Source organism: Megasphaera sp. ASD88, assembly GCF_002287425.1.
Classification (GTDB): domain Bacteria; phylum Bacillota; class Negativicutes; order Veillonellales; family Megasphaeraceae; genus Megasphaera; species Megasphaera stantonii.
This window is the reverse complement of record NZ_NQXW01000003.1, coordinates 1-57,671: the sequence shown is the minus strand read 5'-3', so window position 1 is coordinate 57,671 and position 57,671 is coordinate 1. Positions and strand designations below refer to the sequence as shown.

The 57,671-nt window shown below is 52.0% G+C and carries 55 protein-coding genes and 1 tRNA gene (1 of these 56 running past the window's edge); 3 read left to right on the top strand and 53 right to left on the bottom strand.

Annotated features, from left to right (window positions below):
* The 11 genes from CJ260_RS03275 to CJ260_RS03225 form a co-directional block, all read right to left on the bottom strand.
* Positions 1-278: the start of a hypothetical protein gene (locus CJ260_RS03275; RefSeq protein WP_233127881.1), read on the bottom strand. The gene continues 457 nt to the left of window position 1, outside the view; the window shows 278 of its 735 coding nt (coding positions 1-278); its start codon is at positions 276-278; the stop codon falls past the left edge of the window.
* A gap of 63 nt (positions 279-341) precedes the next feature.
* Positions 342-418, bottom strand: a tRNA-Pro gene (locus CJ260_RS03270).
* A gap of 443 nt (positions 419-861) precedes the next feature.
* Positions 862-1,038 carry a hypothetical protein gene (locus CJ260_RS12805; RefSeq protein ID WP_233127880.1) on the bottom strand — a complete coding sequence of 59 codons (177 nt, stop codon included), beginning with the start codon at positions 1,036-1,038 and terminating at the stop codon, positions 862-864.
* Positions 1,039-1,343: 305 nt separating this feature from the next.
* Positions 1,344-1,619: a hypothetical protein gene (locus CJ260_RS03260; protein WP_095629158.1), complete on the bottom strand. Its 276-nt coding sequence runs from the start codon at positions 1,617-1,619 to the stop codon at positions 1,344-1,346.
* An 18-nt stretch (positions 1,620-1,637) separates the two neighbouring features.
* Entirely contained in the window at positions 1,638-2,201 is a 564-nt protein-coding gene (locus CJ260_RS03255) for a DNA-3-methyladenine glycosylase I (RefSeq protein WP_095629157.1), read from the bottom strand.
* Between the two features lie 12 nt (positions 2,202-2,213).
* Positions 2,214-3,107 (bottom strand): GIY-YIG nuclease family protein, encoded by an 894-nt coding sequence (locus CJ260_RS03250; protein WP_198947381.1) that lies wholly within the window; start codon positions 3,105-3,107, stop codon positions 2,214-2,216.
* Positions 3,082-5,418, bottom strand: coding sequence for an AAA family ATPase (locus tag CJ260_RS03245; protein ID WP_095629156.1), 2,337 nt, complete (start codon positions 5,416-5,418; stop codon positions 3,082-3,084). The genes CJ260_RS03250 and CJ260_RS03245 overlap by 26 nt, the downstream gene beginning before the upstream one ends.
* A 41-nt stretch (positions 5,419-5,459) precedes the next feature.
* Positions 5,460-6,743, bottom strand: coding sequence for a restriction endonuclease subunit S (locus tag CJ260_RS12800; RefSeq protein ID WP_158221365.1), 1,284 nt, complete (start codon positions 6,741-6,743; stop codon positions 5,460-5,462).
* 19 nt (positions 6,744-6,762) lie between these two features.
* Entirely contained in the window at positions 6,763-8,178 is a 1,416-nt protein-coding gene (locus CJ260_RS03235) for an N-6 DNA methylase (RefSeq protein WP_095629155.1), read from the bottom strand.
* The gene (gene hsdR / locus CJ260_RS03230; protein WP_095629154.1) at positions 8,175-11,459 is read right to left on the bottom strand and encodes a type I restriction-modification system endonuclease; all 3,285 of its coding nucleotides are present in this window, start codon (positions 11,457-11,459) and stop codon (positions 8,175-8,177) included. Before hsdR ends, CJ260_RS03235 begins: the two co-directional genes overlap by 4 nt.
* 196 nt (positions 11,460-11,655) lie before the next feature.
* On the bottom strand, positions 11,656-12,057 hold the full coding sequence (locus CJ260_RS03225) for a (deoxy)nucleoside triphosphate pyrophosphohydrolase (RefSeq protein WP_095629153.1): 402 nt from the start codon (positions 12,055-12,057) through the stop codon (positions 11,656-11,658).
* A gap of 193 nt (positions 12,058-12,250) precedes the next feature.
* Here CJ260_RS03225 and CJ260_RS03220 point away from each other — a divergent pair, with 193 nt between their 5' ends.
* A complete protein-coding gene (locus CJ260_RS03220) occupies positions 12,251-13,060 on the top strand; it encodes a helix-turn-helix domain-containing protein (RefSeq protein ID WP_158221364.1) in 810 nt (269 codons plus the stop codon).
* 61 nt (positions 13,061-13,121) lie between these two features.
* Here the strand turns inward: CJ260_RS03220 and nhaC are convergent, their stop codons facing one another.
* The 3 genes from nhaC to CJ260_RS03205 all read right to left on the bottom strand — a co-directional run bounded on the left by nhaC (position 13,122) and on the right by CJ260_RS03205 (position 17,399).
* Positions 13,122-14,516 (bottom strand): Na+/H+ antiporter NhaC, encoded by a 1,395-nt coding sequence (gene nhaC, locus CJ260_RS03215; protein WP_095629151.1) that lies wholly within the window; start codon positions 14,514-14,516, stop codon positions 13,122-13,124.
* A gap of 20 nt (positions 14,517-14,536) precedes the next feature.
* Positions 14,537-15,721 (bottom strand): PLP-dependent aspartate aminotransferase family protein, encoded by a 1,185-nt coding sequence (locus CJ260_RS03210; protein ID WP_095629150.1) that lies wholly within the window; start codon positions 15,719-15,721, stop codon positions 14,537-14,539.
* A 301-nt stretch (positions 15,722-16,022) separates the two neighbouring features.
* Entirely contained in the window at positions 16,023-17,399 is a 1,377-nt protein-coding gene (locus tag CJ260_RS03205; protein WP_095629149.1) for a pyruvate carboxylase subunit B, read from the bottom strand.
* A gap of 287 nt (positions 17,400-17,686) precedes the next feature.
* Here CJ260_RS03205 and CJ260_RS03200 point away from each other — a divergent pair, with 287 nt between their 5' ends.
* Entirely contained in the window at positions 17,687-18,502 is an 816-nt protein-coding gene (locus CJ260_RS03200) for an EFR1 family ferrodoxin (RefSeq protein ID WP_095629148.1), read from the top strand.
* Positions 18,503-18,587: 85 nt separating this feature from the next.
* Here the strand turns inward: CJ260_RS03200 and CJ260_RS03195 are convergent, their stop codons facing one another.
* The 31 genes from CJ260_RS03195 to lpxC form a co-directional block, all read right to left on the bottom strand.
* Positions 18,588-19,652 (bottom strand): elongator complex protein 3, encoded by a 1,065-nt coding sequence (locus CJ260_RS03195; protein ID WP_095629246.1) that lies wholly within the window; start codon positions 19,650-19,652, stop codon positions 18,588-18,590.
* 46 nt (positions 19,653-19,698) lie between these two features.
* On the bottom strand, positions 19,699-20,409 hold the full coding sequence (gene rnc / locus CJ260_RS03190) for a ribonuclease III (RefSeq protein WP_087477720.1): 711 nt from the start codon (positions 20,407-20,409) through the stop codon (positions 19,699-19,701).
* A 45-nt stretch (positions 20,410-20,454) separates the two neighbouring features.
* A complete protein-coding gene (fabF, locus tag CJ260_RS03185) occupies positions 20,455-21,708 on the bottom strand; it encodes a beta-ketoacyl-ACP synthase II (protein ID WP_095629147.1) in 1,254 nt (417 codons plus the stop codon).
* 35 nt (positions 21,709-21,743) lie between these two features.
* Complete coding sequence (locus tag CJ260_RS03180; RefSeq protein ID WP_198643463.1) at positions 21,744-22,700, bottom strand: nitronate monooxygenase family protein; 957 nt, start codon at positions 22,698-22,700, stop codon at positions 21,744-21,746.
* Positions 22,701-22,770: 70 nt separating this feature from the next.
* Positions 22,771-23,016: an acyl carrier protein gene (locus CJ260_RS03175; RefSeq protein ID WP_059076793.1), complete on the bottom strand. Its 246-nt coding sequence runs from the start codon at positions 23,014-23,016 to the stop codon at positions 22,771-22,773.
* Between the two features lie 34 nt (positions 23,017-23,050).
* Positions 23,051-23,794, bottom strand: a complete 744-nt coding sequence (fabG, locus tag CJ260_RS03170) for a 3-oxoacyl-[acyl-carrier-protein] reductase (RefSeq protein WP_095629146.1) — start codon at positions 23,792-23,794, stop codon at positions 23,051-23,053.
* A gap of 1 nt (position 23,795) precedes the next feature.
* Positions 23,796-24,737, bottom strand: coding sequence for an ACP S-malonyltransferase (gene fabD / locus CJ260_RS03165; RefSeq protein ID WP_095629145.1), 942 nt, complete (start codon positions 24,735-24,737; stop codon positions 23,796-23,798).
* Positions 24,738-24,755: 18 nt separating this feature from the next.
* Entirely contained in the window at positions 24,756-25,757 is a 1,002-nt protein-coding gene (locus CJ260_RS03160; protein WP_087477715.1) for a beta-ketoacyl-ACP synthase III, read from the bottom strand.
* Entirely contained in the window at positions 25,741-26,766 is a 1,026-nt protein-coding gene (gene plsX, locus CJ260_RS03155; protein WP_087477714.1) for a phosphate acyltransferase PlsX, read from the bottom strand. Before plsX ends, CJ260_RS03160 begins: the two co-directional genes overlap by 17 nt.
* Positions 26,767-26,778: 12 nt before the next feature.
* Complete coding sequence (gene fapR, locus CJ260_RS03150; protein WP_087477713.1) at positions 26,779-27,321, bottom strand: transcription factor FapR; 543 nt, start codon at positions 27,319-27,321, stop codon at positions 26,779-26,781.
* Positions 27,322-27,475: 154 nt separating this feature from the next.
* A complete protein-coding gene (locus CJ260_RS03145; RefSeq protein WP_087477712.1) occupies positions 27,476-27,706 on the bottom strand; it encodes a YdbC family protein in 231 nt (76 codons plus the stop codon).
* Between the two features lie 189 nt (positions 27,707-27,895).
* Positions 27,896-28,735, bottom strand: coding sequence for a YitT family protein (locus CJ260_RS03140; RefSeq protein ID WP_087477711.1), 840 nt, complete (start codon positions 28,733-28,735; stop codon positions 27,896-27,898).
* A gap of 1 nt (position 28,736) precedes the next feature.
* Complete coding sequence (locus tag CJ260_RS03135) at positions 28,737-29,153, bottom strand: hypothetical protein (protein ID WP_095629144.1); 417 nt, start codon at positions 29,151-29,153, stop codon at positions 28,737-28,739.
* 15 nt (positions 29,154-29,168) lie between these two features.
* Positions 29,169-30,431, bottom strand: a complete 1,263-nt coding sequence (locus CJ260_RS03130; protein WP_095629143.1) for a DUF3084 domain-containing protein — start codon at positions 30,429-30,431, stop codon at positions 29,169-29,171.
* Positions 30,432-30,562: 131 nt separating this feature from the next.
* On the bottom strand, positions 30,563-31,651 hold the full coding sequence (locus CJ260_RS03125) for an LptF/LptG family permease (RefSeq protein ID WP_095629142.1): 1,089 nt from the start codon (positions 31,649-31,651) through the stop codon (positions 30,563-30,565).
* A 16-nt stretch (positions 31,652-31,667) separates the two neighbouring features.
* The gene (lptB, locus tag CJ260_RS03120) at positions 31,668-32,387 is read right to left on the bottom strand and encodes an LPS export ABC transporter ATP-binding protein (RefSeq protein WP_095629141.1); all 720 of its coding nucleotides are present in this window, start codon (positions 32,385-32,387) and stop codon (positions 31,668-31,670) included.
* A gap of 22 nt (positions 32,388-32,409) precedes the next feature.
* Positions 32,410-33,141, bottom strand: coding sequence for an LptA/OstA family protein (locus CJ260_RS03115; RefSeq protein WP_232818756.1), 732 nt, complete (start codon positions 33,139-33,141; stop codon positions 32,410-32,412).
* A 3-nt stretch (positions 33,142-33,144) separates the two neighbouring features.
* Entirely contained in the window at positions 33,145-33,699 is a 555-nt protein-coding gene (gene lptC / locus CJ260_RS03110; RefSeq protein WP_095629140.1) for an LPS export ABC transporter periplasmic protein LptC, read from the bottom strand.
* Positions 33,671-34,612 carry a lysophospholipid acyltransferase family protein gene (locus CJ260_RS03105; RefSeq protein ID WP_095629139.1) on the bottom strand — a complete coding sequence of 314 codons (942 nt, stop codon included), beginning with the start codon at positions 34,610-34,612 and terminating at the stop codon, positions 33,671-33,673. Before CJ260_RS03105 ends, lptC begins: the two co-directional genes overlap by 29 nt.
* A gap of 20 nt (positions 34,613-34,632) precedes the next feature.
* On the bottom strand, positions 34,633-35,166 hold the full coding sequence (locus CJ260_RS03100) for an HAD family hydrolase (protein WP_095629138.1): 534 nt from the start codon (positions 35,164-35,166) through the stop codon (positions 34,633-34,635).
* Positions 35,166-36,137 (bottom strand): SIS domain-containing protein, encoded by a 972-nt coding sequence (locus tag CJ260_RS03095; RefSeq protein ID WP_087477703.1) that lies wholly within the window; start codon positions 36,135-36,137, stop codon positions 35,166-35,168. Before CJ260_RS03095 ends, CJ260_RS03100 begins: the two co-directional genes overlap by 1 nt.
* A 20-nt stretch (positions 36,138-36,157) precedes the next feature.
* Entirely contained in the window at positions 36,158-37,003 is an 846-nt protein-coding gene (kdsA, locus tag CJ260_RS03090) for a 3-deoxy-8-phosphooctulonate synthase (protein ID WP_087477741.1), read from the bottom strand.
* 8 nt (positions 37,004-37,011) lie between these two features.
* Positions 37,012-37,749: a 3-deoxy-manno-octulosonate cytidylyltransferase gene (gene kdsB, locus CJ260_RS03085; protein WP_087477702.1), complete on the bottom strand. Its 738-nt coding sequence runs from the start codon at positions 37,747-37,749 to the stop codon at positions 37,012-37,014.
* Between the two features lie 3 nt (positions 37,750-37,752).
* Positions 37,753-38,889 carry a tetraacyldisaccharide 4'-kinase gene (gene lpxK / locus CJ260_RS03080; RefSeq protein ID WP_095629137.1) on the bottom strand — a complete coding sequence of 379 codons (1,137 nt, stop codon included), beginning with the start codon at positions 38,887-38,889 and terminating at the stop codon, positions 37,753-37,755.
* A gap of 17 nt (positions 38,890-38,906) precedes the next feature.
* Positions 38,907-40,235 (bottom strand): 3-deoxy-D-manno-octulosonic acid transferase, encoded by a 1,329-nt coding sequence (locus tag CJ260_RS03075; RefSeq protein ID WP_369831685.1) that lies wholly within the window; start codon positions 40,233-40,235, stop codon positions 38,907-38,909.
* Between the two features lie 32 nt (positions 40,236-40,267).
* Positions 40,268-42,019 (bottom strand): lipid A export permease/ATP-binding protein MsbA, encoded by a 1,752-nt coding sequence (msbA, locus tag CJ260_RS03070; protein ID WP_087477699.1) that lies wholly within the window; start codon positions 42,017-42,019, stop codon positions 40,268-40,270.
* The gene (gene lpxB, locus CJ260_RS03065) at positions 42,006-43,160 is read right to left on the bottom strand and encodes a lipid-A-disaccharide synthase (protein ID WP_095629135.1); all 1,155 of its coding nucleotides are present in this window, start codon (positions 43,158-43,160) and stop codon (positions 42,006-42,008) included. The genes msbA and lpxB overlap by 14 nt, the downstream gene beginning before the upstream one ends.
* Before the next feature lie 13 nt (positions 43,161-43,173).
* Entirely contained in the window at positions 43,174-43,989 is an 816-nt protein-coding gene (locus CJ260_RS03060) for an LpxI family protein (RefSeq protein WP_087477697.1), read from the bottom strand.
* Between the two features lie 135 nt (positions 43,990-44,124).
* Complete coding sequence (gene lpxA, locus CJ260_RS03055; protein WP_087477696.1) at positions 44,125-44,937, bottom strand: acyl-ACP--UDP-N-acetylglucosamine O-acyltransferase; 813 nt, start codon at positions 44,935-44,937, stop codon at positions 44,125-44,127.
* Positions 44,938-45,127: 190 nt separating this feature from the next.
* A complete protein-coding gene (fabZ, locus tag CJ260_RS03050) occupies positions 45,128-45,574 on the bottom strand; it encodes a 3-hydroxyacyl-ACP dehydratase FabZ (RefSeq protein ID WP_087477695.1) in 447 nt (148 codons plus the stop codon).
* A gap of 12 nt (positions 45,575-45,586) precedes the next feature.
* Entirely contained in the window at positions 45,587-46,420 is an 834-nt protein-coding gene (gene lpxC, locus CJ260_RS03045; protein WP_095629134.1) for a UDP-3-O-acyl-N-acetylglucosamine deacetylase, read from the bottom strand.
* Positions 46,421-46,614: 194 nt separating this feature from the next.
* Between lpxC and CJ260_RS03040 the strand changes: the two genes are divergently transcribed.
* Entirely contained in the window at positions 46,615-47,421 is an 807-nt protein-coding gene (locus CJ260_RS03040) for a transglycosylase domain-containing protein (protein WP_095629133.1), read from the top strand.
* Positions 47,422-47,481: 60 nt separating this feature from the next.
* Here CJ260_RS03040 and CJ260_RS03035 read toward each other — a convergent pair whose 3' ends face one another.
* The 8 genes from CJ260_RS03035 to CJ260_RS03000 all read right to left on the bottom strand — a co-directional run bounded on the left by CJ260_RS03035 (position 47,482) and on the right by CJ260_RS03000 (position 57,558).
* On the bottom strand, positions 47,482-48,120 hold the full coding sequence (locus CJ260_RS03035; protein WP_087477692.1) for a redox-sensing transcriptional repressor Rex: 639 nt from the start codon (positions 48,118-48,120) through the stop codon (positions 47,482-47,484).
* Positions 48,121-48,207: 87 nt separating this feature from the next.
* Positions 48,208-49,488: an O-antigen ligase gene (locus tag CJ260_RS03030; RefSeq protein ID WP_233127878.1), complete on the bottom strand. Its 1,281-nt coding sequence runs from the start codon at positions 49,486-49,488 to the stop codon at positions 48,208-48,210.
* Between the two features lie 85 nt (positions 49,489-49,573).
* Positions 49,574-50,878: a folylpolyglutamate synthase/dihydrofolate synthase family protein gene (locus CJ260_RS03025; RefSeq protein WP_198947380.1), complete on the bottom strand. Its 1,305-nt coding sequence runs from the start codon at positions 50,876-50,878 to the stop codon at positions 49,574-49,576.
* A gap of 13 nt (positions 50,879-50,891) precedes the next feature.
* A complete protein-coding gene (locus tag CJ260_RS03020) occupies positions 50,892-53,555 on the bottom strand; it encodes a valine--tRNA ligase (RefSeq protein ID WP_095629132.1) in 2,664 nt (887 codons plus the stop codon).
* A gap of 568 nt (positions 53,556-54,123) precedes the next feature.
* Positions 54,124-54,954, bottom strand: a complete 831-nt coding sequence (gene nudC, locus CJ260_RS03015) for an NAD(+) diphosphatase (RefSeq protein ID WP_095629131.1) — start codon at positions 54,952-54,954, stop codon at positions 54,124-54,126.
* Positions 54,951-55,868 carry a homoserine kinase gene (thrB, locus tag CJ260_RS03010; protein ID WP_095629130.1) on the bottom strand — a complete coding sequence of 306 codons (918 nt, stop codon included), beginning with the start codon at positions 55,866-55,868 and terminating at the stop codon, positions 54,951-54,953. The genes nudC and thrB overlap by 4 nt, the downstream gene beginning before the upstream one ends.
* A gap of 2 nt (positions 55,869-55,870) precedes the next feature.
* Complete coding sequence (locus CJ260_RS03005) at positions 55,871-57,157, bottom strand: homoserine dehydrogenase (protein ID WP_095629129.1); 1,287 nt, start codon at positions 57,155-57,157, stop codon at positions 55,871-55,873.
* A gap of 32 nt (positions 57,158-57,189) precedes the next feature.
* Positions 57,190-57,558, bottom strand: a complete 369-nt coding sequence (locus tag CJ260_RS03000) for an ACT domain-containing protein (RefSeq protein WP_255378465.1) — start codon at positions 57,556-57,558, stop codon at positions 57,190-57,192.
* Positions 57,559-57,671 lie beyond the last annotated feature (113 nt).

Sequence of the window (57,671 nt, the reverse complement as noted above, 5' to 3'; positions counted from 1 at the left end):
AGCGGCGTGCCCTTAGGAATATACACGTGGCCCAGTTCGACGCCGTGATGGGTTTTCGGCCGTTTCGGGTCGTTGTACTCATCTAATATAGCCTTCGTCCGTTCTTGAATATTCGGTTTTACTGCGGGCTCTTCGACAGGAAATTCCACTCCTACGACGGGAGTCTTCACATCATGAAATTCCTCGCTGGCCTGAACTGCTCCGCCAGCCAGGCAACAACAGCAGCATACGGCAGCTAATACGCGTTTTACCTGCATGACCGTTTCCCCTTTCGCCAAACGATGCGTATTGCAAAAACAAGAAAAGCCTTCGTCCAACGCTCTGAACAAAGGCTTTTATGCTGGTCGGAACGGCGAGATTTGAACTCGCGACCTCTTCCACCCCAAGGAAGCGCGCTACCAAGCTGCGCCACGTCCCGTTAACAGACATTATTGTACCCGATTCCATAGGACTTGTCAAGTAATTGAATACATAAACATTTCCGCATGTATCAGCAGTCTTCGTTTTTTTTCTTGACGGCTCTTTCAATACTCAGTATAATGAAGGTGAAATAAAAAACGAGGCATTACACCGACAAACGGTTATAGCCCCTACATTAAGCAAGATTTAACCGCCTAAAGTTTGGACGCTATGGGCGGTTATTTCTTTTGTAAAAGTACCACTAAGAGAATCAAAAGTAATAGTGTTACGTTTGTCTCGTTCATGGGCATCACCCCCATTCATTCGAAATGGATAGGGGCGATATAACCGCCTGCCGTTGTGTGTGTAATGCCTACGGCAACATCATATACGAACATATGATGTCATGTCAATATAGTTTACTATCTAACGCAAAGATATACGCTGCAAGAAGCTCAGGTCTTAATCCTCCCATCGGTCGTCGTCCCAATCGTCGTCATCGTCATCTTCCCAACGATCGTCATCCCAGTAGTCATCGTCATCGTCTTCCCAGCGGTCGTCGTCCCAGTAATCATCATCGTCAAAGGACTCCAACGCCGGCATGCCGCTTCCCCAAGTGGGCGATGATCCTATCCCCAAAGGCGACGTCATGGCAAAGGAAAGATTGCCCATCAGAAACCATACGGCGCACATCATCATCACTAACCAACGCTTCATAGTTCTTCACCTCTCTGTCAAAAAATAACAAGCCGCGTTATCTCAACATGGTACAGCCCATGTTGAATATCCCTTTCATCTCCTGTATATTACACATTGTACCATAAGAAAATAGCAAAAAAGAAGAATTATGCAATTTTCAAATGTAAAATTACAGTAAAATAACCTATTTCTTAATACAACAGCCTCGGAGTTCTTCATGAAGCTCCGAGGCTGTTGTATATTATTTACCATTCATCACTATCACCGTCATCGTATTCATCGGCAGAATAGCCATCGTCATGAGCCGCATCCAATTCGTCACGCCGTTCTCCCTGCCCATCGGCATAGCCGATTTTAAAATCTTCTGAGCCGTAATCGGGCCACTCGTCCCACAAGCCCATGCAGGCATCTTCATAGCCCTTCGCATACCCTGCATCGTATTCCTCGTATGTCGCCTGTGACTCCGCACTGCCGCAAATCCAGACGCATAAACATACTACTATCAGTAACAATACCTTCATATGATGCACCTTCTTTATTTAATACGCCCCATCGCCGCAAGGACAAGACGCAATATGGTCGTTCAGCACGCCGGCGGCCTGCAAAAAGGAATACATAATCACCGGCCCGACGAAGGACGCGCCCCGCTTCTTTAAATCCTTGCTGATGCGCTCCGACAATTCCGACTGAGCCGGCATGTCTCCCTGATCGTTCCAAGCGTTGCGAATCTGTTTCCCCTCCGTAAAATGCCAGACATAGGCGTCAAAGGAACCAAACTCCTGCTGAATCTCCTGTACAACGCGGGCGTTCTTCCGCACCGAAGCAATTTTCAGGCGGTTGCGAATCACATCGCCGTGAAGGCGAATCTCTTCCAGCTCGTCGTCGGTCAGCGCCGCGCAGGCCCGTATAGAAAAATTCCGAAAGGCCTTACGATACCCCTCTCGCCGCTTCAAAATCGTCAGCCACGACAACCCGGCCTGCGCCCCTTCGAGGCACAGCAGCTCAAACAACATCGTATCATCATGACAAGGCACGCCCCATTCCGTATCGTGATACTCCCGCAGCAACGGGGCGCCTAAAGCCCATGGGCAAATTGAATTCATGAGAAACTCCTTTTATAAATCTCTTAATTTCACACCATCTTGCGTTTTCCATAGTATATTTCCATTAGAATGACTTCCTCTCACGACAGCAGCGGCTGCTGAAGGTGAGCTGAACTCATAATCGAGTGAAAACGTCCCTTCGCAAATCGTGCCGTCCGCTTCCAATCGCTGCCTTAATTTATAGTATGAATTATCTTGTATAAATGACGGCACGACACCTTTAGATACAGCAGAATCTTTTACAACGGTAAAGCCATTCGTAGTAATGAAACCCTTTGCCATACGTTCGCCGCATTTGCAATATAAATACACCGTCTTTTCATCGCCCTGCGGAACCGGTACGAGAACTTTATACCCTAGTGTTCCCAGCAATACTTTGATATTCTCGATAAACTCGCCCATGCTGGCAATATCAGCTTCTTTTAACCATGTGTCATATGTCGTTTTCGTCAGCACATCGTATTTTCCGCACGACTTGGCAATGGAAACAAGCTGATCCTCCAAATAACGAATCAACGCCTTGTTGAGCATACTGCTGATAAAGCACACGGCAGTATGCCAATAATATTCTTCCTTTCCAGCTTTATACGCTGCCATGTGCTGCTTTAGCCGTTGATATACATTTTCCGCTTCGCCAATATACACGGCATCTTTCCCGCTGACCTCGTCTTGGCAAAACAAGAAATACACGCCGACACCTCGAATATCGTCGCGCTCGCAATCCAATACATCTGTCCGCGGAATCTTAATCGCCTTGCCATTCCAGTTCGACAATTCCGCCGTCACTAGCCCATCCATCGTACCTTGCGCTAAAAATAGTTCTATCTTTTTTCCTATTGTCATGATAATCACCAGCAATTTACCATCTATCAATATGTTACTATAAAGAATTTTGCTTAATTGCATTGAGCCATTCCTTAAAAGTATTTTCAATCTTTTTCTTTGATTCACTTTCCGTTTCAAGATGTTTTACAACATGTACCTCATTTAATAAGTAAAGCAAGCATAAAATGTCTCTTGCCGTTCGTATTCTTTCTTCATCTGAGATATGACTATAAAATAATTCAAATTCATCTAAAGCCTTCACTCTTTCTTCGTTGTGGCTCAAACTATTTAAAACTAAACGATACATCAGATTTTGAAAATAAACATCATACGGTTTATCAAGTAATCGTATCAAGTCCTTATCTGTTGCTAAATCACCTGGCCCCATTCTATAATTAAACGTCGAAAAAGCCTCCATAACTTTTCTCATTACATTACCAATAGTCAATTCATATTCTTTTACATTCCCCTTTGCATATTCATAAATCTCTTTCATCAGACAAGTATATTCATGTCTATCTTTTTTAACGGGCAACAATTCCCCATTCTTTAACTCGCAACAATATCTATCCTTTATAATTTTTTGAAGATTATAAAAAGTCATAAAGTCATGAGTCATAATTAACAATTTTGTATTCTCATTTCCATTTATGAACTTATCCAATTGGTATTTCAAAAATGATAAAATACCAACACGATTTTCCATATCAAAACTTGATATGGGATCATCAATAACCAGCAAATATTCTTGACTATACATACTTGCTTCTTCTTGGTTTTCCATAATGCTAGAAAAGAAATAACATAAAGCAATAATATTTCTTTCTCCTACAGATATTTCTTTTGGCGAAACCGACTTATTTCTTGAATATAGATAATATTTATTGTCTTTATATTGAATAGATAGTCTCGCATTAGAAAAAAATATATAACATAAACTTTTATTAATTAAATCTACTGCTATATAAATATTCTTCTTTTGAGCTTCAAGTTCCTGAATTTGCTCTACAATATGACCTTGTTCTCTCTCATATTGTTTCAAAAGAGCTTCTTCTTTATCATATATCCCTTTTTGTCTTTGATATTTCTCAACCTCATCCTTAATATCGTAATACGTAATATCTGAATTAATCTCATCAAGTATATTCTTTTGAGCAGCTACATTATCAAGTGCTTTATTAAATTCAATCCGTTTATCTTCTAATTTCTTTAATTTTTCTATTAAATTTTCAAATTGCTTTTGTATATCGCGGAGTTCCCATTGAATATGCACATCATATACATTTAAAATTTTTTGGTCAATAACATCATTAATATGGTTAATGGATTCATTAAATTGAGTTAATGCTTCTTGAATCGTTCTCACAAATCCCTCATCCACGGTCATAAAAGGTGATAAATCTAAATCAATTGTTTCCCTTTTATACGCCTTCAAATTTGATTGATATGTTTCTACTTCCTTATTTAATAATTTTTCTATACTTTCAATTAAATTAGTTCTATAACTTTTCTCAACTGGCTGCAAACAGTATGGACATATCTCATTTTCATCTTTTAAAAAATATTGCTGTATATCTTCTATATAATTTCCGCCTTTAGTCTCTAATAAGTTGAATAAAAACTTTTCTCGTTCTGAAAGGATGGGCTTTTCTATTTTCTTGATTAATAATTGAGAAAATTGATTTTCATTAAAATAAAATTCATATGATATAGGTACAGTTCTTAATATCTTTCCTTTCCCTGACTTCATTTCTTCATATTTTTCTAACTGTTTATTAAAATATAAAAATAATTCATCTCTCGTTTTTTTTGGATTTCGTTCAATAAATTGTTTATATGTATCTGAACTTACTGATGATGCTCTTCTATGTCCTTTTATTTTTCGATCCCGTTCTGCCCAGCCATCCCTATCTCGAAGCTTTCTCATAATAGCCTCTAAATAGTATTGCGGTGAATTTACATTTCCTGAGTCTCTATAAACTGTACACTTTTTTTCTTGTTCATCGAGTTTTTTATTAATATCTTTTAATTTATTTCTGCTTTCAAGTAATTTATCCTCAACCTGCTTCTGTTTACCTAATACAACAATCGTTTCAAGACCATCTCCATCTAGCTTAATATTCTGATCTATGTAGTCTTCATTAAACACAAAAATTTTTTGTTTTTCATCTTCGCTTAACATAATTTTTTGATTGTCATTATCCAATAATGCAGCAGTAGTTATCGAGTCTATTTCATCTCCCTTTACCTTATTTAATGCTCGCGAAATAGTACTTTTCCCACTGCCATTTTTCCCATATATTAAACAGTAATTTTTCTTAAAAATAGGCAAAATCGTTTCTTCTACAAAATTAGCACCTTGTAATTTTATACTTTTTATATCTGCCATCATTACTTTCCCTCACATAAAATCAACAAACAACTGCTAGTATATTAAGTGATATTTCCCCGAAAAGCTTTTCCCAAAATACTTTTTTTCAATATTTGAATTATATTTGATATTTTTTGAATCTGTTGAGCAATAATCTCTTCCTTAGCAAACAAATGATCTAGGATATAGACAATTCTTTCTTGCTCTTGACGGCTTGGCATTGGCGTTTTAATTTTTGATAGTTCTTTTTGATTAATTTTAGGAAGCACACTACGTGAACCTGCTGTACTAGCTTGCTGCAGAAAAATGTCAGATAACATATAATACCACAAATATTTAACACATTCCGCGGCTTCTATTGGGTACATATCTGCACTACATAAGCCATCAAAATCAACCATAATAACTTTTGACAAATAAGGACGAATTTTGGAATATAATATTTGTCCCGAATAAAATCTATGTTTATTACTCTTTACTTTATCTTCTCTAACAGAATGATATTCCAATAGTTTTCCTGTTCTTTTTTCGATATTATCTGGAGCTATGTGCGGATAATCCTGATACTCTTTTGGATCCACTAAATTTGATTTAATTGCTGCCACCTCATTAAAGGACACCACTCTCCAAGTTTCAAAGGATATTTTATTTTCCTCTCGCCATTTTACCGTGAGTTCACCTGTAAAGGCTTTATGGAGAATGGCAGATTTTCTTTTTCCAGAATCACAGAGAATAGATTTTAGAATTTCTTGTATCTTATCCAATCTACAAAAATATTTTTCAATGGTTTGAACGATGCGTTTTTGTTCTTCTATTGGGGCAAGAGGAAATTTAATTAAAGCTGCTTTTTTAGCAGATAATTCTAAAAATGTCGTTCCACTTGCATACCTTTTTAATATTTCTGTATTACCTTTTAAGTACCAATATAAGTAATCAGGTAAATAAGAAGGAGATGGCAGAAAGTTTTTAAACCCTTGGTTTGTGGATAAAGCTATTTTCGCAATCGCAACATATCCAATGGGAGCTCTTGAAGAAAGTAATACGGTCCCCTTAGGCATTAATTGAGCAGACGATTTCTCCAATCCTAATTTTGTAATATTTTTTGCTCCATATGAAATATATTTTTCAGAATAATTGGATAAGTCAGACGGGCTAATCCAAGCAATATTTCCATCTTCGTAATATTCTTTTACAGAAGATGAAGGCGTTCCTCCTCCAACAATTTTTGTAATGTCACCCAATCTTACCCACTTCCACCCTTCTGGCAACGGATAGGGCTGTTCTTCTTTTGGCACGAGTGCTTGCTGAAGTTTTTCTTCTGGTGTTAGTTCTTTCTTTTTTGCCATGTATGTATTGTCCTTCCTGTTATTTCACCTTCAAAGCCTGCAATTCGTCTGCTATCTCCTGTAAGAGTTTAGCCGCTTCCTGCAAGTCCTTTGCTGCCTGGGCCGCGCTTTCGGCCGGGTCGGGCAGGTCTTCATAAGAAATGATAGAGTCGTCTTTAATCAGGCCGAGGTCGAGGCTGTTTCCTTTGGCCGCGATTTCTTCTCTTGTAAAAACGCTCCACCGTTCGTCTTGTATATCACGCCGATTTTCAGCCTCATAGGCCGTTTCAAAGGCAGCAAAGTGTTCCTTCTTCAATGGATTTTTCTTACCAAAAGACGGCATATTGGTCCGCAGATCGTAAAACCAAACTTCTTTTGTATTGTCTTTCTCTTCCGTACCACGCGTAAAGAATAAGACGTTCGTCTTAACGCCCTGCGCGTAAAATATGCCTGTCGGCAGGCGCAAAATCGTATGGAGATTGCATTTATTCATAAGGTCAACGCGAATTTTTTCACCGTCGCCGTCGGCAAAGAGGACGTTATCCGGCAGGACGACGGCAGCGCGAGCCTTACCGTCAGCTTTCAGACTGCGGTAAATATGTTGCAAGAAATTGAGCTGTTTATTGCTCGTCGGATAGGTAAAATCGTCGCGCGTCGCCCGTTCGCCGCCTTTTTTTGTCCCGAAAGGCGGGTTCGTCAGGACGAGGTCAAAGTTTTTCAATCCTTTCCCCGCATCAGACAAGGTATCGCCTAACAGGATTTTCCCATGTATGTCATGAAGCATAGCGTTCATCAAAGCCAGCCGGTGCGTATCATGAACGAGCTCGCAACCCGTAAAGGCCTCGTTTTGTTCAAACTCCGCCATATCGGCGTCGAGATCCCAGAAATCATTTGTACGCTCTTTGACATACTGATGGGCGGCAATCATAAATCCAAAGGTGCCGCAGGCCGGGTCATTGCACCGCTCGCCGGGCTGCGGTTTCATAAGCCGCGTCATAACGTCGATAAGGACGCGGGGCGTAAAATACTGGCCTGCGCCGGACTTCTTTTCATTGGCGTTCTTCTCCAACAAGCCTTCGTAAAGATTTCCCAGCCCTTCTTCTTTGGCCGAAAACCAGTCCAATTCATCAATAGATACGATAATCTTTTCCAGATTTTTCGGTTCGTCAATATTCGTCGCCGCGCCAGCATAAATCTCCTGAATCCTTCCTTCCCCATGTTCGCCCAAATAGTCGAGAAGGCTTTTGTAATATTTCTTAAGGTCGAGACCGCTGCGGGAGGTCAAATCGTCCCAACGGTATCCATAAGGAATGTTTTTTTCGCTTCCCGTTTCCTTTGCCATTTTCAAAAACAATATATATGTCAGCTCCGTCACGTACTGGTGATACGTAATACCGTCGTCGCGCAGCACGTTGCAGAGATTCCAAAGCTTTCCAACAATTTCTTGTGTCGTCATCCTAATTTTCCTCCGTCGTCATAGAGATAGGTGTTGAGTTCATCTATGATGTATTCCAATTTATTGTCAAATACGTTTTTGTTTAGCTTGGCAAAACCGCCTTTGCTTTTAAAGCGGCTATCCGTATTAAACGTGTCCGTCGTAATAACTGATTCTTTCATGAGATACGCTTCTATCGTCCTCAACCAGGCAAGCTGCCCAGCAGTAAAATGATGTGCCCGTTTTAGCCGTTCTACGGCCCGGCGGATGCGCGCTTCGTGGCTGAGCAACGTCGACCCCAAGGCGCTGCGGCGGATGAAACTGATAATATCGGCAGCCATCTTTTCATTCGTCATCTCCGATACGGCTGTATTCAGTTGAGTCACAGAAAAGCCATTTGTCATCAAGATATGTTCTAATTGACGCAATTCTTCCCGTTTCAACTCTTTCGGCCGCGTGCAGAGAATATTCAAAGCGGCAATTTCATTTATGTTATGGTTGATATAGTCTGAAAAAGCCTCTAAATAATCTTCTGGCCGCGTGACCTTCTCTTTTTCCTCGCTGGAACCATAGTCTCTCTTATGTTCAATAAGCGTATCCGGCACATCAGACACGATGATATATCGTTTCCTCTCCATCCCTTTGCTGTCCTCCAGCATGTTGAACAGGTCTTTTTGCTCCAAAATGCGATTGCGGCAATCGGCCGGCGTTCTCCCTTTTAAGTCTTCCAGCCAAGTTTTGATAGATTGGCCGCACAATGTGTCGGCATGCTTTCTGTCGTCATCACTCATACGGCGAATGCTTCTCTGCGCCTTTGCTAAAATCTGACCGACGAGTTGTTTTACTTTTCCCTCTTCTTCCAAAGATTCCAAGCCTTCCAATAACTGCGCATACGTTACGGACGGGTCGACGACAATAGGCTTCATCGAAGTTACGTCTTCAAGGCAGTCGTATACGCCGACGGCATCATAAATCTCAAAATGGTCTTTATGAATATCCGGGCAAAGACGCGTTGCTCTTCCCAACATTTGCTCAAACAAAATACGGGATTTTACGCGCCGCAGAAATATGAGCGTCGTAATCTCCGGCACATCAATGCCAGTTGTAAGCAGGTCGACAGTCACGACGATATTCGGATAGCGTTCGTTTTTAAACCGGCGTATAGCGTCTTCTATATATTTTCGGTTGCCGCCGCCAGCTTTCCCCGTAATTTTCAAAATAGCCTGATTGTCTAATATGCCTTCGTATATCTGCCGCAGAATCTGCACGATCAAGTCGGCGTGCTGATCGTTTGCAGCATAAATCAGCGTCTTCCCTTTCTGCGGGTCCGACGGGTCCAACTCTTTGGCAATTTCTTCTAATACTGCACGGTTAAAGGGCTCTGTAATAACCTTACGGTTAAAATCCTCTACATCATAGTCGACTTCATCGGCTAAAGATGCGCCATTCAGGAGTTCGCCCGTATCGGGATCATACATAGCCACAATATCGCCTTTGTTATAGTGAATACCTTCCTGACTCAGCTTTGTTTTCAGCCGATGAGGGGCGTCGTGGTCTATAAGATAGCCGTCTATAACGGCCTGACGATACGTATACGTATATACAGGCAGTCCAAAAATCTGCGTCGTATGCAGAGCCGGCGTCGCCGTCATGGCAATTTTTACTGCGTCAAAGTAGTCGACGACGGCTCTGTATTTACTCTGGTATTCATCTTGACTGCGATACAGCTCTTCATCATCGCTCATTTCTTTATCGAGAATATAGCCGCGGTGAGCTTCGTCGATAATGACTAAATCATAGTCTGTAATAGCCGGCATCACGTCGTCGTCATTATACAAAATCCGCTTTATCATACTCTGTACCGTAGCAATTTGTACTTTTGTTTCTTTATCGGGCTTTTTATCTTTTAACTCCTTGATATTATATAAATTGTCCAACGTCTGCATTTGTTCCAATCTGGCGTTGCGAAATGTTTCCAAGGCTTGCGTCCCCAATGCATTCCGGTCTACAAGGAACAAAATGTGTGAAAATCGTTTAGTCACCAGAAAACGGTACATAAGTCCTAAAATCGTACGCGTCTTTCCAGTTCCCGTAGCCATAGCCAGCAACACATGCTCCTGTCCGCGGATGACTGCCTGTTCAGCAGCCCGCACGGCGTCGATTTGATAATAGCGAAGTCCCAAACCGGCAGGGTCTTTCAATACATTGTATGATAACCGATTTAAACTGCTGTTTGCTTTTTCAGCATCCCGATGCAAGATTTCTTCCATGCCTCTAGGACTCATCCAGCCATGAAGGACCTTGGGCACATTGGACGAATCACGCAGATCTAAAAACCACACGCCCGATTTCGTCTGATATTGCTCCAAATAGGGTCGGCCGTTCGTCGCAAAGGTGAACGGAACTTTATACGCTCCCCACTGACCAGCTTGATATATCGCGTCAGCTTCGCGAATACCCTTAGGATACGCTTTTCCCTGATAGTCCAAAACAGAAGGAATATCTTTGTGCATTGCTTTAGCTTCAATAATAGCTACCATTTTTAAACCGATAAAGACAGCATAATCGGCATGCCCGGTCCGTCCTCCCGGCAGCTGCACAGGCCATTCGGCAATCACCATATTATGTCCCTTTTTCGGCCGCGTGCCTTTCGCATAGCGAAGTTCCTGACTATCCGCTTCCCAACCCACTTTCCGAAGCTGTTCGTCAATCATATACCGCGTTTCTTCTTCTGAAATATAACGATACCCTGCAGCGGTCCGAGCTTGTTTTCTGCGAGCATCAGCACCTACCGGAACAGCTTTTTCTGCAATCACTTCGGCAGACTGCATCAATATTTCATCTAATTCTGTTGGCGACGGTTTTGCAGAACCAGCAACTGCAGCAGCTCCAGCGTCGACAGGAACATAGTCTTTGTGCTGATAATTCCAATCGCCGTACGTTTCCATAAACCATTCGCACAAACTGTAGGCCATGGGCAGCAGAACCCTTGCCTTTTCTACGGACGCATAATTCTCATGAACCGCTTTATTCCGTACCTTACGCAGCACATGCAAAATATCTGCCAAACTGCGATCCAACATCTCTTCGCGCAGCAAAACGTCAATTCGCATAGCCGCCGTATTTTCCTGCGGGAAGGGAATATTATCATAGGCATACATCAAATTGACAATAGTCTCCCCAATCATGCCCAATTTCATTAAGCAGGAATTGGCGTCGCTATAACAATACTGCTCTGCCTGACGGCCAAAGGTTGCTAATACCGAAAATCGTTCTTCTAAAAAATCAAAGTTAGAATACATAGTTTCACCTTCTAACTGCAATGTTAATACGAAATTATTTTATATATATTATATCAGAATTTCTCTGCAACAAAAACTACATCTGTTCCCCTATGTTTGATAGAAACAAGTGTTTCTTTTACAACAAAAAAGCGAAACAAACCCAAGTATATCTCGAAATTCGTTCCGCTGTCATGCATGTATGTACTTATAAGTCCTACAATTTCCCAGCCAATCTCTCTACAATCGGCATATCAGCCGGAGCCCACTCCAACATGGGCAAATCTTCCGGTGCCAACCACTTGGCATCGACGTGTTCCTTGCGAATAAAATCGGGCTTGTCTAAATGACACATAAAGGCATGCATAGTAATAGAAAAATCGTGATACATGTGGTTTACGGTCATGTACAAGTCTTCTTCCTTTACTGCAACATGAACGTCCATCTCTTCCCGCAGTTCCCGTTCAATGGCAGTGTGTTTTGCTTCTCCCGGTTCTATTTTTCCGCCAGGAAATTCATATTTAAAGCTTACATAATCATATTTCCCTTTTCCCCGTTCCATACAAAGTATTTTTCCCTTATATTCCAAAATCGCTGCTACGACTTCTAAGTGTTTCATGATTCAGATTCCCCCATTTTCTGCATATTTATTATATTATACAATGAAACTTGCTGTATGTCTTCTGTACTGCGTTTATACTACGTCTAATACCAGGGCATATTTTTCTGTACAACATCTTGTTCATTTTCTATAATAAAATCAGAAAATACGTTTATGCAACACTAGAAGCTCGTAAAGGATGGAAAGTATCATGAAAGAAAAATACTATTATATCGGCGAGGTATCGTCTCTTCTCGATATTTCTACGCAGACCTTGCGGTATTACGACAAAATCGGTCTGGTCCGGCCGGCGAAAGTCAACGAGCAGAACGGCTATCGCCAGTATACGTACGACCAAATTCACTACATCGAGCGCATCAAGTACCTGCAAAAACTAGGCCTGCCCCTGACGGAAATCCGCATGGCATTAGACGGCGGCGGCACGGAACATCTGACGAAGCTACTAACGCAACACAAAGAAGATCTGCAAAGAAAAATCGAAGCGCTGCAGGACACGGTCGATACGATAGATTGGTACGTATCGTATTACAACTACCTGAAGGAAAACGCCTTTCCCGATATCCCCTTCAAGAAGACCTTTGAAACTCGCTATGTTCTCGCCGCGCCGATTTATCCGGGAGAGCCCATATACGGCGCGGCTGGTTACAGGCTGACAGAGGCGCAGAGCAAGGATCCCTTCAAGCAGCTTCCCATGCTTCGCCAAAACGGCTACATCCTGGACTTCCATCGGCTGCTGCAGAACGAAATATCCGCCTTGTACTACTTCATGTACATCAAAGAAAAGCCGGCCTTTTCCCATCCCTATATCCGGGAAATACCGGGCGGGGACTATTTCTGCTTCCGCGTAAAGCTGTTGTCGGAAACTTGCGAAAACGCCTGGTTCAAGACGTATTTCGAAGGCAGCCCGTCTTCCCACCTGGTCATCGCCGACGAATACGAAGACAACTTTTATGAATTTCAGCATTGTACCTACGAGGTGCAGGTGCGCATCGCGCCATAAACAACTAGCCCCGCCTATCCGACAGCATAGTCAGATAAGCGGGGCTGTTTTAATATAAGTACTAGGACTCAGGCTGCGCCGGCGGAATGCGTTCGATCGTAAAGCCGATGAAGCCGATAATAATGGAGATAATAGGCGTCAAATAGCACGAGAAGGCAAAGGGCGCATAGGACAAGGTCGCGACGCCCAAAGTCGCCGCCATGAAGGCGCCGCAGTTGCTCCACGGCACGAGGGGGCTGACGGTGCAGCCGGAATTGACGACGCAGCGGGACAGATTTTTCGGAGCCAGGCCCTTTTCGGCATAGCGGTCCTTATACATGCTGCCCGTCACGATGACCGACAGGTACTGGCTTCCCATGAGCATTTCGGCGATGACACCGGTCAGCACAGTCGCGCAAATGAGTCCGCCTACGCCCTTGGCGATGGTCAGAACCTTATCCAGCAGCAGGGGCAGCATCCCCGACTTCTGGATGATGCCGCCGAAGCCCATGGCTACGAGGACCAAGGCGATGATAGAGCCCATGCTGACCATGCCACCGCGGCTCAGCAGGCTGTCGATGACTTCCGAGCCGGAATGGGATTCGTAGCCGGAAAAGGCCACGCTGATGACGTCGGACAGGCTGGCGCCTTGTATGCCCATAGCCAGCAGGGCCGCAATAAAAGCGCTGATGAACAGGCCGGGAATAGCCGGCATTTTCTTGATCACCGACACGATGACGACGAGAGGCGGAATGAGCATGATGGGATTGATGACGAAGATACGGGACAATCCGTTCAAAATTGCTTCGATGCCTTCGTTGTCAATGCTTGCGCCGCCGTATTGAAAGCCCAGGACGGCATAGAGGACCAAGGTGATGATAAAGCTGGGCACGAGGGGATAGACGACGTGCTTGATGTGCTCGAAGAGCTGGGCTCCGCTGATAGCCGCGCCGAGGTTGGTCGTATCGGACAGGGGCGACATCTTATCGCCGAAATAGGCTCCGGCGACAACGGTACCGGCGACCATTTCCAAGGGGATATTCATGGCCTGGCCGATGCCGACCAGGGCAATGCCGACGGTGCCGGCGGTGCTCCACGAGCTCCCCGTGGCAAAGGCTACGATAGACGTGAGGACGTAGGACATAGCCAGAAATACCGTAGGCGAAATGATGAGCAGTCCGTAGTAAATCATCGTCGGCACGACGCCCGATATGATCCAGGTGCCGATCAAGATGCCGACGATGAGCAGGATGACCAAAGCCTGCAGGCCGTCGGACATAGTTTCGAGCATAAATTTTTCAATATCGTCCCATTTATACCCGGCCTTTAAGGCTACGAGACAGGCAATGGCCGTCGAAAAGACCAAGGGGATATGGGGGCCTGCGCCCAGAAAATTCAGCGCGATGACTAAGCTGATAATCAGCGTGATGATGGGAATGAGGGCCAAGCCGACGGTCATATTTCGATACGTTGACATAGTAATTCCTCCTCGCCGCCTTATTCTTCAAAGACGCTCAGCGCCTGCGTAAAGTCGGCAATCAAGTCCTGGGCGTCTTCCAGGCCGACGGACACCCGCATCAAGCCGTCTGTAATGCCCATTTTCAAGCGTATGTCTCTGGGAACGGACGCATGGGACGACAAGATGGGGTAGGACAGGGTCGTCGCGTAGCCGCCCAGGGTCATGGCGTATTTGGCAATGTGCAGGCGGCGCATGAAGGCGTTGATTTTTTCCCGGTCTTCGGGCATTTCAAAGCTGAGCATGGCGCCGTACCCCTTAGCAAATAACCGCTTGGCAATATCATGCTGGGGATGGGCCGGCAGGCTGGGATGATTGACCTTCAGCACGTGAGGATGCTCGCTGAGTGCTTTCGCCAGGGCTTCGGCGTTTTTCAGCTGCCGTTCCATGCGCAGGTCGAGGGTTCGCAGGCTCCGTTCGCATAAATAGGACGAAAACGGGTCGAGAGTGCATCCCAGCAGAGCCTGCAGCTTGCAGGCCTTGTCGATGACCTCCTTCGACGCCGTAGCCGAGCCGCCGACGATGTCGCTGTGGCCATTCATGAATTTGGTCAGGCTGTTGATCGTCACGTCTGCGCCAAACTCAATCGGCTTGATGACCGTCGACGTCGTGAACGTATTGTCTACGACGAGCTTAGCGCCGCAGTCATGGGCGATGCGGGCGACGGCCTCTACGTCTACGACGGCCATGGTCGGATTGGAAATAACTTCCGTATAGACGATCTTCGTGTTTGCCTGCACGGCTTTCCGTACAGCTTCTATATCGGTAAAGTCAACGCACGTCGATTCGATGCCGTACCGCTTGATGACGTCCAGAATTTCCAGCGTTTCACCGTACAAATTGCTGTTAGCCAGGATGTGGTCGCCGGCGTCGGCCAAGGACAGGAGCGTCGTCGTAATCGCCCCCATACCAGAGCTGCAGATCATGGACGCTTCGCCCCCTTCCAGATAGCTGACCAGTTCGGCCAAGGCATTGCGGTTCGGATTCCTGATGCGGTTATATGTGTAGCCTTTGACAGCGTAGTATTCGTTTAATTCGTCCAAATCGGCTCCGCCGCGGAAAGCCGTCGTCAAGTAAATGGGCAGAACTTCCGGCGTGCTCAGCGTCCCTTTTACTTCCGCTCCCTGCATGATAATTTCCGTGCCTCTGTTCATGTTTCGTTCCATGTCAATTCCTCCTGACAACTAGATAGTATACACCTGTAATGACTGCACTCTTTGCTATGACCGTATCATACCATTGAAGTAGAGCATAATGTCAATATATTTCGGCAAAAAAATACAGGAAAATGTGATGCTATCTATGCCAGAAGGACAACAGAGTCGGACAAAGGGACGGAAATTGTTTCTATTCCGTGCACACGGCAAAAGGAAAGGCTCCAAGGTTATACTAGGCAATAAACTTTGCAGTGAGGCATATAAAAAACACCTGACAAACAGCTCGTCAGGTGTTTACTAGCATATGTAATTATCCCTGCGCCGCAGTGCTGCGCTTTTGCATGTCGCGGCGTTTTTTGAAGAACGGCAGGGCTACTTCCGGGAAGATGGCGTAGCCTAAGACGTCTTCCGGCGCGGCGTCGGGAAAGCCTTCGTCGGCCAGGGCCTGCTTAGCCTTTTCCAGCTCCGGCTCCAAATCGTCGGCCGGACGGTGGCTGATGACCGGTTCGTCGCCGATGCACATCTTGCGGAATTCTTCCGTGATTTCACCGGGAACGCGGCCGTACTTGCCGCGGACGATGTCCCGCACTTCGTTGGTCACGATCTTATAGCGGCCGTACAGGACGTTGAGCGCAGCGGCCGAGCCGGTAATCTGGCTCGTCGGCGTCACGAGGGGCGGATACCCCAAATCGCGGCGCACGTTCGGCATTTCCGCCAGCACTTCGTCAAAGCGGTCTTCTGCGCCCTGCCCTTTCAGCTGGTTGTACAGGTTCGTCAGCATGCCGCCGGGAATCTGGTACTTGCGGACAGCCGGATTGATCTGGCTGGGCATAGTCAGGTTGAATTCGTCAACCAGCTCCTTGCGGACTTGTTTGAAGTGCTCCGTCAAGGGCCAGAGCCGTTCGACGTCGATGCCCGTATCGTAAATCGTGTTTTTCAGGGACATGACGACCGATTCTGTCGGCGGCTGGCTCGTCACTTCGCCAAAGGGCGACAAGGCCGTGTCGATAATATCTACGCCGGCTTCGATAGCCTTCATATAGGTCATTTCACCGAAGCCGCAGGTGCAGTGCGTGTGCAGCTCGATCGGTATGGACAAGTGCTTTTTCAGCATGCGCACGAGATTGTACGCGTCATAGGGGGACAACAGCCCCGACATGTCCTTGATGCACAGGGAGTCGACGCCCATGCGCTGCAGCTCCAGAGCGCCTTTTGTAAAGGATTCCATGGTGTGAATCGGGCTGATCGTATAGACGATAGCGCCCTGAACGTGGACAGACTTCGTGTCCTTCGCAGCCCGGATGGCTGATTCCATGTTGCGGGAATCGTTGAGGGCGTCGAAGACGCGGATAATGTCGATGCCATTTTCTACAGCTCTGTTAACAAATTCATACACGACGTCGTCGGCGTAATGGCGGTATCCTAAGATATTCTGGCCGCGGAGCAGCATTTGCAGGGGCGTCTTTTTGACGTATTTCTTAATCGTCCGTAGCCGTTCCCACGGGTCTTCGTCCAAAAAGCGCATGCACGTATCGAAGGTCGCGCCGCCCCAGCATTCCAAGGCGCCGTACCCTACTTCGTCCATCGCTTCCAATACAGGCTGCATCTGGCTCAGGCGCATGCGCGTCGCCGCGATGGACTGATGACCGTCCCGCAGTACCGTTTCCGTTATTTTTACTCTAGCCATATCACTATCCTCCGTTTAGTAATCTCTATGTAGTATCGGCTTGTTTCAAGCCTGTGCGTATGCAACTTAGCATATAATTATAATTGCAATTACTTTTTATTATACCATATTTTACCAAGAAAATCAGAAAAATTTCTTCGGCGGCAATCTAAAAAAGTCATTCTCCTGCCAGGATACGGCTGTATTTATTCTCATAATGTGGTACACTTATACTATACAATCATGGCGTCGACAGGGGTGTTATTCCAACTGCCATTATCCATACTCACAGCGAAAGGGGTTTTATTATGACAACATGCGCACGTATCATTACCGCCTATTTCAGCCCGACGAACACGACGAAAACCGTCTGCGAGACCATTGCCCAAGAGCTGAGCCGCACGCTGGGCATTCCCCACGAAAGCCGCAGCTTTACCCTGCCGGGCGAACGAACGGAACCGCTTGTATTTCCTGAAGGCTCATTGATCATCCTCGGCATGCCGGTCTACGCCGGCCGCGTGCCCAACTTCATGCTGAAATACCTGGCGCAGACAGAAGGAAATGGCTCCATGGGCATTCCCATCGTCGTATACGGCAACCGCAACTACGACGACGCCCTCATCGAGCTCCGCGATATCATGGAAAAGGCCCATATCCACACCGTCGCCGGCGGCGCGTTCATCGGCGAGCATTCCTTCTCCCGCACCCTCGGCCAGGGCCGTCCCGACAGCCAGGACCTCAACAAGGCCCGCAGCTTCGCCCAGGTCGTAGCCAGCACGATTTCCAACGACAGATACCGCACGCCCGTGCCGGTCAAGGGTAACGTCCCCTATCGGCCGTACATGGTGCCGCAGAAGGCCGACGGCTCTCATAAGACCATTACCAAGGTCTTCCCGAAGGTCAGCGACGCCTGCACCAACTGCGGCGTCTGCGTCAGTGTCTGTCCTCTCGGCTCCATCGCGCCGGACTGCCATACGTACACGACGTTCTGTGTCAAATGCTGCGCCTGCGTCAAGGCCTGTCCCGTCGGCGCACGCTACTACGACGACGAAACGTATTTGTTCCATAAGAAACAGTTGGAAGAAACGTACGCCCGCCGTGCTGAGCCAGAAACGTTCATCTAACACTACCTCTTCAGCGGCGTAAAAATACCGATATGCAAGGCTTGCCTGACTATTGCATATCGGCATTTTTTATTCTCCAGGCCCTTCAGATTACACTGCCCTCTTTGACCCTGCCGGTATCCGCTTCGATGTATATCTTCCTCCCTCCGTCGGAAACGGCTACGACGCCTGGCGGTAAGGCGTCCGATTCCTTCCATTGTATGGCAAAGGAATAGCGGTTCCTCCCCTTTTTGACGGTAGTATTTTTATATCCCCGCACGCGGGACGTGTCGCGGCGATTATATGCTACGACGACCTGGCCCGTATCTCCCAGACAGTCCAGGACGGCAAACAGCTGACGGCAATACCGCCGCGTATCGACCATTTCGCCCATAGCCGGCGCATACGCACCTGCCAGTACCTGGGCCGGGTCGTCCAAATCTTCCGTCGCCTGCAGGCCCGTGCGGATGCACTGGATGCCCGCTTCGACAAAGGCCTGCTTCATGTAAGCGGCCCGCAGAACCCCTTCGTGAACGGACAAGGGCGTATAGTCCCCCTGCCGATACATGTCGGCCAGCTCCGTATCGGCAAGGACGACGACAGGATAGATGCGGGCTATATCGGGCTGTAAGCGGCAAATCGCCGCCGTCGTGTCCCGCAGGCTGTCCCAATCCTCGCCGGGCAGGCCCGGCATGAGCTGATGGCCGACAGTAAAGCAGTGCTCCCGCAGCAGCGCTGTCGCCGTTACGACGTCCTGTGCCGTATGTCCCCGCTTGGCCTTAGCCAATACGGCATCGTCCATAGACTGAACGCCTAATTCGACAGTGGACAGGCCGTACCGCTTCAACCGAGACAATATTTCCTCGTCAATACAGTCAGGCCGCGTCGAGCAGCGAATCGCCTGTATGCGCCCCTCCTGCAGGGCTTCACGAGCATGAGTCAGCAGTTCCTCCTGCAAGGCCACTGGAATGGCCGTAAAGCTGCCGCCGTAAAAAGCGACCTCCCAATATCGTTCTTCAGCTGCGCTCGTCACGTATTCTTTAATCGTCCGAGCCACGGCATTGCCGTCGGGTACGCCTCGCCGCCCCGTAATGCGCCACTGGTTGCAGAACACGCAGCGGTAGGGACAGCCGATATGCGGAATAAAGATAGGAATAATCGATGTTTTCACCATAATACCTCAAACAAAAAAAAGGATGGGCTGAGCCGCATCCTTTCTATATTGCATGTAATCGTTTCAGAGCTTCGTGAGCGGCATGCTGTTCCGCATCCTTTTTGGTCTTGCCGGAGCCTTCGCCGAGAACCTTGCCGGCTACGATGACCTCCATGTAAAAGGTCTTATCGTGGTCGGGGCCTTCTTCCCGGCGCAGAACGTACGTGATTTTCTGCTCACCGTCGCGCTGGACGAATTCCTGGAACAGCGTCTTGTAATCTTTTCCGTAATCGCCGCTGGCAACGAGGGATAAATAATCTTTTAACTGATGCAGAATAAATTTGCGCGCTTCTTCATAAGACGAATCAATGTAAATCGCGCCGACGACGGCTTCAAACGCGTCTGCCAGTATGCTGGCCCGCTTGCGGCCGCCCGACGCCAATTCTCCTTTTCCCAGAAGAATGTAGTCCCCCATGTCGAAGGTAGCGCATACGGCAGCCAGCGGCGCTTCGCTGACGACGCTGGCCCGCGCTTTCGATAATTCGCCTTCCGGCATGTGGGGATATTGCAGGAAAAGATATTCGCCGACTACCAAGTCGAGAATCGCATCTCCCAAAAATTCCAGCCGTTCATTGTAATAACCGTGTTTTGCCTTATTTTCATTGGCATAGGATGAGTGTGTCAGAGCCTGGTCCAAAATCAACAGATTATGAAAAGAGGAAAGTCCTAAAACGTCAATGAATTTTTCTAACTGCTTTTTTCTACCTGTATCCATTCACATGATCTTCTCTAATCTATTTTGTATTTCGCATATCGACGCTTAGTCTACATATTTTCTGAACAACAGCGTCGCGTTGTGGCCGCCGAACCCGAAGGAGTTGGAAATCGCCACGTTGACATCGGCGTCTACGGCTTCATTCGGCACGTAATTCAAGCCGAATTCTTTCAGTTCGTCGTCGATTTCCGCCAAGTTGATCGTCGGATGTACCTTGCCCGTTTCAATCGTCAAGGCGCAGACGATGGCTTCTACGGCGCCGGCTGCGCCGAGGAGATGGCCCGTCATGGACTTCGTCGAGCTCATGAGGAGATCTTTGGCATGATCGCCGAATACGCGGGAAACGGCCTTCGTTTCGTTCAAGTCGTTCAAGTGCGTCGACGTGCCGTGAGCGTTGACGTAATCGACGTCGTTCGGCAGGAGGCCGGCATCTTTAATCGCCAACTCTATGCATTTGGACTGCTGGATGCCTTCCGGGCCGGGAGCCGTGATATGGTATGCGTCGGCGTTGCTGCCATAGCCGCTGATTTCGCAGTAAATGTGAGCGCCGCGCTTCTTAGCATGTTCTAATTCTTCCAATACGACAATGCCTGCGCCTTCGCCCATGACGAAGCCGTCGCGGTCTTTGTCAAAAGGACGGGACGCATGAGCCGGGTCGTCGTTGCGCGTGCTCAGAGCCTTCATAGCGGCAAAGCCCGCTACGGCGCCGGGAGATACTGCAGCCTCCGTACCGCCGGCTACGGCTGCGTTGAGTTCGCCGCGCTGAATCATGCGGAAGGCGTCGCCGATGGAGTTAGCGCCTGTCGCACAGGCCGTTACGACGCTGGCGCAATGGCCTTTAAGGCCGAAGGTAATGGAAACCTGGCCGGACGCCATGTTGGCGATCATCTTCGGTACGACGAAGGGGTTGACGCGGGACGGTCCCTTGGCAAACAAGCCCTTGTACAGGTTGTGGAGAGTTTCCATGCCGCCGATGCCCGTGCCGACGATCGTGCCGATGCGGTCGCGGTCTTCTTCGTCCAAATTCATCTTAGAATCTTCGAGCGCCAATTTAGCGGCCGCTACGGCGTACTGCGTAGACGGATCCATGTGGCGAGCTTCCTTCTTATCGATGCCGAAAGCAGCAGGGTCAAAATCTTTGACTTCGCCGGCAATGCGCGCGCCGTATTCCGTCGCGTCAAAATGAGTGATAGGACCGATTCCATTTTTGCCGCTGAGCAGCGCGTTCCAAAATTCATCCTTACCCATGCCTACGGGGGAAATGACGCCGACGCCTGTAATCACTACACGTTTTTCCAATATTTTCACCTCATCATCAAAAATCAAACCGTGAATCAATCGGGAATTTCATCCATTTCACGTTTAAGATATGCAAATATGTCTTTTACCGGCAGAATGTCATGGATTTCCTGCATTCTCCTGCCGGAGAACACCAAGCCCGTTTCGACGTCGCCTTGCTGCGCTCTCGTGAGGGCGCGGATAATGCAGTACTTATGGCTGCATTTTTTCAGGCACTGATCGCAGTGATCCGGCGCCGGCGCCGTACCGAGAAGAATTCGTTCGGAAAAGGGCGTCCGGATTGCCTGCCCCGGAAGGCCGACTGGACTATGCACCAATATAAAATCTTCAGGGCTGTTGGCCCGCAGATATACCTTTTTCAATTCGTCAGCGCCGTTGGATTCCACGCTGGCGGCAAACCGGCTTCCCATCTGAACGCCGTCGGCGCCTAAGCGCAGCATTTCGGCAATGTCTTCTCCGTGAAGAACGCCGCCTGCGCCGATGACGGGAATATCGACGGCTTTCCGCACTTCCGGCACGATGAGCCGGCTCGAGCGGTTGGTTCCCAGATGCCCGCCTGCTTCTGCCCCCTCTACGACGACGGCAGCAGCACCCAGGGTTTGGGATATTTTAGCTAGTTTAGCAGAAGATACGATGGGCACAATAGGCGTACCGCTGTCTTTTCCCCAGGCGAACATGTCCCGGGAAAAGCCTGCTCCTGCTACAACCAGGTCTATTCCTTCTTCAATTGCAGTGGTCACGATGCCTTTGAATTCGCGGGCCGCGACCATTACGTTTATGCCTATGATTCCAGTTGGAGCCAGTTTTCTGGCTAAGCGTATTTCATACCTTAATTCATCAAAGGGCATGCCAGAAGCCGCAATAAGGCCAATACCGCCTTCGTTGGCTACTGCTGCGGCCAATCGGGCTGTGGACAATCGAATTGCCATGCCGCCCTGGACGATTGGCACCTTTGCTACGAGCTTACCTATTCTTAATTCTGGCAGCTTCACTCTGTTTTCCTCCAATCAAGACACCATCAGGGGAAGCGCCACGGCTTCCCCATCCGGCCCTATTGCGTACTTACGCTTTCTTTTCCTTTTCGATGTAATCAACTGTATCTTTGACAGTTTTGATTTTTTCCGCAACATCATCAGGGATTTCGATGTTGAATTCTTCTTCGAAAGCCATGATCAATTCAACGATATCCAAGGAATCAGCGCCCAAATCATCGATGTAAGCAGCGTCCATTTTGACTTCTTTTTCGTCAACGCCGAGCTGTTCAACAACGATGCTCTTTACTTTTTCAAAAGTAGCTTCTTCGCTCATTTCCAATTCACCCCCTTTCAGTGGAATATATGTCTTACATTACCATGCCGCCGTCTACGTTCAAGACTTGGCCGGTAATATAGCTTGCGTTGTCAGAGGCGAGGAACACGACGGCCTTCGCCACTTCTTCCGGCTGGGCGACGCGGCCCAGGGGAATCGATTTGAGCATGTCTTCTTTTACGGCGGCGCTCAATACCGCCGTCATATCCGTATCGATGCAGCCCGGAGCTACGGCGTTGACGCGGATGCCCCGCGAAGCCAGTTCCTTGGCTACGGATTTTGTAAAACCGATCATGCCGGCTTTTGCTGCCGCGTAGTTCGCCTGGCCGGCGTTGCCCGTCTGTCCGACGACGGACGTAATATTGATGATTGCGCCGCTGCGCTGCTTCATCATCAGCTTCGTTACGGCCTTCGTGCAATGGAACACGCCCGTCAGGTTCGTATCCAGCACGGCCTGCCAGTCGCCTTCCTTCATGCGCATGAGGAGGCCGTCGCGGGTAATGCCGGCGTTGTTGACCAAGATGTCGACGGAGCCGAACTGTTCCTTTACGGCGTTTATCATATCGGAAACGGCCGCGTCGTCGGCGACGTCGCACTGCATTGCGACGGCTTCGCCGCCTTGTTCTTTGATGAGGGACAGCGTTTCTTCAGCTGCCGCCGCATTGCCGGCGTATATAACGGCTACCTTTGCGCCTTCGGCGGCGAGGGCGACGGCAATAGCCCGGCCGATACCGCGGGAACCGCCCGTAACGACGGCAGTTTTATCTGTTAAGAGCATTTTATCTAACCCCCTGGAAAAATTCAAGTGTTTTCTGTAAGGAAGGTATATCTTCTACGTTTTCGCTGTGAATCGCCCTGTCGATCTTGCGGTTAAAGCCGCAGAGCGTCTTGCCGGGGCCGACTTCTACGAAGGCTTCGGCACCGAAGGCCTGCATGGTCTTCGTGCAGTCGATCCAGAGCACGGGGCTGGCTGCCTGCTTGACCAGGGAAGCCTTAATATCGGCCGCAGCCGTTTCAATCTGGCCGTTTACGTTGGCGACGACGGGAATCTTGGCGTCGAAAATCGTAATCGTGTCGAGCACTTCTGCCAGGCGTTTTGCCGCCGGCTCCATGAGAGTGCTGTGGAAAGGCGCGCTGACGTGGAGGAGGACTGCCCGCTTCGCTCCGGCTGCTTTCAATTCGTCTACAGCCGTTTCGACGGCTTTCGTGCTGCCGGCGATGACGATCTGGTCGGGGCAGTTGAAGTTAACTGCCTGTACGACGCCGCCCTGCTCGGAAATATGGGCGCAAATGTCCTTAATCTTATCTTCAGCTAAGCCCATGATAGCCGCCATGCTTCCTTCTCCCAGGGGCACGGCTTCCTGCATGAACTGGCCGCGGAGCCGTACAGTCCGCACGGCGTCGGCAAAGGAAAGGGCGCCGGCCGCTACGAGAGCCGAATATTCGCCCAAGCTATGGCCTGCGGCGATGTCCGGCGTCACGCCTTCCTGTTCCAATACGCGGCAGCAGGCCGTGCTGGCCGTCAGGATCGCCGGCTGCGTATTATAGGTCTTCATCAATTCTTCATCGGGTCCTTCAAAGCACAGCTTCGTCAAAGAAAATCCTAATGCGTCGTCGGCTTCTTCGAAAAGCTCCCGCACGACGTCGTACGATTCGTACAAATCCTTGACCATGCCGACTTTCTGCGCGCCCTGTCCGGGGAATACAAATGCTTTTTTCATATTATCACCTCGTCGTCCTTATTTCGCATACCATTTCATTGCCAATCCGGCCCACGTAAGACCGGCGCCGAACCCTGCCAGCACGACGATGTCGCCGTGTTTCATGAGTCCCTGGCGGTTCGCTTCGTCAAGGGCGATGGGAATGGATGCTCCTGACGTATTGGCATATTTATCTATGTTGACAAACACCTTTTCCATCGGCAGGTGAAGCCGCTTGGCTGCCGACGTAATGATGCGGATATTGGCCTGATGAGGCACGAGAAGGTCTATGTCTTCATGAGACAAGCCGGCCCGTTCCAAGGCCTTTTCCGCCGTTTTTCCCATGACCTTGACGGCAAACTTGTACACTTCCTTGCCGTCCATCTTGATATACGTCAAGTGCTTTTCCCGCGCTTCGTCCGTCGGCAGGATAGCGACACCGCTGGACGGGATATTCAGGTATTGGCCGCCGTTACCGTCGGCCCCCATGTCGGCGCCTAAAATGCCGTAGCCCTGTTCTACAGGGCCTAATACGGCCGCGCCGGCCCCGTCGCCGAACAATACGCAGGTGTTGCGGTCCGTCATATCCATAAAACGGCTGAGGATTTCCGCGCCGATGACCAGGACGTACTTGCACATGCCGCTTTCAATGTACTGGGACGCCGTAATCGCTCCGTAGGCAAAGCCCGAGCAGGCGGCGTATAAGTCGAAAACGGCGGCGTTGACGGCGCCGAGGTTCTTCTGCACGATGCAGGCCGTCGACGGAATCGTCATATCCGGCGTCAGCGTGCAAACGATAATCATATCCAGCTGTTCCGCCGTGATGCCGGCCATTTCCATGGCCTGCCTGGCGGCGATAGTACACATATCGGACGTGTTGACGCCTTCCGGCGCAAAGTGCCGTTCGCGGATGCCCGTCCGCTCCCGAATCCATTCGTCTGACGTGTCTACGATTTTTTCTAAATCGGCATTCGTCACGACTCTATCGGGAACGTAATGGCCTGTCCCCAATATGCCGGCCGGATTAGTTTTCACTATCATACTGTTCTACCTCTTCTTCCTCTATACTTTTGCGAATATGGCCTACTACGTCCTGCTGCGCCAATTCTCCCGCTACGCGGATGGCGTTTTTGATCGCCTTGGCTTTAGAGCTTCCATGGCAGATAATAAAGCTTCCGTCTACGCCGAGAAGAGGCGCGCCGCCGTACTCTGTGAAATCAAGACGTTTTTTTAAGGTTCGGAGGGCCGGATATACGGCCAGAGCTCCTAATTTAGCAATAAATCCGCTGCTCTTGATCGTATCCTTCACCAAGCGGATGATAAACATGGCCATGCCTTCGCCAAATTTCAAAATGACGTTGCCTACGAAGCCGTCGCAGACGACGACGTCGACGGTCCCTTTCGGAATATCGCGGCCTTCTACGTTGCCGTAAAAGGAAATGGTCTTCAGTTTTTCCAGCAGCGGATACGTCGCCTGGGCCAACTCGTTCCCCTTCGACGCTTCCTCGCCGATATTCAGCAGGCCGACGGTGGGCTTGCCTACGCCCAAAATGTATTTCGCATAGTGCGAGCCCATAATGGCTCCTTCCACCAAGTGCTTCGGTTTGCTGTTGGCGTTTGCGCCCGAATCGAGAAGGACGGTAATGCCCTTCTTCGAAGGAATCGGCGTCGCAATGCAGGGCCGTTCAATGCCCTTAATGCGGCCCAATCCCAGGAGAGCTGCCGTAACAGCGGCTCCTGTACTGCCGGGAGCTACGACGGCGTCGCAGGCGCCGTCCTTTACCAGCTGCGTCGCCACGACAATCGACGCGTCCTTCTTTTTGCGGATTGCCTGAGCCGGATGTTCTCCCATATCGATGACCTGGCTGGCGTGAACGATGGACAAATGCGAATTGTCCTTCGCGCCGTACCGGTTTAATACTTCTTTTATTTTATTAGTATCCCCTACTAAGACGACGTCCAGGCTATACGATTTGACAGCCTCAATCGCGCCCAGCACCACTTCTTCCGGTGCATAATCGCCGCCCATAGCGTCTACAGCTATTTTCATACTTACGCTCCATCATTCCAAAGATTCTATGATAAACTTTGTGCGAAATACTTCCTTCGCATTTTTCCGTATTTTCACCCATACATAGTATTTCTGATCGCGGCGGCGAATCACTTCTGCTACGGCGACGAGCTTGTCGCCAACAGTAACAGGCTGTTTGTATTTGATATTAGCTACGGCCGTAATGGCCACAGGCAGGTGCAACACGGCCTGGGCCAGCGAATTGGCCTGAGCATACAAGCATTGGGAGCGCACGATATGCGCTTCATCGACCATATCTTCCGTCGCTGTCATAATGGAAATCGCGCTCTGTCCAACGGTGCATTCCACGAGTTCGCCTACAAAGCCTGCATTCTTCTGCCGGGGCTGGGCCGCTTCCGCCTTCTGCTTGATGCGGATGCGCATTTCCGGAATCCCCAACGCCATGCGGTCCAAGCGGATAGTAGCTACGCTGACGGAAAATTCCTCCGCCAGTTCTTCGTCGTTCACGAAGGGGTCTTCTTCTATTCGCTTGCGCAGCAGGGCATGCCGCTTATCTCTTGCTATACGAACCATTTCATCACCTTTAAGCAATTTATGACCAAGTACTAATAGTACATACAACTAGAGATTATATAATGTTTCCTGAAGATTTGCAAGCAAAAACAAAAAGTATGCTTTCTCAGCATTCATATAATGGAACTGTCGAAAGCATACTCTTCACTCCTTTTTAGTATTTATCAAAATCCAATTCGTTCAAAACGTCGCGCAGTTTTTCCAATTCTTCCTTCGTCAGCGTAATGCCTTTCGTCATGGCCTGGTAGTCCGGGTCCCACGAACGAAGGTCGAATTTCGGCGCGCGGTTGTTCCAGCTGATATAGGTCAGCTCCTTGCGCCAGCCGTCTTTATTTTCCGACAACGTGCCACATACGTCTTCAATGTTAAAATTCAATTGTGCCATTGTATACCCTCCTAAAGACAAAACTTCATGTCTCTGATTATTTTTGTTTACAAAAAAACAAACATCAGCTACTATAATAGCAAATTTAACGCATCTGTCAATTATTAGTATACAATGAGTTATTCCATATCACAATCGTTTTGCATAACTATTTCTCCGTTATGTCAGATTGATATACCGGAGCCGCCCTTAATGATGAGGCGTCCGCCGTTTGAACAGGCCGCCGTGGGCTTCGCTGATATCAAAAATAGATATGAAGGAATTGGGGTCGATCTTGCGGACGGCGTCCTTTACCTTCGTCATTTCCAGACGCGAAACGACGCAGTACAAGATCTTCGTCGTTTCCCGCTTGTAAGCTCCTTCGCCGTTGAGCAGCGTAACGGCGCGGCCCATGTCCTGGGTCATGCAGCGGGCCATTTCGTCGTACCGCGACGTCACGATGAGCAGCCCCTTCATTTCGTCGAGACCGTTCGTCACAATATCGATCATCTTATAGGCAATAAAATAAGCTACCAGGGAGTACATGGCGCTGTCCCAGGAAAAGACGAAGCCCGAGCTGCCTAAGATGAACAGATTGAAAAACATGATGATTTCGCCTACGGAAAAGGGCGTTTTTTTGTCGGCAATGATCGCCAGTATTTCCGTACCGTCGAGGGAGCCGCCCCAGCGGATAATCAGGCCTACGCCGAGGCCGATGATAATGCCGCCGTAAATAGTCGACAAAAAGGGGTCCGTCGTCACCGGCGTATGGTGAATGAACTTGCTCCACCCGGACAGGCAGAGTACGGAAAATAAGGATTGTATCGTAAATACGACGCCGATTTTCTTATAGCCGATGATGAAAAAGGGAACGTTCAGCGCGACGATAAACACGCTGAAGCTGACGCCGGTCAGTTCGGCCGCCATCAGGGCCAGGCCGACGACGCCGCCGTCGATGACGTGATTGGGCACCAGAAAAATATCCAAGCCGACGGTGTATATAAAAGCGCCGAGGGCTAATCCAACGGCGCGGAATGCATATCCTGTCATATCATTCTATTCCCCCTTGCCTATGAATGTAACGGAGACCGATGATCCAGGCCACGAAATCGTCGACCGGTTCGGGCGGATACTGCAGCGACAGCGGCACGAAGCGCCGCCATCCCCGGCGGGGCGTATACTTGAAATACATAGCCCGGCCTTCGACAGTCGTATTTTTCTCGTCGACGAGAGAAAAGGTCACGGCAGGAGCCTGCCGCCGTATCCACTGCTCGGCAACGGGCTGCAGATGCTTGTGATTGGTTCCGTCGCCCATGACGATATGGGTAAAGCCATACTGCCCATACGCCTCAGTCAGATAGGCATCCAGTTCTCCCGTCGGGATAATTTTTTTCTCCGCCAGGCTCCCGTCGCCGCCCAGCACGGCGACGCCCGTCTTTTCCGAGCCCGGATCGATTGCAGCTATCATTCGAATCTCCTTTGCTTATTGAATCGGCTCGACGATGATGTCGATGCCCAGAGGTCCTGCCGTATACGTGTCGTTCAGCGTGACGGCCCGCAGGACGATGTGTTCGCCGCTGAGCCCTTTGATGCGGGAAATGGTATCGAACATTTCCGTCGCCGACAACGCGCCGACGTTGCCGCTCAGCGGGTCGGGCAGCACGCCCTTGGCCTTGGCCTGCAAGTTTACGTCATGCAGAAAACGCATAACCTGTAATTCCGGATTATGAGCCGTTTCGCTTTCGTTCAGCTCCGTTTCGTATACGACGTCGCCTTTATGATAAATGAGGTTGTTGTCATGCATATCAATATGAACCAGGGCCGGTTCGCCGACCATGATATTGCCCGCCGCGATGAGGCGGATCAGCTTCTTGCCGCCGGCTTCGCCCTGCTGCAGGGCGCTGATGGCCGCGTTGAATTCGTCGGGCGCAATGTACACCATGACGGCATTTTCATCGGTAATGCCCAAATACCGGCAAATCATGGCATTGGTCTGCTGCATGGCCCGGCTCAATTCTTCCCGCGTCGTCTTGCCGTCCTGGCCGCTGCTGAGCACGACGCTGGACAAGACTTCCCCTACGCGGAACATGACGGTTCCCTCGCGGATATTAGTCATCGTTTCATTGAGGATACGGATGCGCTTGTCGAGCACCTCGATAGTGCTGACCATGCGTTCCTTCGTTTCTTCCAATACTGCCAAGTCATGCTGCGCCGCGTCCCGGTCCGCTACGGCCTTATCTTTATCCTGCAGGGCTTTGTCCATGGCGACCTGTATGACCGACAGCTGACGGGCCTTGTCGTCCCGCGCCGCCTGGGCCTGCTGCAAATCGAGCTGCGTCAGCCGGATTTCCTCGTTTTTCCCGTCCAGCTGCTCCTGCTGCAGCTGCAGCAAGTCTTCGTTAGAGGCGATGAGGCGGTTCTTTTCATCCAGTTCTTTCCCCAAATCTCCGGCCTGCTTCAGCAGCTGGTCGCGCTGCGTTTCCAGCGCTTCGTTCTGCATCCGGAGCTGCCGCATTCCAAACAAGGCGATGCGCACGTTTTCTGACAATACGGACATAACGCCCAGCGTAACGGCGGCAATGCTGATGCCGGTCAGGATCGTGACGAGGATAGACGTATATTTAGGCCGAAGGCCGAATAATTTAATTTTCCGCTTGCCGACGCGCGAACCGATCTTATCGCCTAAATAGGCGATAATACCGCCCATAATAGCCAGCACGAACAGCATAATCCATCCGTATTCCATACAGCACCTCCTTGTATAATATTATCATATAACATAATACGCATTCTGTCATTCCCTATTTTTATAAGAAATGTCCATATAAAAAACGGGTTAGCAGCGCGGCTGCCTAATAGGACCGAGCTGCTAACCGTTTATTTCGACTTGCGGTATACAAGAACCGCGCCGGTAATGCCGCAGATGATATCGGGAAGGAACGCGGCCAGATACGGCGGTATCCGTCCGCCGTTGCCAAGGGCGTTCCCCAGCGTCATGATCGTGTAGTAAATAAAGATGACGACGACGCTGATGCCGAAGCCGATAGACGAGCTGCCGCGCTGCTTCTGCATGCCCAGGGGCGCTCCGACGATGGCGCACACCAGGCTGGCCAGGGGCAGGGCGAAGCGGTTGTACATTTCTACCTTCATCTTATTGGTATTGACGGCGTTTTCATCGAGAATCTGAATTTGTTCTCTCAGTTCGCGTATCGTCATTTCATCGGGATCTTTCTGAGAGGCGTTGATGCGGTCCGGCTTCTGCACGATAGGCAGAGCCTGATGATCGAAGGTCATCGTCCGTTCTACGCCGTCTCCGCCGGAAAGGTCGTAAATGATGCCGTCGTGCATGACCCATTTCGAGCCGTTCCAGTCGGCCCATTCGGCCTTTTCCACCCGCACGAGCGTATCGTTTTCAAATTCCTGCACCGTAAGGTCCGTCAGCATCTTCGTTTCCGAATTATACTGGCGGGCGTACATCAGGCTGGAAATGTTGGCGCCTTTGACGTTTTTGAGGACGATGTGGTCCTGCGTCGCCGGCGCGACGTTATGCTTGACTTCTTCGTTGATAATCGTGTTGTAGGCGTTGTTGGCCCGAGGCACGACGTATTCGTTGAAAATGGTCGTACCGATAGAAATGAAAAAGGCAACGATGAAAATAGGCATAGCCAGGCGGGCGAAGTTCTGGCCTCCCGACCGCATGACGATGAGCTCGCTGGAGCTCGACAGGCGGCCAAAGGCCATCAGCGATCCCAGGAGGACCGACATGGGGAAGGTCACGACGATGATCGACGGCATAGCCAGCACTAAAATGCGGAAAGCCGCCCAAGCCGACGCGCCGTACGTATTGATCAGGTTGGCAATACGATACAGCGTCCCCGTGCCGATGAACACGGCCGTAAAAGCGCAGACGCCGAACAAAAACGGGCTGATAAATTCTTTTAATATATACTTATCTAATATTCGCATTCTGTCTCCCTGCCTGTTACATTCTGAAGTCGTCGCCTAAATAGAACTTCCTTGCCACCGGGTCGTTGGCAATCATTTCCGGATTGCCTTCCAAAAGAATGCGACCTTCGCTTAAAATATAGGCTTTATCTACGATGCTCAGCGTTTCTCTGACGTTATGGTCCGTAATGAGGACGCCCATGCCGCGATTTTTCAGGTGGCTGATAATCCCCTGAATATCGTTGACCGCCAAGGGGTCGATGCCGGCGAAGGGTTCGTCCAACAAAATAAAGGCCGGGTCCATGACCAGGCACCGGGCGATTTCCACACGGCGCCGTTCGCCGCCGGACAGCTGGATCCCCAAACGCTTGCGCAGCTTGATGATAGAAAATTCCTCCATCAGCGCTTCCGCTTTCCGGCGCTGCTCCCGCTTGCTCAGCTTCGTCGTCTCCAGCATAGCCAACAGGTTGTCTTCGACAGTGAGCTTGCGGAAAATCGACGCTTCCTGGGGCAGATAGCCGATGCCGTAGGCTGCCCGCTTATGGATGGGCAGACCCGTAATATCCTGATTGCCGATGCAGATCGAGCCTTCGTCGGGATGCTCAATGCCGACAATCATGTAAAAGGTCGTCGTCTTGCCGGCGCCGTTCGGTCCCAGCAAGCCGACGATTTCCCCTTGGTTCACCTGGATGCTGACGCCGGCGACAGCGCGCTTTTCCTTATACATTTTTACCAAATTATGTGTTTGAATCAGCATACATTGCTCCTTGCGCCGCCGCTTATTCGCTGCCCGGTATGATGACGACGGTCGACCGGCTCATGGCCTGGGCGGAATTATCGGCCAAGCGGATCATGATGTTGTCGCCTGTCAGCGAATTGCCGTTCTGTACGGCGTTGACGTCTCCCGTCAGATGGACGACGCCGTCGTTCTTGCCCGGCGTCTGGGTGTACACGGCTTTCGTCGCATCGGCTACGAGATTGTCTGCCGGCGATTCGATATGGACGTCGCCCTGCCCTACGGCCTTGATTTCTTTAAACCAAGCGTCGATGCGGTCGGCCCACAGCCGGGAGCCCTGGGCTTCCAGATAGCCGTTGCCCGTTACGATGCCGTAATCTTTATCCAAATAGTATTCGACCTTATCGCCGTTTACTTTCTTATCCTGATAAATACCGCGCACGTCTCCTGTCGCAATGACGTAATTGCGGTTCGTCGAATGCAGCTTGTCTGCCGTCAAATGCATGTCCGGCTGCTGCACGACGACGTTCCCTTCCAAGTCGGCTTCTGCCGTCTTCAAGTTGTATACGGCCTTGTCGCCGTTCATCGTCGCCTTGTCGCGCACGATGACGACGTTGCCCGTCGCTGTCGCCACCTGGGTCTTGCCGTTGTATTCCAGCTTGTCAGCCGTCACGGATACGGACGGATTGTCCGCGGCCCAAAGACCTGCAGCAGGGATGCTCATGAGTCCCAACAGGGCTAAAGCAAGCATTTTTTTCTGTAATTTCTTCATCATAGCTTATTCTCCCTTGGTTACCTGCGCATGGCCGGTCAGCGTTACCTTATCCATACTGGTAGTCGTTTCAAACGCATCGGCGCGGAGGCTCGTGTTGTCGTGACGGTTCATGACGACCTTGCCGCCCTTTACCATATGCGTATTCATATTATAATACACACTGCCTTCAGTCTGCAATGTATCATTCCGATTTGTCGCCGCACTGACCGGCGGTTTGATTTCAATCGTATGCTTCTTGCGGTCTACAACGCCATTCGGCGATGTAATCGTCATTTCCGTGCCGTCTTCTTCATCGACGAGCAGGGCTTTAGGATTTGTAAAATACATGATTTCCGTCTGGGGATCGATCATAATCTTATCGGCTGTCAGCTTCCAGACGAGCTTGCCGTTTTTATTTTCCACCAGCTCGGAGCCTTCGAATTCGACGAGGTTGTCCGCCTTCACCTCAGGCTGCGCCACGGGCTCTTCCATCAGCGAGTACAATAAGGCGGCAAAGGCGATGACACATGCCGCGCCGATAAGTTTTCCTTTATTCTGCTTGAGTTGTGTTATCGTCACTGCCGTCTGCCTCCGCTCCTTGGTGCAACGCTATAATTTCTTCCGGCGCCGTGCTCCAGCGGTGCTGGAACCACAGCCATTCCGTCGGGTGATCTTTGATAAACTGTTCCGTCAGCACGGCCATCTTCCGGGTCAGCCGGGCGATATCTTCGTCCTTATTCCCCGTATCTTCATAATACATGACCTCGCCGATGACGACGCGGTGACGGTGGTGTTCGTCGTGAATCGCAAAAATCGGCAGGATAGGCGATCGGAATTTACGGGCGAACTGCGCCGGTCCCCGCGGCGTCGACGACATCTTCCCCAAAAAGGGCTGGGGAACGCCGTAAAATCCGCCGTCCTGATCGGCCAAAAATCCCAATATTTTTTTGCGCTTCAAGGCCCGCGCGGCGATGATCATTTCATTCCCGCCGCGGGCAAATACTTCCAGTCCCATCATTTCGCGATTTTCATTGAGGAGCCGCGTCACCTGGTCGTTCGGCTGCTTTTTGACGATAGTCGTCGTCGGATAGCCGTACAGGGCCAGCGACGCGCCCATCCATTCCCAGTTGCCGATGTGGCCGGTCAGCACGATGACGCCTTTATTTTCTTTCAGCGCCGCGTCCAGCCGTTCCGGATGCTCCAGCGTAACATACTGGGAAATATTATCTTTATTCAGCTTCGGCGTGTAGAGAATTTCCATCAGCGACTGGCCCAAATTCTGAAACAGGCCGTGCATGATCTGTTCCGCTGCGCCCCTATCGCATTCCATGCCGCGCATGATGTGGAAAATTCCGCGCTCGTACTGTTTTTTCAATCGCTTTCCTATAACCGGGCCTAAGGTTCGTCCCAAAGAAATAATGGCTGGATACGGAAGACAGCACAGCAACTTACCTAATCCCCGCGCAGCGTGATACTGCCAATCCTTAAACACAATACAGACGCTCCTTTCTACTATTGAATCACTGCTGCCATGCCGCTCATATAGCGGCTGAGGACACTGTCCCACTGGTGCTGCTGTTTTAAAATATATTCGACCCACTCGCGCAGCGCGCCGTGGCCGCCGGCATAGGCCGATACAAAGGAGGCCGCCTCGCGCACCTCCGCGCAGCCGTCGGCCGGCGAAGCGCCGCATCCGGCATTCGCCACGACGGCCAGGTCATTCAAATCGTCGCCCATATAGGCGGCTTCCCCCATCGATATGCCCAGGTCCCGGCAAAGCTGGGAAAAGGCGGCCAGCTTGTCCGACGTATTCTGCATCACGTAGTCGATATGCAGATCCGCGGCCCGCCGCTCGACCATAGGCGAACGGCGTCCCGTAATAATGGCCGTTTTCAGACCTGCCGCCCGGGCCAGGGAAATCCCCATGCCGTCGCGGGCGGAAAAGCCCTTCATGGCGTCGCCGCCGGGGCCGTAGTAAATCGTACCGTCCGTCAGCACTCCGTCTACGTCGAAGGCCAACAATTTTATGTCTCTCCAGCCGTCCATCAGACGACTCCCTGCCGCAGCAAGTCCGTCAGATGAACCATGCCGACGGCCTTGCCGTCGCCGTCGACGACGGGCAGTACCGTAATCGGGCGGGGCTGGTTCTTTTCCATGATATGAAGGGCTTCGGCAGCCAGCTTATCGCTCGTAATCTGACGGGGATTTTTAGTCATCATGGCGTCGACAGGCCACTGGAGGAAGTTAGATCCCGTTTCCAGACCGCGGCGAACGTCGCCGTCCGTAACGAGGCCGACGAGGCGGCCTTCTTCGTCGACGACCGACACGGCGCCCAATCCCTTTTCCGTCATCATGAACAGAGCGTCCTGCACGATGCTGTCTTCGGAAATGACCGGATTGTCATTGCCCTTGTGCATGACGTTTTCAACGGTCATGAGCAGCTTGCGGCCGAGAGCTCCGCCGGGATGATAAATGGCGAACTGATTTTTCGTAAAGTGATGGCACGACAGCAGGACGATAGCCAGGGCGTCGCCGAGAGCTAAGGCCACGGTCGTGCTCGTCGTCGGCGCTAATCCCAGAGGGCAGGCTTCCTTTTCGACGGATGCGTCGAGGATGACGTCGGAATTTTTAGCCAGCGTCGAGTTGTGGTTGCCTACGACGGCGATGATTTTAGCGCCGATTCGTTTCAGCGACGGCAGGATATTCAAAATTTCTACGGTTTCGCCGCTGTTGGAAAAGGCCAGGACGACGTCGTCTCCCGTTACCATGCCCAAGTCGCCGTGAATGCCTTCGGCCGGGTGGAGGAAAATAGACGGCGTGCCCGTGCTCGACAGCGTCGCCGACACCTTGCGGGCGATATGGCCCGATTTTCCCATGCCGGTTACAATAGTGCGGCCTTTCGATTCCATGATCATATGCACGGCATTGACGAAGTTTTGATCCAGCGTAGGAATGAGATTTTCAATGCCTTTTGCTTCTTGCTGGAGTACGTCTCTTGCTTCTGCTAATATATCCATCGTGATGTCACCTCTGTATATTATTTCGCCGTACTGACGCTTCTGCGGGTAATGTCGTTGATGGCAATCATATCGCGCAGCACGCCTTCTACTTGCGACAAGTATAACATATTCGGGCCGTCGCATAAAGCTTCGGCAGGATTATCGTGCACTTCCATAAACACGCCGTCGATGCCCGAGCCGGCTGCCGCTCTGGCCAGGTTGCCGATGTACTGGCGAAGGCCTGCCGATTTCGTGCCGGCACCGCCGGGCAGCTGGACGCTGTGCGTCGCGTCGAACACGACGGGATAGCCGAAGCTGCGCATAATGGGAAAACTGCGCATGTCGACGACGAGGTTATGGTATCCCAGGCAGAATCCCCGTTCTGTCAGCATGATATTTTCATTGCCCATATAGGTGATCTTGTCGACGACGTTTTTCATGTCTTCCGGGGCCATAAACTGGCCCTTTTTTACGTTGACGCACTTGCCCGTCTTCGCCGCCGCTTCCAGAAGGTCCGTCTGCCGGCAGAGGAAAGCGGGAATCTGCAGGATATCCAGCACCTCTGCCGCTGGCTCTACCTGCTCGATGGAGTGGACGTCGCTGACGACGGGCACGCCTAATTCTTCTTTAATATACTTCAAGGTGCGCAGCCCTTCCGTCAGTCCCGGGCCGCGGAAGGACGTGTAGGACGAGCGGTTCGCCTTATCAAAGGAGGCCTTGAAGATATACGTGACCCCCAGGGATTCGCAGATCCGCTTCATTTCCCGGCCGATATTCAGCACCCGTTCTGTTTCTTCCAGCACGCAGGGGCCGGCCATGACGAAGAGCTTTCCGTCTCCGCCGACAGTCTGATTTCCTACGGCTACGCGTTTTACTTGTTCCATCATATGCGTTATTCTCCCTTTTGCGCGAAGTATGCGCGGATATGTTCTAAGTCTTCCGGCGTATCGATGCCGATAAACGTATGATTTGTCTTGATTACCTTTATCTTATATCCATTTTCCAGAACCCGCAACTGTTCCAGCGATTCCACTTTTTCCGCCGGCGTCTGTTCCATAGCGGCGTACTGCAGCAGGAAATCGCGGCGGTAGGCGTAAATGCCGATGTGCTTATACGGGCGTATCGTATCGTCAAAGGCGTTGCGCGGATAGGGAATCAGTGATCTGGAAAAGTACATGGCTTCGTCTTTCTGATTCATGACAACCTTGACGGCGCTCGGCTCATTGTACTCTTCCTCTGCCAGCGGCGAGGCGACCGTAGCCATGGACAGGGACGGGTCTTCTTCAAAGACGGCGCACAAGGCGTCGATGACGTCGGGCGCAATGAGGGGCTCGTCGCCCTGAACGTTGACGATGACATCGGCGTCAGGGAAATGAGCTACCGCCTCGGCCAGGCGGTCCGTGCCGTTGGCATGGTCTTCCCGAGTCATGACGGCATGGCCGCCGAAGGAGACGACCGTGTCGTACACTTTCGGATTATCGACGGCGACAACGACTTGTTCCAGCTTTGCCGCCTTCGCCGCTTGTTCATATACGCGCTGCACCATAGGCTTGCCGGCAATATCGGCCAGCGGCTTGCCCGGCAGGCGCGTCGAGGCGTAGCGGGATGGGATGATGCATACAAATTTCATAACCTAACCTCCTATTACGTGGCGTAATACCTTATCTATCTGTTCTCCGCCCCTGGTAATCTCCAGCGAAATGCCCAGGACGTACAGGGGCAGATCGTATTGTCTGATCCATTCCGGATTGAGCTTTACGGCGTCCTTTTCCGTCGTAATCAGCACGGCGCCTGCGGCGTCTGCCGCCTTTTTCATCGCCGCCATGTCATCGGTTCCATAGTGATGGTGGTCGTCGTAACGCAGAGCCTGAACGACGTCATATCCAAAGGAGCGAATCGTCTGCTCAAAGGACGCCGGGTTTCCCAAGGCCGATACGGCGACGGCCTTCGTTCCCTTAGGAAGAGCCTGGCAGTTTTCCCGCCCCTTCATGCCGTTCCAGTCGCCGAAGGATATGCACCACTTAGCCCGATGGACCGATTCTGCAATGGGCGCGTCGGGATTATAGGCCTGTAACGTGCTGTACACGGCGTCAATGGCTTCCCGCGACGCCTGGTCGCATTTCGTAATGAGAAACAGGCCGGCCCGATTCAGGTGCTCCATGGGCTCGCGCAGAATCCCCCGCGGCAATACCTTGCCGTTGCCGAAGGGATTGGTCGCGTCGACGAGGACGATATCCAAGTCCCGATGCAGCTGCCAGTGCTGAAAACCGTCGTCCAGCAGCAAGACCTGCGAGCCGAACTGTTCGATAGCCATTTGTCCGCTCCGTCGGCGTTCCCGTCCGATGACGACAGGAATCCCCGGCAGGCTGCGGGCCATGAGGCACGCTTCGTCGCCGCCTTCCGCCGCCGACAGCAGCACCTGCCGTCCGTCGGACATGACCGCCCCGTCGTGTTCCTTCTGGGAGCGGTATCCCCGGTTGAGCAGGGCTACGCGGTATCCTTCCCGCTGCAGCCGCTGGGCCAGCATACAGGCTGCCGGCGTCTTTCCCGTCCCGCCGACGGTAATGTTGCCGAGGCTGATGACGACGGCGTCCAGCCGGGCCTGCCGTTCCGGATGGTCCGCATAGGAACGGTATTTTTTCTCGACGCCCTTCCGGTACAGGACGGCGGCACGCTCCAGCGCGCCCAGCACCAGCCCGTCCCAGCAATGGGAGGACGAGGCGTTCATCAAATCGAGAAAGTACGCGGCAAGTTTCGTGCGCAATGCCATATGCTCATCTCCGATGCTTACTTCTTGTCTACTTCATAATGTCCGTATACTTCGTCCAGCAGCCGCTGCAGCTCGTCGAGGTTCTTCTTGGTCGCCCCTTGATTTTCTTCGACGATTTCCAGGCAGTGGCGCTTCATTTCTTCCGCCTTTTCAGGGTGAATCAGTATATCCAAACAGGTATCAATAAACTCTTCTTCATTCCGCACCATGACGCAGGCGCCGCGGCTGCTGAGAAGATCGAAAATTTCTACGAAATTAAACATGTTCGGCCCGACGACAATCGGCTTGCCGTGCGCCGCCGGCTCCAGGATATTATGGCCGCCGATATGGGCCAGGCTGCCGCCGACGAAGATCAAATCGCCCAGGCTGTACACCCGGCCCAGCTCGCCGATCGTATCGAGGAGGACGCCGTCGTATGGGCCGGCAATTTGCTTTCCCGCTACCATGTCGCTGCGTTTGACCATCGTCACGCCGTGCTTGACGCCTTCGTCGTAAATGAGGTCGGCCTGATGAATGTAGCGCGGCGCTATGATGAGCTTCGCTCCGGGGAAATGATTCCGTATATTGCAGAACGCCTTGTATACCGACATGTTTTCCCCCTTATGGGTGCTGCCGGCAATCATGATGGGATAGGTGTTTTCGTCGAATCCCAGCTCCTTGAGGTAGCGTTTCTTTTCTTCATCCGTCACGATGCCGTAGGTCTGGTCGTACTTCGTATTGCCCGTGACGATGACCTTATTGGGGTCGGCGCCGATATCGATGATATATTGGGCGTCGATGCGGCTCTGCATGCAGAACACGTAAATCGTCGACAAGACGCGGCGCGTAAAGAAGGTAATCATGCGGTACCGGCTGGAGCTACGGCGGCTGATGCGCCCGTTCATCATCATGACGGGAATATTCTTGCGGGCCGCGATGCGCAGGAAGTTCGGCCAGATTTCCGTCTCGACGAGGACAATAGCCCGCGGCTTGACGATGGTCAAAATGCGGTCTGTCAGGTACGGCAGGTCCAGAGGGAAATATAAAATCCCGTCGGCGCCCTTGATAATCTGATGGGCCATGCGGAACCCCGTCGCCGTGACGACGGACACGATGATGACCTCGTTCGGATGGGTCTTGCGCATTTCCCGCACGATAGGGCTGGCCGCTACGATTTCTCCGACCGACGCGGCGTGTACCCAGATGGCGTGGCGGTTCGATATTTTTTCTTTTAAATCATCCGGCAGAAACCCGATGCTCTGTTTGATGCGCTGATAAAAGCCTTCTTCGCGAATCAGGCGGTAAATGAGCATGGGAATCAGCGTCGCCCAATACACCAGCAGCAGTACGTTGTACAGCCAATACATGGATTGGGCTCTCATATTTGTCTTCATGAATCTTATCCTTCTGCGTTATCTTTAAACTGCACGGCATACAAATTCGCATACAAGCCCTTTTTAGCCAGCAGCTCTTCATGGGTTCCTTCTTCGGCGATATGGCCGTGGTCGATGACGACGATATGGTCGGCGTCGCGCACCGTGCTCAGGCGGTGGGCGATGACGACGGCCGTCCGTCCTTCCATCAGGCGGTCCAGAGCGGCCTGCACGATCTTTTCGCTTTCCGTATCGAGGGCCGACGTCGCTTCGTCGAGGATGAGAATCCGCGGATTCTTCAAGATAGCCCGGGCGATGGCGATGCGCTGGCGCTGGCCGCCGGACAAAGCGCTGCCCCGGTCGCCGACGATGGATTCATAGCCGTGAGGCAGGCTCATGATGAAGTCATGGGCGTTGGCCGCCTTGGCAGCCGCTACGATTTCGTCGTCGCTGGCGTCCAGCCGGCCGTAAAGGATATTTTCCCGGACCGTCGCGTTGAACAGCATCGTCTCCTGCGGCACCAAGCCGATTTGCTGGCGCAGTGAGGAAAAGGTCACGTCGCGGACGTCGACGCCATCGATGGTCAGGCGGCCGCTCGTCACGTCATAGAAACGAGGCAGCAAGTTGGCCACCGTCGATTTCCCGGCGCCGCTGGGTCCGACGAGGGCTACGATCTGGCCGGGCTTGACGGACAGGTTGAAATCCGTAAGGGCCGGATGCTCCGCGTCATAGGCAAAGGAAATGTGGTCGAATTCGATGTGGCCCTGTACGGGCGGCAATTCGACGGCGCCTTCCTTTTCTTTGACGTCCGGTTCCGTGTCGAGGGTTTCGAATACCCGGTCGGCAGCGGCCAGGGACCGCTGGATATCGCCGTATATTTCGCTGATGCGCCGCACGGGATTGGCCAGGTTGATGGCGTAAATCAGGAAGGCGATGAGCTCGCCGGCCGTCATATCGCCGTCGATGACGCTCATGCCGCCGTACCAGATAATCCCCGTAATGGCGATGGCTGCAAAAAACTGAATGAACGGCGTCAGCATAGCCGTCAGCCGCGTCGTCTTCATGAGGGCCCAGAAGTTGTTGTCGTTCTGCTTGACGAACCGTTTGATTTCAAAGGCCTCGCGGTTAAAGGAACGGATAATGCGGATGCCGGAAATGGCCTCTTCCAAAAGGGCCGTAATATCGGCCATCTTGCCCTGCACTTCGTGGCCGGCCCGGCGCAATCGCTTGCCGAATACGTTGATCGTCACGACGACGAGGGGCACGATGACCAGGGTCAGCAGGGTCAGCTTCCAGTTCAGCACCAGCATCGAAACGAGGGAGCCGATGAGGATGACCGATTCCTGCACGAAGGATATCAGGTTGCCGGCAATGGCCGTCTGCAGCGCCGTGACATCGTTCGTCAGGTTGCTCATGATATTCCCGGTCTTGCGGCGGTCAAAATACGACAGCGATAAAATCTGCAGATGACGGTACAGCTTCTCCCGTATGTCGTTTACGATTCGCTGCCCGACGAAGCTCATGAGGTAGCGTTCGCCGAAATAGAAAAAGCCGCGCAGGAGGAACAATACCAAAATACTGATGACGATGAGGTTGAGCGTATAAATATCCTTATTCGCCAATACCTTATCGATAACGTCTTTAATCAGCCACGGCACGACGACGTTGCTCGCGCCGGAAAAGGCCATACAAATAACGGCTACGACGAGGCGTTTTTTATACGGCGTAATAAACCTCAACAAACGTTTATAGCTTTGCCAGCTGTTATATTGCTTCATTCGGATGGTTCTCCTTAGCAAAATGTAATATCGTCCGGGCGATGCGGCGTACGGAGCCGGCTTCGCCCATGGTGCGGCCTACGTCGGCCATGGCGTCCCGCAGCTGTTCCCAGCGCCCGGCATCGTGCAATAACGGCGCGACGACACTGGCGATGCCCTCAGGCGTCACGTCGTCCTGCCACAGCTCCGGCATGATGCGCCGCCCCATGATGATATTGGGAAGGCCGATATTTTCTATGTGAACTAATACTTTCGACAGCCAGTACGTAAGGGGCGCCACGCGGTACACCAAAAGGGTAGGCACCTTCATGAGGGCCGTTTCCAGCGTCGCCGTCCCCGAGGCGGCAATAGCCGCCGTGCTGACCTGCATCATATCGTATACATGGGTATTCTCACCGATCGTGACGGGAACATCATGCTCCCCTATGATCTCTTCCAGCACCGACGTATCGATCGTCGAAGCCCGCGGCAAAAGGCACTGCACATCGGGCACCGTTTCCTGTATCTTCCGTACGCCTTCCAGCATGACCGGCAGCAATCCCCGCACTTCCTGCATCCGGCTGCCCGGCATGAGCAGTATCGTCTTCTTGCTGGCATCCAGGCCGAAAAAGGCCTCCGCTTCGCCGCGGCTCATAGACGGATGGACCGAGTCGAGAAGGGGATGGCCCGCATAGACGACGTTCGTCCCCATGGCCTTATACATGTCCGCCTCAAAGGGAAACAGGGAAATAGCCAAATCGGAATACTTGGCAATCGTATGGCCCCGGCTCTTGTGCCAGGCCCAGATCGTCGGCAAGATGTAATAGACGACGGTAATGCCGGCAGCCTTGGCCTTCTTGATGAGCTGCATATTAAAGCCGGGATAATCGATGCAGACCAGCAAATCCGGTTTTTCTTCCTTCATCTTCCGGATGAGAAAATCGCGGAGACGGAAGAAAAAGGGAATCTTGCGCAGAATTTCGCCTACGCCGATAAATCCCAGATTTTTAATATCATATATGATGTTTACACCGGCCTCTTCCATACGGGCTCCGCCCATGCCCAGCAATTCTACGCTGGGGTCCAGTTCCCGCAGGGCTTTCGCTAAGTTGGCGCCGTGCATATCGCCGGACGCTTCGCCGGCGGAAAACATGATTTTCATGAAAACTCCTCTGTCAGAACGTCTTATCTACGGCGCAGATGCACAAATCGTGGGCATTGGCCAGCTTCAAGACCTCTTCCTGTTCCACAAACAAGGTCCGTTCCGCTTCCATCGCCAGGACGGTGCAGCCGCTGTCCAGCATGGATTGAATGGTCTGCTTGCCTACGGCCGGCACGTCGAACCGCACGTCCTGATTCGGCTTGGCGACCTTTACGACGACCGATTTTCCCCGTCCCAGCTCGCCGCCGCGGCGGATACAGGCGTCCGTGCCTTCAATGGCTTCGACAGCCATGACGGCCTTGTTTTTTACGACGACAGTCTGGCCGATATCCATGCCGCCCATGGCTTTTGCCGTGACGAAACCGAAGCGGATATCGTCCTCTTCTTCCGGAGTAGGCCGGCGCTTCGTCAGCACGCCCGTCGGCGGCATGAGCGGCTTGAGGTACAGCGTCTGGTCGACGACTTCAATGCCGTCCTTTTCGATTTCTTCGACAATCGCCAGCATAATCGTATCGTCCTTGCGGTTGCGGAGCTTTGCCAGCAGCTTAATAGCCCGCAAGTCAGGGAATTTCAGCCCCTTGAACAGGATTTCCTTCGTAACCTTGCCGATCATCGTGACCTTGGTCACGCCTTCCTTTTTCATGGTCTTAATGACCTTATCCAGCTTGGCCACGTTGATGGCGTAGTAAGCGTCGGCTTCTTGCTCCAACTCCGGCGCTACGCCGTCGACGACGGCGATGACTACAACTTCATGGCCCAGCATCTTGGCGGCGCGCATAAATTCTACAGGCAGCTGGCCTACGCCAGCGAACAATCCGACTTTTTCCATTGCGTATCACCCTTACAAATGAATAAAATATCCATTTTTATATTATACAAAAAAATGCGCCGTATGTCAGTAATACAGCACATATTACAAGAAAAAAAGGAGGCGAGAACGCATCTCCCTCCTTTTTCGTATCCGTCAGTCTTTCGTGCCCCGGCAAATGCCCCGATCAGCATTGCGGAGGAACCGGAGAAAATGTTCAACTTCTTCCGAGCTGTCCAGCTCCTGTTCCATTTCGGCAATCGCCTGGCCTAAGTTCAAGCCGGAACGGTAGAGCAGGCGGAAGGCCTTTTTCAGCTCGCGCCGCACGTTTTCAGGAATCCCCGCGCGCGACAGGCCTACGCTGTTCAGGCCGATGCAGCGCGCCGGCTGGCCGTCGGCGATGACGAAGGGCGGAATATCCTGCACGACTTTGGCTAAGCCGCCGATCATGCTGTTTCTGCCGATCTTGACGAATTGATGCACGCCGGCGATGCCGCCGATAACGACGCGGTCTTCTACGACGACGTGGCCGGCCAAGCCGGCGCAGTTGCTCATGATGACGTTATTGCCGATAATGCAGTTATGGGCGACATGGGTGCACGCCTGGAACAGGCAGTCGTTGCCGATCCGCGTTTCCTCTTCTTCGCCCGTAGCGCGGCTGACCGTTACGAATTCGCGGAATACGGAGCGGTCGCCGATGATGACATAGCTTTTTTCGCCTTTAAATTTCAAATCCTGCGGTTCCGAGCCGATGGACGCGCTGGGGAAGAACCGGCAGTTCTTGCCGATTCTCGTCCAGCCGTCGATCGTAACATGAGCCATAATTTCCGTGCCGTCGCCGATGACGACGTTCGGGCCAATCACGGCATAAGGGCCAATTTTTACGCCGGCGCCGATCTGCGCCGCCGGATCTATAACAGCCGTTGGATGTATTATGCTTTGCCGCATAGTTTCTTTTTCCTCGGTCATTCAAGTCACTCCTCGCGTTCCTGCCGCCGCCACAGCAGGAGCTTGTTTAAATTAATCCCTCTCTACGGTATATAGTCGTATGTCAAAAAGAAAAATATGCCCTCTTTTTCACTTTAAAAACAGCACATTTTATTTACCTATCTCCCATTTTCGCCGTTTTTCTCTTACATCCGACAAAAATGCAATAAAATTATTTCTTGCTGTTCTGACCCGGCATGAGAGCGAATAAGTATTCGCCTTCGGCGCAAAGGGTGTCGCCTACGTGGCACTGCGCTTTTACCTTGCCCATGCGGCCTTTGATCTTTTCAATATCGGCGCGCATGATGACCTGATCGCCCGGATGGACGGGGTGACGGAAGCGCAGCTTGTCGATGCCCGTAAAATACGGAATCAGGCCGCGGTTTTCTTCCGGATAGAGCAGCGTGACGCCGCCGACCTGGGCCATGGCTTCCGCCAGCAGCACGCCCGGCATAACCGGCTGGCCCGGGAAGTGGCCCTGGAAAAACAGTTCGTTGAACGTCGCGTTCTTAATGCCGATAGCGTATTTCATCGGTTCCAGCTCAATGATGCGGTCTACGAGCAGCATAGGATAGCGATGAGGCAAAATTTCCATAATATCCGTTACTTCCAAAATCATATGAATTCCTCCTTAATCTAATTCTTCCGCAATTTTATTCGTCAGAAGACTGTTCAATTTATGGCTTGATTTTACGGCAATGATATGCCCCTTCAGGGGACGGCCGATCATTGCCATGTCTCCGATGATATCCAGCACCTTATGGCGTACCAGCTCGTCGTCGACGCGAGGTACCGACAGGCATTCCTCCTTGTCGTATACGACGACGTTTTCCAGGGTGCCGCCCTTGCCTAATCCCAGCTTCTTCATCATTTCCAGCTCTTCCGTAAAGGCGATGGTGCGGGCGTAGGCGATTTCCTTCACATAGGACTCCTTGGTGATTTCCGCGTCGAAAAACTGCACGCCCAGCAGCGGATGGGGGTTGATGGACGTAAAGGTGATGCGGAAGCCGTCGTACGGCACGATGGCGATGAACTTATCGTCTTCCTGCACGAGATGCTGCCGGCGCACGACCAATTCCCGCCGCGCCTCGTCCAGCTCCTTCACGCCGGCCTGTTCGATAAGTTCGACGAAATTCAGGCTGCTGCCGTCCGCTACGGGCGGCTCTGCCGAATCCATTTCTATGATGCAGTTATCTATTTGCAATCCGTTCAACGCCGACAATACATGCTCTACCGTAAACACCTTCGCTTCGCCGTCTTCCAGCGTCGTCGCCCGCATCGTATTGGTCACATTGGACAAATGGGCCTTTACGGACGGACGGCCCGGCAAGTCGGTACGGATGAATACAATGCCTGTATTAGCCGGAGCAGGGCACAGCACCATGTGGACTTCCTCGGCCGCGTGCAGGCCGATACCGCTGTACGATACGGACTTCGCCAAGGTAGTTTGCGCCACATTAGACATAAATATGCCCTCCTTTCTCTTGTTAGAAATAACATAGTTTCCCATACTAAATTATTATACATTATTTACAGGGGACTTGCCAATACTCGCAGCCGCAGAAATCGCGCCGATCCGCCCTCGCTGCCCCACATTTCTGCCTCCGTATTGCCTCGTCCGGCCCGACTTATGGTATAATAAGGAATCATGGAGGTATTATGAAGAAAAAATTACTGCTCGTCTTTTTGCTGGCCTTCGCCGCCTGCAGCTCCTGGAATCTGATTGCCGACTTCATTTCCGGCCCGGATACGGGAGGCCGCACGGAACGTTCCGCGCCGGCATCGTTTATATCGTCCTGGCTGACGCCGCTGAAACCGCTGGAAGAAAAGGCTTACGTCTATCTCCACTTTGAAGAGGCCATGGATGCCAAGATGGCCCGTATTCCCATGTACGTGTCCATCAACATCGTACCGCAGTCCCTGCGCCAGGCCGTCATCGCCACGGAGGACCGGCGGTTTTACAGCCACGGGGCCATCGACCCTATCGGCATCATCCGCGCCGCCGCAGTCAACCTCTATTCCGGCGAAACCGTAGAAGGCGGCAGCACCATCAGCCAGCAGGTCGTCAAAAACGTATTCCTGTCCCACGAACGAACGCTGAGCCGCAAGGTGCAGGAAGTCATACTGGCCTTTCTGCTGGAGCACTACTACAGCAAGGACGACATATTGGAAATTTATCTTAATACGGCTTATTTTGGCGCCAACGCCACGGGCCTCTACGAAGCGTGCCGTACCTATTACGGCATCGGCCCCGACGAGCTGCGCCTGTCCCAGTCGTCTATGCTGGCCGGACTGCTGCAGGCTCCGACCTATTATAATCCCCTGGAACACTACGACGCCGCCCGCAAGCGGCAGCAAGTCGTCCTGGCTCTCATGGCCGAGCAAGGCTATATCTCTGCCAGCCAGGCCACGCAGGCCTATCGCGACGACCTGGGACTCAGCGGAGACTGCAGCGAAACAAATTAATCCAACATCAAAAGAGCCTGGCGCATCGGCGCCGGGCTCTCTTACGTTCCCGCAGGACGGTCAGTCTTCTTTTTTATTGGTCAAATAATAGGAAATGCGGCTCAGGCCGATGGACAGGTCTTCGCGGAATACGAAGATATTGTCCGGCACGGTGAGGCGCAGGGGCGCGAAGGAAAAAATCCCCTGAATGCCCGCTTCCACCATTTGGTCCGCCACCTGCTGCGCGACGGCGGCAGGCGTCGTAATGATGCCGATTTGAATGCCTTCCTTCCGGATGACGTCCTTCATGTCGGCAATAGGCGTGACGACGACGCCGCCGACGTTCTGTCCGATAATCCGGTGGTCGACGTCGAACAGGCCGGCCGTACGGAATCCCAGGCGTCCGAAGGTCTTATAGTTAGCCAAGGCCCAGCCCAGATGGCCGATGCCGGCAATGCCGATTTTCCAATGCTGCTGCAGCCCGATGATTTCCACGATCTGCTGACACAGCTCGCTGACGTAATACCCTACGCCTTTCTTTCCAAACGCGCCGAAACACGTCAAATCCTTGCGGATCTGTTCCGGCGTAATGCCCAGCCGTTCACCTAATTTCTCGGACGATATAATATCAATCCCTGCATCTTGCAATAACAATAAATCTCTGTAATACAAGGGCAATCTTTCGATGACGGCATCTGATATAGCCTTTTTTTGTCTCATAGAAAAATCCTCCCAAAATTCAATCTATTCTTTTCAGCTATAACACGCCATTATAATTCTTTATAACACCCATACGAATATTATATATCATTGTGAATTATTTCGCAAACTTTTTTTCTTATTTTTTTGAATATCAATGAACATATTAGAAAATATGCCGCATAGCAGCCAAAAAGTAAGTGAAATTTGGGTACTAAATAAATCATAATCTCCTAACCCGCATACGGCCTGCGATATGACGGCGGCGCTCATCGTCATGGCCGCGGCCCGGTCGAAATGGGACAAACCGCCGCGCCGCAAAACCTTTAGTCCGTACCACCCGCAGCCCAGGAAAAACCACAGGAAGAAGAAAAATCCTGCCAGCCCCGTCTCCGCCGCAATGTTGAAAAACATATTGTGAGCGTGATAAATCGTAATGCCGGCCTGCTGAATAAACTCGTTGTACACGGGATACATATACTTAAAAGCTCCCCAGCCGATGCCCAGGACGGGATGGTCTCCCAGCATTTCCAGCGCGCCGTTCCACATGTCCAGGCGCATGGATACAGACGTATCGGCTTCGCTGTACGAAAAAATCGACATAAGCCGATTCGTTACGCCGCCGCGGTAAAACAGCAGCACCGGCGGCACGAGGAGAAACAGGGCCCACAGCCGCTTATCCCAGACAAAGCCGAAGAACAGCACCAGCGCCGCCGCGCTGAGCCATGCGCCGCGGGAATACGTCAGGATCAGGCACAGGGACAAGGCGGCAAATAAGCCGACGTACAGCCAGCGGTGCGCCCGATGGCCGGTGCAGATGGTCATCGAAGCCGCAGCCCCCATGACCATGAGGAGAAAAGCCGACAGCAAGTTGGGATTGTACAGCGTCGAATACATGCGGCGCTGCAGGAGGGGAAAGGCCGAGTTATCGACCCACGCCGCCTCTCCCAGCGTCAGCATGTGGGCGTACTGGTACAATCCGTACAGGCAGACCACGGCGGCGCTGACGAACAGCCCCGTCAGCAGCAGATGGCGTTCGGCCTGGCCGCGTACGAAGAAGATGACCAGCATATACAACAAGGCGTATTGCACGATGGTAAAGCAATAAAAGGCAAATCCCATCAGCCCGTGAGGCGAGCCGACGAGGGACAGCAGGGCCGCAAAGCAAAAGCCTGCCGCCGGCACGAGCAGGGGAATGGACGGCGCCGGGCCGAATCCGTATTTCCAGCCGCAGAAGGCGGCAAAGACGACGGCCAGGGCCAGGCATATCTCCATGGCGATGAGATTGACCGGCATAAAAAAGACAGTCCCCAGAAGGGCATACACCACGCGGAGGCGTGCCCGTTCTGCGGGACTGCTCATCTTATATTGATTCATCACGGGGTTCATGATATCGCTCCTTTGCCTTGTATTATACTAAAAATAACACAAGGGGTCTAGAGCGCTCCGGCCTGGGCCGGACAAAATCCTCCCCTTATTCCTGCCGGTAATGCTTCCGCAAATACCGCCGCACGTCGCCCTGGATATACAGGGAACCGACGATGCACAGGACCTCTCCGTCCTTCACGGCGGCAAAGGCCTTGTCCAGCCCGGCGTCCAGAGAGTCCGCCCAGTCGGCACGGCACGGCAGCATAGCCGCCATCTGCCGCGGGTCCGCCGTCCGCGGCGTCGGAGCCGGCGCACAGACGACATAATCGTCTTCATGGAACAATTCCTGCACCATGTGGGTGTAGTCTTTATCGGCCAGCACGGAAAAGAGAAATACTCTCTTCCGCGTGCCGAAGACATCGTCGTAGGTCTTGCAGAACGTATCTATGCCGGCCGGGTTGTGGGCCCCGTCGATGACGACGTCGACGCCGCCGCAGCGCAGCACCTGAAACCGTCCCGGCCACCGTACCTGCGCCAGGCCTCGTTCCAGAGCCGTGCGGGTCAGCCGCTTTTCACGGCTGGCAATACGCAGCAGGGCCATGACGGCGGCGGCGCAGTTGACGCGCTGGTGCTTGCCCATGAGGGGAATCGTCGCCGTAATATCGCGGCCATACCGCTCTCTCACCGTCACCATCTGCCCGACGGCCGGATCGGCCGGCCCGGCGTTGCCTACGACGTCGAAGCTGCGGTCCAGAGCGTAGAGGCGGCTCTTCATTTCATAGGCCTTGCGGGCGATAACCGACAAGGCCGGTTCTTCCGCCGTCGTCACGACGGGCACGCCTTCCTTGATGATGCCGGCCTTCTGGACGGCGATTTCTTCTATCGTATTGCCGCAGTACTTCATGTGGTCCATTGCCACGTTGGTAATGACCGATACTTCCGGCACGACGACATTCGTCGAATCGAGAAGGCCGCCTAAGCCCACTTCGACGACGGCGTATTCCACGCCGACCTTGGCAAAGTGCCAGAAGGCCGCTGCCGTAATCATTTCAAATTCCGTCGGCCGTTCCACGCCGTCGGCTACCATAGCTTCCACGGCCTGGGACACGACGTCTACGGCTTCGGCGAAGGCCTCCCGGCTGATGTCTTCCCTGTCGACGTGGATTCGCTCCGTATAGTCTTCCAGATGGGGCGACGTGTACCGGCCCGTCCGGATGCCGGCACAGCACAGGGCGCTGGCGATCATAGCCGTAACGGAACCCTTGCCATTCGTCCCCGTCACATGGACGGTCTTATATTTCATCTGGGGATTGTCCAGGCGCTTCAGGAGTTCCCGAATGCGCCCGAGCCCCATTTGGATGCCGAATTGGCTGGCATGTTCCAAATAATATATCGCTTCTTCGTAGGTCATACTATGCCTTCTTTTAGAGTTTTGCCAAATCTTCCAGACGCTTCGTGAGAGCGGCCATCTTTTCCGTATAATCGGCTAACTTGGCCTTTTCCTTTTCTACGACGTCTGCCGGCGCCTTGGCTAAGAAGCCCTGGTTGGACAGCTTTTTGTTGAGGCGTTCGATTTCTTTACCCATCTTTTCCTGTTCCTTATGGACGCGGGCCGTTTCTTTTTCGACGTCGATCAAATCCTTGAGCTGGAGGTATACTTCGATGCCCGGCACGACCGTTACGACGGCGTTTTCCGGCTTCGCTTCGCCCGGAGCCAGCAAGGTTACGTGGTCGGCGAAGGCCAGCGTATGGAAGTATGTTTCGTAGGTCTTCAAGGTCTTGGCCATATCGTCCGTCGCAGGAGCCATGATGACCGGAGCCTTCTTGCCCATGGGCACGTTCGATTCGGCGCGCATGTTGCGGATGCCCTTGATCGCTTCCATGAGCGTATTCATCGTCGCGGCATCGGCGGCGAAATCCCACTGGGACTGAGCCTGCGGCCACGGCGCTACGATGAGGCTTTCCCCTTCGTGCGGCAGGTGCTGCCACAGGTGCTCCGTAACGAAGGGCATGAAGGGATGGAGCATTTCCAGCGTGTGCGTCAGGACGTATACGAGGACATACTGTACAGTCCGCTTGCTCCGTTCGTCGTCGGATTTGTACAGGCGCTGCTTCGCCAGCTCGATGTACCAGTCGCAGTAGGAGTTCCAAATGAAGTTGTATACGGCGTCGGCGGCGTCGCCCAATTCGAAGTTGTCGAAATCAGCCGTCACCTTGCGGACCGTGTCGTTGAAGGAGGTCAAAATCCAGCGGTCGGCCAGGGTCAAGTCCGATTCTTCGGGCACGAAGGTTTCGTCGTAATCCGTCAAGTTCATGATGACGAACTTGGAAGCATTCCAAATCTTATTGGCAAAGTTGCGGTTCGCTTCGACCCGTTCCATGTAGAAACGCATGTCGTTGCCCGGCGTATTGCCCGTCACGAGGGTAAAGCGCAGGGCGTCGGCGCCGTACTCTTCGCATACGCCCAAGGGATCGATGCCGTTGCCCAGGGACTTGCTCATCTTGCGGCCCTGGCTGTCGCGGACGAGGCCGTGGATGAATACGTGGCGGAACGGGACGTCCTTCATGAATTCGCACGTCGTAAACATCATGCGGGCTACCCAGAAGAAGATGATGTCGTAGCCCGTGACGAGGACGCTCGTCGGGAAGAACTGCTTAATATCTTCCGTCGTGTCGGGCCAGCCCATCGTCGAGAAGGGCCACAGGGCCGAGCTGAACCACGTATCGAGGACGTCCGGGTCCTGATGGATATGCTTGCTGTGGCAGTGCGGGCATTCCGTCAAATCAGTACGGCTGACCGACGTTTCGCCGCAGTCGTCGCAGTACCAGGCCGGAATCTGATGGCCCCACCAGAGCTGGCGGGAAATGCACCAGTCGTGGACGTCTTCCAGCCAGTGATTGTAGGTCTTGACGAAGCGGTCCGGCACAAACTGCGTTTCCTTATCGGCGACGGCTTTCAAGGCAGCCGTCGTAAGGGGCTTCATCTTGACGAACCACTGCTTCGTCGAGAACGGTTCGACTGTCGTCTTGCAGCGCGAGCAGTGGCCGACGGCGTGATTCAATTCTTCGACGTGATCCAGCAGGCCCAGTTCTTCCAAATCGGCGACGACAGCCTTGCGGCAGTCTTCGCGGGTCATGCCTTCGTACTTCGCGCCGGCTTCGGCATTCATCGTGCCGTCGAGGTTCATGATCATAATGGATTCCAGGTTGTGGCGCTGGCCCATTTCAAAGTCGTTCGGGTCGTGGGCCGGCGTAATCTTTACGGCGCCTGTACCGAATCCGATGTCGACGTAGTCGTCGGCAATGACTTCGACTTCGCGGTTTACGAGAGGGATGACGACCTTTTTGCCGATAAACTTCTTCATCCGTTCGTCTTCAGGGTTTACGGCGACGGCCGTATCGCCCATGATCGTTTCCGGGCGGGTCGTGGCGATCATGATGTAGTCGTCTTCGCCGACGACGGGGTATTTGACATACCACAAATGGCCCTGTACGTCCGAATGGTCGACTTCGATATCGCTCAAGGCCGTATGGCAGTGAGGGCACCAGTTCGTAATGCGCTGGCCCTGATAAATCAGGCCCTTTTCATAAAGAGACACGAATACTTCGCGGACGGCGCGGGCGCAGATATCGTCCATGGTAAAGCGCTTGCGGCTCCAGTCGCACGACGAGCCCAAACGGCGGACCTGCTGTTCGATGCGATTGCCGTATTGTTCCTTCCAGGCCCATACGCGTTTCAAAAATTCTTCGCGGCCAATATCGTAGCGCGTCTTGCCTTCTTCCTTGGCCAGCTGCTGTTCTACCTTTACCTGCGTGGCGATGCCGGCATGGTCCGTCCCCGGAATCCAGGCGACGTTATAGCCTTCCATGCGCTTAAACCGGACGAGAATATCCTGCAGCGTATTGTCCAGGGCATGGCCCATGTGCAGCTGCCCCGTGACGTTCGGCGGCGGCATGACGATGCTGAAGGGCTTTCTCGACGGATCGGCGTCCTGATGAAAATACCCGTTTTGTTCCCAGAAATCATACCATTTCATTTCAATGTCGTTCGGCGAATACGTTCCTAAGCTTTCCTTGTTCCACTTCATTGCAAACCCTCCTGTAACCATAAAAAAGAGCGCCCCTTCGTCCTAAGCTCTCTTAGGACGAAAGAACGCTGTATCTTCCGCGGTACCACCTAAATTGCCCCGGCTCGGCCGAAGCCCCTTCATCATGCAAATAACGGCTGCAATCCGGGCAGGCCTTTCCTCCTGCCGGCTCACGGGTGACGCGCCGCCTTCGCTATGAATGCCTTCGCACCAATCCGGCACCTCTCTGCCATAGCGCCATGCAGCTTCTTCCGCTCATCGCTTTTGTGTTGATAAATATTCTAACAAGTTTACAAAGTCTTGTCAATGATTTTTCCATCGTCCCCTTTTAATCAGACATCCAGTCTAACAAATAATTTACTTCGTTTCACATGCTGTACATAAAAATTACTGACCTTTAACCGCTCGCAAGACATACCTTAATCCGCATCGCTCAAGCAAGGCGTACTTCCTTCTTTCCATTCCTTGCATTCAAAAAGGATAACCTATTCCCTGCGGCAATATCTGCAAAAAATAAGTTATCCTTATGAAGTCAGCACTGCGGAAAACGCGTTAAATGTCTACGGCATTACATCTTCCCCTGCTTAAACAAGGTAATCATTTCCATGGTCAGGCTGGCCTGTTCCGGGTCGTCCGGCAGGTCGCGCCGTTCTACCCACTGAGCCGTGGCCAGCTCGTGATGGTCGACGCGCAGGGTTTCGTCGCCGTCCAGATCGCAGAAAAAACCAAATAAGAGGGTGTCAGTGAAGCACCAGGGCTGGCTCTTGTAGAAGCGGAGGTTCTTGACCTTAACGCCTACTTCCTCCATGACTTCGCGATGAACGGTCTGCTCAATCGTCTCGCCCACTTCGGCAAAGCCGGCGATAAGAGCGGCCCGAGTATATTCCCGGCCAGCGTAGGTCGATACGAGGAGCTTATCTCCGTTGCGCACGGCAACGATGACAGCCGGGCAGATGCGCGGATAAATCATCGTATGGCAATGGCCGCAGTACACCATGCGTTCGGCGTCGCTGTGGGCCATCGGACGGCCGCACTGGCCGCAGAAGCGATGATTACTGTACCAGTTATGCAGAGACAGTCCGGCCACGCCGGCGAAGGCCTGAAAGCGGGGCCGGGCGGCGCGCATGAAGTTGATGGATATATAGGCAAAGCCCTTGCCTTCCGGAATGTCTTCCAAGGCTAAAAAATAATTGATGTCGTCTTCACGGAACAGCCAGCGAAAGCGTTCTGCCGGCACGTCGGCCATATCGGCATAGGTCGGATAGGAAAAGGACTTGTCCTCTCCTTCCAGCCGCACTAAGACGGTCCGGCCCCGATAAGCGAGAATCACGCTGTCGTCCTGGACGGGGACAGGGTTGTATTCCGTATGGTATTGATGAGGCGCTATGTCTTGTATCATGGGAGAATCTGCGCTCCCTCGTTCCAGCATTTCAAGATATGGCCTTCCGAGTCGATGCCCCGTATCTTGAATTCGTTCATCATAGCTTCCATAATCGCCTGTTCGTTTTCTACGGCAAAGGCGATGAGCGTCGAGCCGGAGCCGCTGATCGTCGCACCCAGGGCGCCGGCGTCTTCGGCTGCTTTCAGGACAGACTCTCCGCCGGGAATGAGGCCGATGCGGTACGGCACGTGGAGCTTATCCTGCAGGCCGTATTGCAGCCGATCGTACTGCTTCGTGACGAGGGACGAGACGAGGAAGCTGACGCGGCTCACGTTGAACACGGCGTCCTTATAGGCGATTTCCTTAGGCAGAACGGCGCGGGCGTCTTCCGTAAATACTTCCACGTCGGGAGATACGGTAATGAAGGATAAATCATCTCCGACAGGCACGACGTTGGTCATGGTCTTGCCGCCGTCCATAATAGAAATCGTCAGGCCTCCCAGCAAGGCCGGCGCGACGTTGTCCGGATGACCTTCGATTTCCGTAGCCAGGGACAGCATGTCTTCCCTGCTCATCTTGGAGCCCGTCAAGGCGTCGCCGATGAGGATGCCGCCGATAATGGCCGACGAGCTGCTGCCCATGCCCCGTCCCGGCGGGATGCGGTTGACGAGCTTCACTGCGCCGCCTTTAGGCAGGGCCCCGCCGTTGTATGCGGCGGCCCGTTCCATAGCCTGGCCGACCATATTATCGGCAAAGGTTTCGGGAATTTCACCCTTTCCCAAGCCTTCGATTTCTACGGAAATAAACTCTTTATCATCTTCTGTAAAATATATTTCGTTGAAATAGTTGAGAGCGATGCCGACGGCGTCGAATCCCGAACCGAGATTCGCCGATGTGGCCGGCACCTGCACGTGCAGTGTTCTTGTCGTCATAATTATACCTCGATAACGCGGATCGCATTGGCAATCTTGCGGACGCAGGCCAGCTCTTCAATTTCCTTCAAGGATTGGTTCACCAAGCCGGCTGCCGAGCTGTCGATCAAGATGACGATTTCGGCGATTTCCGTCGTCTCATCTTTCTGGATCAAAGAGCGGATACTAATTTTATGCTGCGCCAAGACAGCGGAAATGCTGGACAATACGCCGGGCGCATTGTCTACGACCATGCGCAGGTAATAAGGTGCGCAAATCGAGTCCTGCGGCTTCAGCTTCGGGTCGTGCCATACGAAATCGCGGCTGCCTGTAATGTTGATGTTGCAGTGGAGAATGACGTTCATGACGTCGCTGACGACGGCGCTGGCCGTCGGAAGGGACCCTGCGCCCTGACCGTAGAACATGACGTCGCCTACGCAGTTACCGCGGACGTATACGGCGTTGTACGCGCCGCCGACGTTGGCCAGCGGGTGGCCCTTGCGGATAAAGGCCGGATGGACATTCAAGGATATGCCGTCCCCATCCTGGCGGGCGATAGCCAGCAGCTTAATGACGTAGCCCATTTCCCGGGCATGCTGAATGTCTTCCTGGGCGATGTTTTCAATCCCTTCGACAGATACGTCATTAAAGGTAAGAGCCGAATGGAAGCCCAGCGTGGCCAATATGGCGATTTTACGTCCTGCGTCGTAGCCGCTGACGTCGTTCGTCGGATCCGCTTCGGCATAGCCCTTTTCCTGAGCTTCCTTCAGCGCCGTTTCATAGGACATGCCCGTATCGGTCATATTCGACAAAATATAGTTTGTCGTGCCGTTCATGATGCCGATGATTTCTTCCATCGTATTGCTGTTGAGAGAGGAGTACATAGGCCGCACGATGGGAATCCCGCCGGCGACGCTGGCTTCAAACTGGAAGTCTACGTTGCATTCCTTAGCCATCTTCAGCAAAGGCATACCGTAATCGGCAATGAGGTCCTTGTTGGCGCTGACTACGCTCTTGCCTTTTTTGAAGCACTGCTCAATGCAGTCCTTGGCAAAATCGGCGCTGCCCATGACTTCAACGACAATCTCTATTTCGTCATCGTTGACGATATCGGCAAAGTCCGTCGTAAGCAAAATATCGTCAGGCAATTCCATCTGTTCATATTTCGGCATATCCCGAATCAAGACGCGCTTAATCGTAATTTCCGTATCGAGCTGTTCTTCAATCAGCGGGCCGTTCATGGCCAGCAAATCGATGACGCCTTTTCCAACGGTACCGCACCCCAATAATGCAATCGACACTTTTTTCATAATAATCCCCCTTCTGAATCTTGTCTATATTCTCACGCCTGGCCGATGATTTCTACCTTGCGGACGCCGGACAGATCTTCCAGCCGTTTAATCAAATCATCGACGGCAATGGTCATTTCCTTCGTTTCAATGGAAATGCTGACATCGGCAATACCCTGCAGCGGAATGCCCTGATTAATCGTCAGGATACTGCAGTTGCTTTCCGCTACGGCATTTAATATCTGCGACAACTCGCCTGGCTTGTCCAATACCATAAGAGAAATCGTCACGACGCGCCCTTGTGTTACATCATGGAAGGGAAAGACGTAATCCTTATACTTATAGTAGGCGCTGCGGCTCAAGTCCATAAGGCGCACCGCTTCGTTGATCGTCGTCTTCTGATTATGCGGCGAATTTACAATACAAGTGCAACACCTATAAAAAATGACACATAGGTTTCTGATATAATAATGCTACCAAACAAAATCTATATCTCGGAGGAAACCTATGTGCCACTATCATCATCTTACTCTAT

Excerpts from the sequence above, each read along its gene's own strand:
- CJ260_RS03260 (WP_095629158.1), bottom strand. The coding sequence starts at position 1,619 with ATGAAGGTATTGTTACTGATAGTAGTATGTTTATGCGTCTGGATTTGC.
- CJ260_RS03255 (WP_095629157.1), bottom strand. The coding sequence starts at position 2,201 with ATGAATTCAATTTGCCCATGGGCTTTAGGCGCCCCGTTGCTGCGGGAG.
- CJ260_RS03250 (WP_198947381.1), bottom strand. The coding sequence starts at position 3,107 with ATGCAATTAAGCAAAATTCTTTATAGTAACATATTGATAGATGGTAAA.
- CJ260_RS03245 (WP_095629156.1), bottom strand. The coding sequence starts at position 5,418 with ATGATGGCAGATATAAAAAGTATAAAATTACAAGGTGCTAATTTTGTA.
- CJ260_RS12800 (WP_158221365.1), bottom strand. The coding sequence starts at position 6,743 with ATGGCAAAAAAGAAAGAACTAACACCAGAAGAAAAACTTCAGCAAGCA.
- CJ260_RS03235 (WP_095629155.1), bottom strand. The coding sequence starts at position 8,178 with ATGACGACACAAGAAATTGTTGGAAAGCTTTGGAATCTCTGCAACGTG.
- hsdR (WP_095629154.1), bottom strand. The coding sequence starts at position 11,459 with ATGTATTCTAACTTTGATTTTTTAGAAGAACGATTTTCGGTATTAGCA.
- CJ260_RS03225 (WP_095629153.1), bottom strand. The coding sequence starts at position 12,057 with ATGAAACACTTAGAAGTCGTAGCAGCGATTTTGGAATATAAGGGAAAA.
- CJ260_RS03220 (WP_158221364.1), top strand. The coding sequence starts at position 12,251 with ATGAAAGAAAAATACTATTATATCGGCGAGGTATCGTCTCTTCTCGAT.
- nhaC (WP_095629151.1), bottom strand. The coding sequence starts at position 14,516 with ATGTCAACGTATCGAAATATGACCGTCGGCTTGGCCCTCATTCCCATC.
- CJ260_RS03210 (WP_095629150.1), bottom strand. The coding sequence starts at position 15,721 with ATGGAACGAAACATGAACAGAGGCACGGAAATTATCATGCAGGGAGCG.
- CJ260_RS03205 (WP_095629149.1), bottom strand. The coding sequence starts at position 17,399 with ATGGCTAGAGTAAAAATAACGGAAACGGTACTGCGGGACGGTCATCAG.
- CJ260_RS03200 (WP_095629148.1), top strand. The coding sequence starts at position 17,687 with ATGACAACATGCGCACGTATCATTACCGCCTATTTCAGCCCGACGAAC.
- rnc (WP_087477720.1), bottom strand. The coding sequence starts at position 20,409 with ATGGATACAGGTAGAAAAAAGCAGTTAGAAAAATTCATTGACGTTTTA.
- CJ260_RS03175 (WP_059076793.1), bottom strand. The coding sequence starts at position 23,016 with ATGAGCGAAGAAGCTACTTTTGAAAAAGTAAAGAGCATCGTTGTTGAA.
- fabG (WP_095629146.1), bottom strand. The coding sequence starts at position 23,794 with ATGCTCTTAACAGATAAAACTGCCGTCGTTACGGGCGGTTCCCGCGGT.
- fabD (WP_095629145.1), bottom strand. The coding sequence starts at position 24,737 with ATGAAAAAAGCATTTGTATTCCCCGGACAGGGCGCGCAGAAAGTCGGC.
- CJ260_RS03160 (WP_087477715.1), bottom strand. The coding sequence starts at position 25,757 with ATGATAGTGAAAACTAATCCGGCCGGCATATTGGGGACAGGCCATTAC.
- plsX (WP_087477714.1), bottom strand. The coding sequence starts at position 26,766 with ATGAAAATAGCTGTAGACGCTATGGGCGGCGATTATGCACCGGAAGAA.
- fapR (WP_087477713.1), bottom strand. The coding sequence starts at position 27,321 with ATGGTTCGTATAGCAAGAGATAAGCGGCATGCCCTGCTGCGCAAGCGA.
- CJ260_RS03145 (WP_087477712.1), bottom strand. The coding sequence starts at position 27,706 with ATGGCACAATTGAATTTTAACATTGAAGACGTATGTGGCACGTTGTCG.
- CJ260_RS03140 (WP_087477711.1), bottom strand. The coding sequence starts at position 28,735 with ATGACAGGATATGCATTCCGCGCCGTTGGATTAGCCCTCGGCGCTTTT.
- CJ260_RS03135 (WP_095629144.1), bottom strand. The coding sequence starts at position 29,153 with ATGATAGCTGCAATCGATCCGGGCTCGGAAAAGACGGGCGTCGCCGTG.
- CJ260_RS03130 (WP_095629143.1), bottom strand. The coding sequence starts at position 30,431 with ATGGAATACGGATGGATTATGCTGTTCGTGCTGGCTATTATGGGCGGT.
- CJ260_RS03125 (WP_095629142.1), bottom strand. The coding sequence starts at position 31,651 with ATGCGAATATTAGATAAGTATATATTAAAAGAATTTATCAGCCCGTTT.
- lptB (WP_095629141.1), bottom strand. The coding sequence starts at position 32,387 with ATGCTGATTCAAACACATAATTTGGTAAAAATGTATAAGGAAAAGCGC.
- CJ260_RS03115 (WP_232818756.1), bottom strand. The coding sequence starts at position 33,141 with ATGATGAAGAAATTACAGAAAAAAATGCTTGCTTTAGCCCTGTTGGGA.
- CJ260_RS03100 (WP_095629138.1), bottom strand. The coding sequence starts at position 35,166 with ATGGACGGCTGGAGAGACATAAAATTGTTGGCCTTCGACGTAGACGGA.
- CJ260_RS03095 (WP_087477703.1), bottom strand. The coding sequence starts at position 36,137 with ATGGATATATTAGCAGAAGCAAGAGACGTACTCCAGCAAGAAGCAAAA.
- kdsA (WP_087477741.1), bottom strand. The coding sequence starts at position 37,003 with ATGGAACAAGTAAAACGCGTAGCCGTAGGAAATCAGACTGTCGGCGGA.
- kdsB (WP_087477702.1), bottom strand. The coding sequence starts at position 37,749 with ATGAAATTTGTATGCATCATCCCATCCCGCTACGCCTCGACGCGCCTG.
- lpxK (WP_095629137.1), bottom strand. The coding sequence starts at position 38,889 with ATGGCATTGCGCACGAAACTTGCCGCGTACTTTCTCGATTTGATGAAC.
- CJ260_RS03075 (WP_369831685.1), bottom strand. The coding sequence starts at position 40,235 with ATGTATTGGCTGTACAACGTACTGCTGCTGGTGTATTGGGCGACGCTG.
- msbA (WP_087477699.1), bottom strand. The coding sequence starts at position 42,019 with ATGAAGCAATATAACAGCTGGCAAAGCTATAAACGTTTGTTGAGGTTT.
- lpxB (WP_095629135.1), bottom strand. The coding sequence starts at position 43,160 with ATGAAAATCATGTTTTCCGCCGGCGAAGCGTCCGGCGATATGCACGGC.
- CJ260_RS03060 (WP_087477697.1), bottom strand. The coding sequence starts at position 43,989 with ATGGAAAAAGTCGGATTGTTCGCTGGCGTAGGCCAGCTGCCTGTAGAA.
- lpxA (WP_087477696.1), bottom strand. The coding sequence starts at position 44,937 with ATGACCGAGGAAAAAGAAACTATGCGGCAAAGCATAATACATCCAACG.
- fabZ (WP_087477695.1), bottom strand. The coding sequence starts at position 45,574 with ATGATTTTGGAAGTAACGGATATTATGGAAATTTTGCCTCATCGCTAT.
- lpxC (WP_095629134.1), bottom strand. The coding sequence starts at position 46,420 with ATGTCTAATGTGGCGCAAACTACCTTGGCGAAGTCCGTATCGTACAGC.
- CJ260_RS03040 (WP_095629133.1), top strand. The coding sequence starts at position 46,615 with ATGAAGAAAAAATTACTGCTCGTCTTTTTGCTGGCCTTCGCCGCCTGC.
- CJ260_RS03035 (WP_087477692.1), bottom strand. The coding sequence starts at position 48,120 with ATGAGACAAAAAAAGGCTATATCAGATGCCGTCATCGAAAGATTGCCC.
- CJ260_RS03030 (WP_233127878.1), bottom strand. The coding sequence starts at position 49,488 with ATGAACCCCGTGATGAATCAATATAAGATGAGCAGTCCCGCAGAACGG.
- CJ260_RS03025 (WP_198947380.1), bottom strand. The coding sequence starts at position 50,878 with ATGACCTACGAAGAAGCGATATATTATTTGGAACATGCCAGCCAATTC.
- CJ260_RS03020 (WP_095629132.1), bottom strand. The coding sequence starts at position 53,555 with ATGAAGTGGAACAAGGAAAGCTTAGGAACGTATTCGCCGAACGACATT.
- nudC (WP_095629131.1), bottom strand. The coding sequence starts at position 54,954 with ATGATACAAGACATAGCGCCTCATCAATACCATACGGAATACAACCCT.
- thrB (WP_095629130.1), bottom strand. The coding sequence starts at position 55,868 with ATGACGACAAGAACACTGCACGTGCAGGTGCCGGCCACATCGGCGAAT.
- CJ260_RS03005 (WP_095629129.1), bottom strand. The coding sequence starts at position 57,157 with ATGAAAAAAGTGTCGATTGCATTATTGGGGTGCGGTACCGTTGGAAAA.